Below are 57318 nucleotides of genomic sequence, written 5' to 3'. Positions count from 1 at the left end.
CGGGTCGTAACAGCCTCCCGCCCAGTAGGTTTCGATAGAAGGTGCCGATGTCCGCGGTGGTGGAGAGGTATCCGCCGGAGGCGTCGGCGTCCACCACCTCGGTGACGTCGGTGAGCGGGCCGTTCAGTTCGTACTGCTGGTAGCCCTTCGCGTGCGGATCGGGCAGCGTGGGTGAATCGCCGGGCCAGCGGGTGTCGTGCAGGCCGAGCGGTTCGAGGATCCGCGACCGAACCTCCTCGTACCAGGGACGTTTGCTCACCTGCTCGATGATCAGCCCGAGTAGCACGTAGCCGACGTTGGAGTAGGACCAGCTGGTGCCCGGCGCGAAGTCGGGTGGATGTTGCATAGCTGCTGCCACCGTCTGTTCCGGGGTTCGCGCCTGATAGCGGAGTCGGTAATAGGCTTCGGCAGTGTCGGTCACGGGCAAGCTGTCGTGAATCCCACTGGTGTGCTGGAGGAGCTGTCTCACTGAGATCAGATTGCCGTCGTTTCCGTTGCCGCGCACCATGTCCGGCAGCCAGTGCGCCACTGTGTCGTCTAACCTGAGTCGCCCCTCGCCGACCAACATGAGGACCGTCGTCGCAACCAGCGACTTGGTCACGCTGCCGATCCGGAAGAAGCCGTTCGGCGAAACCGGTTCCACCGCTGCGATATCCGACCGGCCTGCCACCGCCAACCGGTCGCCCGCGCCGTCCACCACTCGCGCCTGCACACCGGTCACCCCGACCGCCACGATGGCGTCGACATCTCGTTGCAAGGCATCCTCACGGGGCGCGGAGCGGCAACCGGTCAACGCGACGACCAACACGAGCACCGCCATTGCGTAGCGCATGATCTCTCCCTCGACTCGAGGGAAACCTAGCGACGGCACGCACTCCTCGACATCACTCCACGGAGCTACCCGACCTCCCCCTGCGGGGCCAACCACCGTGATTGCGCTTCGCCCAAGATCTGATCACGGAACGGTCATCCAGCGCTGTAGAAACCGGTCGGTCTGAAAGAATCGGACCGTCTCCACCGCTAGCGTGCACAAATGATCGTGACCTGCACCATCCCCAGGATGAAGGGTACGACGTGGTCGCTCTGAAACGGTTCGGGATTCGACTGGCTCTCGGTGTCGCGGCGATGACGTTCGCCGCCGTCGGCCCGCACGGCGTCGCCACCGCGGCGCCCGGCGTGCCACTCGGCGGCGGTTCCGGAATCCTGCTCGGCCGCGGTGTGTGCACGCTGACCACCATCGGCTACGACCGCGCGGACCGCCTGGTGGGACTCACCGCGGGACACTGCACGGAGGTCGGCATGTCGGTGCGGTCCGAGCGGATGCCGGACGCCGGCGTCCTCGGGACCGTCGCGGCCGTCGATCATCTCGACGACTACGCGGTGCTCGAATTCGATCGCGCCAAGGTTGTGCCCATCCGTCAGGTCGCCGCGACGCTGATCGGCGGAATCGGCGCGCCGCCGCAACAGGGTGACGTGGTGTGCAAGAACGGACGGACCTCCGGCTACAACTGCGGCGTCGTGTGGGATACCCATCGATGGTGGTTCCAGAACCAATCCTGTTCCCAGCCGGGCGATTCCGGCGGGCCGGTCACCATCGGCGATCGGCTGGTCGGCATGAACGTCGGGCACATCGGCGTGAAAATGGTCGGCGTCACCGTGTTCGACATGGTCTGCCATCCGCCGGTCGCGCCGCTGCACGATCCCGCCGTGGCCACTCAGATCGGCATGGTCCTGGCGGACATAGATCTAGGTGGTGGCGTCGGGTCGGGATTCCGGCCGCTCTGAACGCGTGCGACGATGACTCGAAAACCGGAGCGCCAGTAGGGCATCCGCCGACGCAGACCACAGGAGCTCGACGTGGAGCCGACCCGAGGACCCGCCTTCGCCCGCTTCGTCGCCCTCGGCGACAGCCAGACGGAGGGCATCGGTGACCCCGACGGCAACGGCGGATACCGCGGCTGGGCCGACCGGTTCGCCACCCTGCTCGCCACCGCGGACCCGGCCCTGCACTACGCCAACCTCGCCGTTCGCGGGCGACGCGCCGCCGAGATCCGCGCCGAGCAGCTCGCTCCCGCCCTCGCGTTGAAACCGGACCTCGTTACCGTTGTGGCGGGCATGAACGACATCATCCGGCCGCGCTTCGACCGCGACGGTTTGCTGGCGGACATCGAGGCGATGTTCACCGCGCTCACCGACAGCGGCGCCACAGTTGTCACGTTCACCTTTCCCGACATCGGCGCGGTGGCCCCCTTCGCCCGGCCACTCTCCGGCCGCGTGCACACGCTCAATGCCGACCTACGCGCCCTCGCCGCCCGCACCGGAGTGATCCTCGTCGACTTCGAACCGGTCTTGGCCGCCACTCATCCCGCCGCATGGGACGAGGACCGGCTGCATCTGAGCCCGGTCGGCCATGACATCGTCGCTCGCGCTCTCGCCGCCGCACTCGAGGTCCCCGGTGTCGATGACACGTGGCTCGAACCGCTGCCGGCGGTCAACCGGTCGCTCACCGAAGCGGTGACGACGGAACTGCGCTGGGCCACCCGCTACCTGGCGCCGTGGATCGGACGCCGCCTGCGCGGTGAGTCCTCGGGAACCGGACAGGAAGCCAAGCGGCCAGAACTGCTGCCGGTGCTGGTGTAGGTGCAGAATGCTGCCGTCGGCAATCGCGCACGGGAGCCAGATGGCTCGACCAGATCCAACCGTCGAACGGGGCATCACCGTTGCATCGTGCGAGTAGCGGCGCAGCCAAGTCCCGCTCGATGTGGCGAATGCGCGAGCCGGGTGCGGCGTGTGACTGGTGCCATCGATGCGAGCTGGACCTACGACCGGAAGTAGTATGGCTCGGTGCGAACATCGGCGGAGGCTACGGCGCGGTTGCGTGGTGCGTTCGTCGGTTCGGCGTCCGGGGCGGTGAGTATCGCGGCGCATGCCATCGGTGGTGGTGTCGTCTCCCCCGGTCAGTCTTCGATCGGTTTGCTGATTGCCGCGTGCACGGTTGTCGGCGTGGTTGTCGGCGCGCGGCGGCCTCGCTTCGGGGTTGCCGAGGTGATGGTGCTGCTGGCGATCGGGCAGGCGGTCGGCCATGTCGCGCTGACGATGCTGCCCGGGCATCATCACAGTGCCGGGATGACTTCGGTGATGCTTGCGGCACACCTGGTCGCCGTCCCAGTCGGGGCGATACTCATCCGTGGTGCCGAAATCGGCTTCGGGAAAGTCGTTTCCGCCGCGAACCGCGCCGTCCGAGTGCTCAGCACCCGTCCCGCCGCACCCTTCGTCTTCCATTACGCGGTTCCCGTCGGCCCACTCACTGCGCCGCGTCGATTGCTGTTCAGCTCCGGTTTCGGACTGCGCGGGCCACCACTGCACCGCTGAGCCCGCCGGCGTTCGCCGTAGTTGCAGCTCTGCTATCACCCGAAATGAGTTGTGCGACAGTGCAACTTGTCGGCCATTCGAGGTCGGCAGCGAATAGTTGCGCTGGGTCCAATGCTCGGCATCGTCGATACTGCCAACGGCTGACCGAGTCCGGGGAGAGCGCGGAGCAACCAGCGATTCAGTTGTCGTCACACGGATAGCGCTGTGCCGCTGCGGTTTCGGATGCCTATCTGTCTCTCATTGGAGCGGCCACCGACTACAGGTAGTTCGCACTGAGTGGCAGACCGGATCGGCAGACGACTCAAGTGCAGTCCGCGAACTCGTTGGTGTCGCAGCCTTCCAGGCAACCCGAACGACTGGCGCGCAGCAAGCCTCGCGCAGTGAGAGGCGGTCTTCGTGCGCCGCGCTTAGTGGACAACTCAGCAAACTGAGCAACTCGGACAGGCGCCAAGACGGCAAGACGGCCACTCAGCCAGGCGGCAAGACGGCCACTCGGCCAGACGGCAAGCGGCCAAGCGCGCACCGCGACAAAGCGGCCAAGCAGCAAGGCGGCCAGGCGGTGGCGAGCGCCCCGGGTGGCTCGACGCGGGCAACACGGCAAGCCGGTGGCGAGCGGTCCGATGCCTCGGGCAGCACGGCTGGTGGCTGTGGCTGGCGAACAATACGGCCGGTTCGACCACAACCGATTCGGTAGTGCTGGCCACGTTGCCTCGCGATCCGCGCTAGAGCCAGATTCGCGCTGACCGCACTTCCCCTGCCAAACAGCGGTGCGGAACTCGCACCGCGACAACACATTCCCCACGATCGGAGATCTTCATGCTTACTCTCACCAGGAATTCGGCACGTAGCCGTTCATCACGTGTACTGCGCGGCGCTGCTGCGGCTTTGGCCGTTCCACTGCTCCTTGTCGCCTGTTCGTCCAACGACAAAGCGGAGTCTCGGGCCGCAGATTCGGTGACGATCAGAGACCAGTGGGTCAAGGCGGCCGTCGGTGATATGTCGGCGGCGTTCGGGGAGCTGAGCAACTCGAGTGACAAGGCGCGCACGGTGGTGTCGGCTACGAGTCCCGCGTCGAGCCGGGTCGAACTGCATGAGGTGGTCGCGGATGCGGGTGGCACCAAGACGATGCGGCCCAAGGCGGGCGGGTTCGTGATTCCGGCGCACGGGAAGGCGGAGCTACGGCCGGGTGGCGATCACATCATGTTCATGGGGCTCACCGGTCCGTTGCGGACCGGCGCGGAAACGCCGGTCACGCTGACCTTCGAGGACGGGTCGACGACCACGTTCACCGCGCAGGTGCGCGACTTCTCGGGCAACCAGGAGAATTACGCGCCGGATCACGCGAGCGGTGCGCAGGCGCCGGCGCACGGTGGCTGAGACCAGCCCGGGACGGCTCAACCGGCGGCGCCTGCTCGGGGGCGGCGCCGTCGCGGCGGGGGCGGCCGGCATCGGTTGGGGCGCGGGCATACTCACGCACCGCGACGACGAACCGCGGCCGGCGATCGAACCGTTCTACGGCACACATCAATCCGGGATCGCCACGGACCCACAGTCCCAGGCCGCCTTCGTCGCGTTCGATCTGAAACCGGGCGTCGCCAAGGACGATCTCGTCGGCATCCTGAAGATCTGGACCGGCGACGCTGCCCGCCTGACCCAGGGCCGTCCCGCCTTGGCCGACACGGAACCGGAACTGGCACAACGCCCAGCCCGGCTCACCATCACGGTTGGCTTCGGCCCCAAGGTGTTCACCGCCTCGGGTCTCGACCACCGACGCCCGTCCTGGCTTCGACCGCTGCCGCCGTTCGCCATCGATCGACTCGAATCAGCTTGGAGCGACGGCGATCTACTGGTCCAGGTTTGCGCGAACGAGGCGACCACGGTGTCACACGCGGTCCGCGTGCTGTGCCGAAGTGTCTCCTCACTGGTCACCGTCCGCTGGGTGCAACGCGGATTCCGCAACGCCGAACCCGGCAAAACCCCGCGCAACCTCATGGGTCAAGTCGACGGCACCGTGAACATCGCCCCTGGCGCCGATTTCGATCGACTCGTCTGGGACGACGGCGCGGCACAACCCTGGCTCGCCGGCGGAACCTCCTGCGTCCTACGCCGAATCGCGATGACCCTCGACACCTGGGACGAAATCGACCAGGAGGGAAGGGAACTCACCGTCGGCCGCACCGTCGCCAACGGCGCCCCGCTCACCGGCGCCAAGGAATTCGACGAACCCGATTTCGCGGCCGTCGACGAGAACGGCATCCCGGTCATCCCGCCGTCCTCGCACATCGCCCGCGCGCACCACACGCACGACGGCGAACGGTTCCTGCGCCGCGGCTACAACTACGACGACGCCCCCGCACCGGGCCAGATCTCGAATTCGGGCCTGCTCTTCGCCGCCTACCAGCGCGACGTGGACGCCCAGTTCCTGCCGGTGCAACAGCGACTCGCGGAGTTCGACGCGCTCAACGTGTGGACCACCCCGGTCGGCTCGTCGGTGTTCGTCATCCCGCCGGGCGTGCCGTCGCCGGGCGGCTACCTCGGGCAATCGCTGTTCGAGACATAACGCGGCGGCCGCCACGCCGAATCGACGTGGCGGCCGCGGGCCGAGTGAATCCGTCAGATACCGGTGTGGATCGCCTTGGCGTCCTTGCGAATTCCGAACGCCAGGATGACCTCCATGATGCCGAGCACGATCAACCAGACGCCGACCACGATCGCCAGCGTCGCCACCGAGGACAGCGGCCAGGCGATCAACACGATGCCCGCGATCACGGTGATCACACCGAAGAACACCGCCAGCCAACGCCCCGGCACGGCCGGCTCGGACAGCGCGATCACCACGGCGGAGACGCCGCGGAACAACCAGCCGATGCCGATCCAAATCGCCAGCAGCAGAATCGAAGTCAGCTCGTCCCGGAAGCAGAACACACCGATGGCGATGGACAGCACGCCGCTGATGAAGGCCAGCACCCGCATCCCGGTGCTGGCCGGTGCGCCGAACGCGGCCATCAGTTGCAGGAAACCGCTGACCACCAGATAGATACCGAACAGGACGCCCGCCGCCAGCAGGGTGACGCCGGGCCAGGCGAGAATGATCACACCGAGGATCACCGAAAGTAAGCCGGTGACCAGAACGGTTTGCCACGCACTGCGGGCAAGAGATTGCAAAGGACCCTCGAGCACGCTGTTTGTCGTCATTCTCCGATGCTATGCCTCGTCAGCGGAGTTTCCTGGACATTTGCCCGCGCGACCCGCAGGTTCAGTGGGCTTACTCGCCGAAAAGCGGCTTTCAGGCGACCGATCCGTCTACCGTCGCCGCCGCGGGCGCGGTGACGTTCACCATCCAGGTGATCCCGTACCGGTCCCGGCACAGGCCGAACTCGTCGCCCCACATCTGCTTCTCCAGTGGCACCGACACCGTGCCCGCCTCCGCCAACCGGCCCCAGTAGCCGTGCAGTTCCGCGGCGTCCTCACCGCTGAGGCTGATCGAAATGCTGCTTCCTGGTTTGTATTCCATGCCGGGCGGGGTGTCCGCGGCCATCAGGGTGAAGCCGCTCGGGGTCTCCAGGATGCCGTGCATGACCAGGTCCGCGCCGGGGGCATCCGCATCGCTGAATTCGCTGAACGTGCTGATGGTCAGGGTGCCGCCGAACACGTCTCGATAGAACTCCAGAGCTGCGCGGGCCGTGTCGCCGAAACTGAGGTACGGGTTGAGCCGGGAGGTCATGCCACGAGGTTAGTGCGCCAAAGCACACGGGGCGATCGCTAGCGGGGTTTATCGACGGTTTCGCTCGGGTAGTCATCCCTCAGTGACTCTCGTCGTGTACGCCCATGGGGTGGAACGGGTGGGTCGGAAATCGTGAGTCTCGGGTGGCTAGGAGAAGAGGGTGGCGGTTGTACTCGTGCTGCAGGCACGGGGCCTTGGTGATCTACTTACCGGGGTCCCGGCGCTTCGTGCGCTGCGCCGCGCCAAGCCGCACGATCACATCGTGCTCGCCGCACCGCACCGGCTCAAGCCGATCGTCGACCTGATCGCGTCGGTGGACACGATGATCCCGACCGCCGAGGTCGGTGGACTCCGCTGGAACGCGCCCGGGCCGCAACTCGCCGTCAATCTGCACGGGCCGAGCACCGAAAGCATTGTGCAGCTGGAGAAGACAGACCCGGGCCGGATCCTCAGCTACCGCAATCCGGCGTTCCCCGAGCTGTCCGGGCCGGAGTGGCAGACGGACATGCACGATGTGGACCGCTGGTGTCACCTGCTCGAATCCGACGGGATCGTCGCGGATCGGCGCAACCTGGGCCTGGTCCCGCCGGTGTCGACCACCAGTCATCGCGACTGCGTCGTCGTGCACGTCGGCGCGGGCGCGCCGGCCCGGCGCTGGCCGCCCGATCGGTTCGCCGCCGTGGTCCGGCATCTGCTGGTGCTCGGTCGCGAGGTGGTGCTCACCGGTGATGAATACGAGCGGGAGATCGCGCTGAACATCGCGGCCCGCGCGGGCCTGCCGATCGGCCGGGTGCTGGCCGGTGAACAGAACTTGATCGAATTGGCCGCCACCATCGCCGAAGCCGGGCTCGTGATCAGCGGCGACACCGGCGTCGCCCATCTCGCCACCGCGTTCGGTACCCGCACCGTCCTCCTCTTCGGCCCGACGCCGCCGCGCTGGGGCGGGCCACCTCCGCACCTGCTCAACCGGCACGCCGTCCTCTGGGCCGGCCAGCTCGGCGACCCCTACGCCGACACCCCCGACCCCGGCCTGCTGCGCATCGGCGTCACCGAGGTGATCAACGCCGTCGACAAGCAACTCAACAAGCGCAACTGGCCCGGCACCGGCACCCAACCCCGCCGCACCCCCTACCGCCGCGTCGGCTGACGGCTCCACCCGCCGTCAGCTGGGCTGCGCAATAACCGAATCATCGAGACCGGACCTGGTCGAGTTCCGCTTCTTCCGGGCGACCGCCCACGGCCAGCACTTCGAGGGTGCCCGACCATCGGCGCGACCCTTGCGTGGCGGGCTGTCGCACTCACCCGAGCGTGCCGGACTGTTCCGACCCGGGCGCATCTGGCCATTCGGGTTGCTTCCAGCGTGCCCGACCCTTCGGTTCGTTCCGCACGTACATACCCCTGCTCGGGCGCACGGAATAGCCGCCGCCGAGGTTCTGCCCCGACCGGCTCGACAGCTCGGCCAACGGGACACCACTGAGCCGAATCGCGAGTGTCTCCACCGCAGGGTCCCGCTCGCCAGCAGCCGGCGTGCACGGAATGGACGGCGGGAGAAGTGGTTTCGGTCAGATGGCGGTGTCGGTGCGGGCGGTTTGGAGGGCGGCGGCGTAGGCGGCTAGGGCGCTGGGCCAGAACTGGTCGAGGTAGTCGCGGGCGTCGCCGAGGCCGCGGGGGTCGAGGGAGTAGAGGCGGCGGGTGCCTTCCGGGCGCATCATGACCAGGCGGGCCTCGCGCAGAACGCGCAGGTGCTGGGAGACGGCGGAGCTGGTCACGCCGGTGAGTTCGGCCAGTTCGCCGACCGCGCGCGGGGCCTGCGGGAGCGCCTCGAAGATGGCGCGGCGGGTCGGGTCGGACAGCGCCATGAGGGCGCGGACTCCATTAGTCGCCACTGAAATAGTGTGATCAGCGAGCGACCATTTGGTCAACTCGGCGCAATTCGGAATTTCCCCAGGTGAACACGCGAGGCGAGCACTTGCGTTACACAGTTGTAATACTTGAACTGGGCTTTCGCGCCACTGTGACGGTAGCCACACGATTGCGGAACCTGCATGAGCCTCCCGTACGTTCGTTCCATGCCCGTGACCGTTCCGTTATCTTCTCGTCGGGGCGCGACCCGGACTCGACGCCACCGTGCCGCCACCCGCGCGGTGGCCGTGTCCGCCGTCGTCAGCGCCTCGCTCGGCGTCCTCGCCGCCGCCGACCAGCACTCGACCTCCGGCAAAATGACCACCGGAAAGCTCGCCTCCGCCGAAGCCGAGGTGGCTCCGCAGGCGATGTTCACGGCGTTCACCCCGCGTGAAGCGCAGATGCCGCAGACCGTGCCGGACAACGTCGTGTGGGAGCAGCACCGCCTCGCCGTCGAAGCCGCCCGCCCCAAGACCGTTCGCCCCATCGCGGGCATCCTGACCTCCACCTTCGGCGTGCGCTGGGGCGCACTGCACGCGGGCCTGGACCTGGCCGACCCGATCGGCACGCCGATCGCCGCGGTCACCGACGGCGTCGTGATCGAGGCCGGACCGGCCAGCGGCTTCGGCATGTGGGTGCGCGTGCAGCAGGACGACGGCACCATCGGCATCTACGGCCACGTCAACGACATCCTGGCCACCGTCGGCCAGCAGGTCCGCGCGGGCGACATCATCGCCACCGTCGGCAACCGCGGCTTCTCCACCGGCCCGCACCTGCACTACGAAATCCACCTGCCCGGCGGCGAGCCGATCGACCCGCTCCCCTGGCTCGCCACCCGCGGCATCGACGTTCAGGGCAACACCCACTGATCCGGTGAACTTCGCGAGTCGATGAGGGGCTCGCGAATCAACGCCCTCCCGCGAACACCCCGGTCGCGACCGTGCCAATGGAGACACGGTCGCGGCCGGGGTGTTCGCGCATCGGGGTCCGAGGCCTCAGGGTTCGAGCGTCACGGGTTCACCACTGCTCAAATCGCCCGCGGTTTCTCGCGGTCCGACAAACATTGTGTGGCAATGCGACTCGCGCCTTCAGACCTCTTCGAGTCGCTCGATGCGGGCCGGAACATGTTTGTGCCACGGGGTGCCCGCGATGGCGTCGCGCCAGGTGACGTCGGTCAGCTCGTTGGCGGCGACGCCGACGCGTTCGGTGCCGTCGCCGTCCGGGAGGTCGAGGCCGAGCCCGTTGGGCAGCGACGCGTGGCCCGGTTGCATGCGGTCGTTGATCTCCACGGCCGAGACCGCGGTGCCGCGATTGGTGGTGATGCGCGCCCGGTCGCCGGTCGCGAGGCCGAGCCGAGCGGCATCGTCCGGGTTGAGGCGCAACGAGCCGTTCGGGTCGCGATGACGCCAGGTGTTGTCGCGGAAGATCGTGTTGGCGGTGAACGCGCGGCGCTCGCCGGCGGCGAGGACGAACGGGAATTCGGCGCTCGTGTGCGTGACCGGCGTGGTGGCGAGGTCGCGCAGCGCGTGCAGTAAGTCCGGTATTGCCAAGGGGATTCGCTGGTCGGGATACGGCAGGTAGTCCCACGCGTCGGCGTAGTCGTCGACCGTGAAGGTGACCCCGGAGCGGCCCGCGAGGATGGCGTCGAACAGCGCGTCGGCGTCGCGGTGCCCGGCCCGGTGCATCGCCGCCGGGTAGACCTTGGCGACGCGTTGGGCGAGTCCCCACAACACCGCGGCGGACCGCGCGTTGTCTGGCAGGGTCGGGCCGAGCGTCTCGTACAGCACATACGGCGCGAGCCCGGCCAGCGACTTGTCGGCCGCCAGCAGCGCGGCGAACGTCCATTTGTACGGGCCGCGACCGAGTTTCGCCGCCATCCGCAGCACGGCGAGTTTGCCGCGGCCGACCGCGCCGAGCCGGCGCAACAGCCGGGCGTAGATCTCCGGTTCGGCCAGCGTGCCGGGCAGTGGCTCGAGGACGGGTGCGCGCAGGTGAAAGGTGTTGTGCGGGAACTCGAGATTGAAGAAGGTGGCTTCCCACTTCTCGAATTGGCTTGCGGCGGGCAGCACATAGTCGGCGTGCCCGGCCGTCTCGGTGAACGCCACGTCGAGCACGACGACCAGGTCGAGGGCGTCGAGCGCCTGCCGGAACTTGGCCGACTCGGCGAGCGAGTGTGCGGGATTGGACGATTCGATGATCATCGCCCGGAAGCGGTCGGGATGGTCGGTGAGGATTTCCTCCGCGATCGAGTTGCACGGCACCATGCCGCCGAGGATGGGCGCGCCGGTCACCGGCGTGCGTTTGATGTCGCGGCTGTATCCGGCCAGCGGCGCCATCCATGAATGCGGGTGCATGGCACCGGGTTTGGCGAAGTTCCCGGTGAGCAGCCAGAGCAGCTTGTTCAGATAGGAGATGAGCGTGCTGTTGGGGCTCTGCTGCACGCCGAGGTCTTCATAGGTGGCGACGCTGGTCGCGGTGCCGATGCGCTGCGCGGCGGCGCGCACCAATCGCTCTGGGACACCGCAGATCTCGGCATACGCGGCGATATCGATGCCGGACAGTTCGCGCAGCACGGCAGCGGAGTCGGTGGTGTGCTCGGCGAGAAAAACATGGTCGACCAGGTCGTCCTGCACCAGGACGCCGAGGATCGCGGACAGGCACCAGGCGTCGGTGCCCGGGCGCACTTGCAGGTGGAAGTCGGCGAGGTCGGCGGTTTCGGTGCGCACCGGGTCGAGCACGATCATGCTGCGCGCGGGATCCTTGGCGATCTCCTGCAAGACTGTGCGGGCCCGCGGGACGCCGTGCGACTGCCAGGGGTTCTTGCCGAGGAACACCGACACTTCGGCGTGCTCGAAGTCGCCGGTGGTGTGGCTGCCGGTGAGATGCCCGTCGACCCAGCCTTCGCCGGTCTTCTCCTGGGCCAGGGCGCTGGACCGATACCGCGCACCGACGGCTCGGCGCAGCGCTCCGCTGTACGCGCCGCCGAGGTGATTGCCCTGTCCCCCGCCGCCGTAGTAGAAGATCTTGTCGCCGCCGTATCGCCGCTGCACCTCGGTCAGGCGCGTGGCGATCTCGGAAATGGCGGTGTCCCAATCGATCTCGGTGAAACTACCGTCGCGTTCGCGGCGCAGCGGCATGGTCAGCCGAACACCGCCGTTCTGATAGTGGTCCAGGCGCAGCGCCTTGTTGCAGGTGTATCCGGCGGAGGCGACGTGGTCCTTGTCGCCGCGGATCTTGGCGAAGCGGCGGTCGTCGAGCTGGATCAGCAGTCCGCAGTTGTTCTCGCACAGGATGCAGGCGGTCTTGTGCCATTCCTCCTGCGCGGCCCCCGCACCCGTGGCCGGCGCCGCGTTCATTTGCTGACCTGATCGACGCGGGTGCCGTCGAGCCAGGGCTTCGGATCGGCGAGGAATGGGGTGTCGCCGAAGCGTTCGAGGTCCTCGAAGAAGGCCTTCGTGGTGCGGGTGGCGGCCGGGGTGGTGCCGGCGGAGATGAAGCCGGCCTGTTCGCGATCGAGACCGCGGGACAGGGACTTGTCGGTGCCGAAGTAGATGGCGCGCTTGGCTTCTTGGACGACCACCGGGTTGCGGGTGGCCAATCTTGCTGCGGTTGCTTGGGTTTCGGCCAGGAGCTGGTCTTCCGGGAGCAGCCGGTGGACCAGACCCAGGCGATAGCCTTCCTGCGCCGACAGCGGTGCGCCTTCGAGGGTTACCTCGATTGCCTTGGCCGCGCCCACCAGTCGCGACAGACGCTGAGTTCCGCCACCGCCCGGGATCAGGTTGGCCAGCGTCTCGATCTGACCGAGTTTGACATGGTCGGCGTCGGCGGCATAACGCAGGTCGCAGGACAGTGCGATCTCGTGGCCACCGCCGAGCGCGGGTCCGTTGATCGCCGCCAGATACACGGCTCCCGACCGGTTCATCCGCAACGTGGTCTTCTTCCACCGATGCCCCCACACCAGCCCCGCGCCGAGCCCGCCGCCGAACCGTTGCGCCAGGCGCGTCGCACCGGGCAGGCGCATCGCCAGATCGCCGAACCGCAGGAACGGTCCCGCGACCCGGGCCGGAATGAACGGATGCGGCAATTCGATCATGCCGGTGAGCGCACTCGGGTCCGCGTGGGTGAGGAATCGGCCGGGCAGTCCACCGGTGAGCACCACCGCGCCCACCGTGTCGTCGGCGTCGACCGCGGAGGTCAACACGTCCAGGTCGCGGACGAACTCGGGAGTGGCGAAGTTGAGCGGGGGCGCGACGACCCGTGCCGTGAGCACCCGCCCGTCCTGGGCCAGTTCGATCGTTTCCAACTGGAGATCGGCGACGGACATCAGCGGCTCCTTCGATGCACAGGGCAACGGCCGGTCCACGAGAATGCTTCGGCGCAAACCCGATTCACCCGGACCCGATCCGGTTTTCCTATTATGGTGTTCACCATAATAGCTGTGTCAAGAGGTACCACCCATTTCGCGACGCTGATCGCCGCGGTAAGACCCGCTTGGGTCAATCCGCGCGGGCGACAGCGGGAATCAGGTCCCGGAGTTCACCGACAACCTTGTCGAGCGGCGCGATGTCATGCTGCGCTCGGCACAACGCGATCGCACCCTCGAACGACGCAACAGTCAAAGTCGCGAGGCTCTGCGCGCGCAACTCGGAAACACCGTCTCGGACAAGCATGTCCGCGAGCGAACGCTCCCAGCGAGCGAAAACGTCCGCGGCGGCACGCGCGAATTCCGGTGCGTCGTCGTTGGTTTCGACCGCGACCGCGAACACCGGACAGCCCGCGCGGAAGTCACTGTCCACCAGCGTGTGTCGCCACATCGCGGCGAACTTGTCCAGCGCCGTCACCGGGTCGTTCTCCCGAGCCAGTTTCTCGATGAGTTCGGACATGACGCTGCCCGCCATGACCACCGCGTCGTTGATCAACTCCGTGCGCCCACCAGGAAAGTGGTGATACACCGACCCGCGCGGCGCGCCGGTAGTGCTGAGCACCCGATCGACGCTCGTCGCGCTGGCCCCGTGCACCCGCAACGACTCGACCGCCCCCTCGATCATCCGCCGCCGCGCATCACCCGGACGTGGGCGTACAGAACCCTCACTACGCGCTCGGCGTGTCCCTGCCATACCACCATGTTATGGGATATGCCATAGAGGCGAAACGACACGCCCCTGACCGGCCGGTTCGCCGGTGGCGTTCATGATCAACGGCACAGCACCCGAAACGCCGCGGCAGTGTGCCGTTGATCATCGATCAGGTCGTCCGGTGCGGAACCCGGGTCGCATGAAAATCGAGGAACGCCGAGAGCGTCTCCTCTGCGGCTTCCACCTGCGGGTAGTGGCCGACCTTCGGCAACTCCACCACATCGGGATTCGGAATCAGCTCGCGATACCGGCGGACCATGTGCGCGCCGGAGACCGGATCGAGCAAACCGTCGATCAGACGCACCGGAACCTGAGCGTCACGCAACGCCCCGACCCACCGTTCGCGATGCTTCCGCCGCTCACTCATGTAACGAATCAGCTTGTGCCCGTTGCGTTTGCCGCGCTTGCCACACCACAGGGTCCAGAACTGATCCAATTCCTCCCTGGTCGGTTTGGTGTCGGGTCCGAACACACCGGACAGCCCCGCGTTGAACGCGCTCTCCGTCGCCAGCAGGCTGAACAACGGTCCGAGCGGACTGGCCAGCAACCGCTGCAACAACCGAGCCCGATGCGTCTCCGGGAACAATCCCCCGTTGAGCAGGCACACCGATTCGATCACCAGCGACTCGTCACCGGCCGCCCGGCGTTCGGCGTCGCGCGCCAGCAACTCCTGAGTGACGGTGTCGCCGTAGTCGTGCGCCAGGATGTGCACCCGGTCGATCCCCTGCTCCCGCAGCAGATCCTCGTGAATATCCGCCTGATCCGCGATGGAGTACACGTAATTACGCGGTTTCGCCGACCAGCCGAAGCCGATCATGTCCGGCGCGAGCACCCGGGCAAACTGTCCGCACAGTCCGGGCCAGACTCGATGCCAGTCCCAGGACGCGGTCGGGAAACCGTGGATGCAGACCAGTGCGCCGTCGGCGCCACCGCCGTCGTCGCGATAGAAGATCTGGTGGCCGCGGTGGGTGAACCGCCGGCCGTTCGCCCGCCAGGACGCAAACTCCTCCATGCCTACCTCCTTGTCGCCGACAAGCATGGACCCTGAACCCCGCTCACACAGGAAATCCGTCGACGCCGGACGTGTCATCTACCGCGCGGCGAGTTGCCGTCGGTGCGCTCTGCGAGAATGCGACGGTGCATGTCGCGATCGGCCTTGTGGTTCTTGTTGCGTCGGCGGCGGCGCTGGCGGCGCTCGCCCGCCGCTTCGGAGTGTCCGAACCGCTCGTCCTGACCGTGGCCGGTGTCGCCGCGTCGTATCTGCCGTTCGTGCCGGAGATCCATCCCGATCCGGAGATCATTCTGCTCGGGTTGCTGCCGCCGCTGTTGTATACAGCGGCGATCCGGACGTCGCTGGTGGATTTCCGGGCCAACCTCCGCACGATCGCGTCACTGTCGGTGGGGTTGGTGCTGTTCAGCGCGTTCGCCGTCGCGACGGTGGTGTGGTTGCTGTTGCCGGTGCCGTTCGCGGTCGCGGTCGCGCTGGGCGCGGTGGTGGCGCCGCCGGACGCGGTGGCGGCGACCGCGGTGGCCAGGCGGATCGGCATGCCACGGCAGATCGTGACGATCCTCGAAGACGAGTCGCTGTTCAACGACGCGACCGCGCTGGTGGCGTTGCGCACCGCGATCGCCGCGTCGGCCGGGACCGTGTCGGTGTGGCAGGCCGGTGGCGACTTCCTGCTCGCCGCGGGTGGCGGGGCCGCGGTCGGCGTCGTGGTGGCGTACCTGCTTGCGCTGCTTCGCCGGCGGATCACCGATCCGGTGCTGGATACGACGCTGTCGTTTCTCGCGCCGTTCGCGGCGTATCTGCCGGCCGAAGGAATCCACGCGTCCGGGGTGATCGCGGTGGTGACCTGCGGCATGATCCTCGGGCACGGTGCGCCGGTGTGGCAGAGCGCGGCGTCGCGGATCGCGGAGCGCACCAATTGGCGGACCATCCAGTTCATTCTGGAGAGTTCGGTGTTCGTGATCATCGGGTTGCAGGTGCGCGCGATTCTCGAGGGTGCGTGGAGCAGCGGGCTCGATCACGGGACCCTGGTGGTGGCCGCGATCGGGGTGCTGCTCGCGACGATGCTGGCCCGGCCGCTGTGGATCTTCCCGTGGTCGTTGCTGATTCGCCGGCTCGGGCGGCATACCGGCGGGGTGCCGATCAGGCATTCGGTGCTGGTTTCGTGGGCGGGGATGCGTGGTGTGGTCACCTTGGCCGCGGTGCTGCTGTTGCCGGAGGACACCCCGCAGCTGCCGGTACTGAAACTTCTCGCGCTGGTCGTCGTCGCGGGAACGCTACTGCTACAAGGCACTTCACTGCCGTGGCTGGTGCGACTGCTACACCTGCGCGGGCCGAGTCGCGCCGAGAACGCGCTACAGAAGGCAAACCTGCTCCAGCAGGCCACCACTGCGGGCCTGACCGAACTCGACAAGTGGGTCACCCCGGAAACGCCTGCCTCGGTGGTCGATTCGTTGCGCGACCGGGTCACCTGGAAGACCAACGCCGCCTGGGAGCGTCTCGGCCGCTCCGAATCCGAACTCGCCACTCCGACTGCCGAATACCGGCGGCTGCGGTTGAAGATGCTGCGCGCCGAACGGGAAACGGTTCTGCGCGTGCGCGATTCGGGTGGGGCCGACTACGAGATCCTGCAATACGTACTGTCCCGGCTGGATCTCGAGGAATCAATGATCGATCGGTACGACGAGACCGAGGAAGAACCCCTCGAGCCGCTCGCCGCTCCCCGGGCGGGCGACACGTGCGCCCATCTGGAAAACGCCCCCCTGGTCGTCGATCCCGCAGGCCCGGATGTCTGCGCCGAGTGCCTCGATGAAGGGCTCAGCTGGGTCCATCTGCGAATGTGCCTGTCCTGCAAACACATCGCCTGCTGCGACTCGTCCATCGGCAATCACGCGACCAAGCACTATGGCAGCACCGGGCATCCGGTCATGCGCAGCGTCGAGCCCGGCGAGGCGTGGCGCTGGTGCTACGTGGACGAACTGCTGGGCTGAGCGTCAGCGGCGGGCGTGGGAGTAGATCAGGCGCGCGTATTCGTTGAGCAGCTTGTCCAAGGAGAGATCTTCACCGCCGGCGGCGATTTGCTGGTAGCCGATCAACATGGCCATACCGAGCGAGGTGACCACCGCGGAGGTGTCGTCATCGCCGACAACGCCCTTGATCGCCTTGTGCACTGTGCGCCTGCGGGATTCGTCGACCCGCTTGAGCGCCAGGTTCACCGACTCGTCGTTGGCGGCCCAGGCGCGGATCGCGGCCTCGGCGGCGTGATGCAGGCCGGAGGCGAGGTCGGACATGGCGCGGATGTCGTCGTCGGGGTTGCCCTGGTTGAACTTCAGCGTGCGCAGGATCAGCACCTGCCGGTTCTCCCAGTGCTCCAGCAACACGTCGACAAAGCCCTGCCAGCTGCCGAAATGGTGATAGAACGAGCCGCTGGTAACCCCGAGCCTGCGGCACAGCACACCGATGTTGAGCCCCTTGAAACCCAGTTCGGCGAGCACCTCCAGAGCCGTGTCGAAGTACTGCTCCTTGGTGACCACACGTGACATGCCGGGCGCCGTTCTGTTCGTTCGGGCAGGGGTGGAAGGACCGAACAGTACCCCATTGTCTCGTCGGCTCGTACGAGGATAGCCAAGCCGCCGCACCCTTCTTCCGAGGACCCCAAGTACCTGTTACTCAGTGAAATATGTAGTGCGCGTGCGGAATCGGCTGGCGGTGTCGCGCGAGGTCATCGCCTCGGGAGTTAGCCGTGAGTGCGCCGGCCCGCCGAGGCCGACAGACCGCAGAGTTCGCCGACGGCCGACAGAGCGCACTCATCGGCATGCGGCGAGGTTCCGATCGAATAGCAGAGCAGATGCTCTGTTATTGTGAGGGCATGCCTCGCCCACGGACCCACGACCCCGACATCGTCCTCGATGCCGCGGAGTCGCTGGCCGTGCACTCGGGTCCGGCTTCGGTCACCACGCGTGCCGTCGCGGCGGCGACCGGGGTGTCCAACGGGGCGATCTATCACACCTTCGGGTCCCGGGCAGAGCTACTCGGTCGCACCTGGCTGCGGGCGGCGCATCGGTTTCTGGCGTTGCAGTCCGCGTTGGTCGACGACGCGCTGGACGGGCCCGATAAGCAGGACGGGGTCGATGCGGTGGTCGCCGCGGCCGAAGCGCCCGTCGCGTTCGCCGAGAAGTTCCCGGTCTCCTCCCGGTTGTTGCTCACCATCGAGCGGGACGAACTGCTCGGCGAGGTACCGAAGAACATCGCGACCGAGCTCGCCGACACCGACAAGGTGCTGGTGGACTTGATGATCCGACTGTCGCGCAACCTGTGGGGCCGCGGCGACCGGCGCGCGGTCGACGTGCTCAACCTGTGCCTGGTCGACCTGCCCACCGCGATCCTGTTGCGCCGCAATCGCTTCACCAATCCCCTGGCCCCCGAACAACTCCGCGCCGCGGTGCGGGCCGTCCTCGCACTCGGGCCGCCCCCATGACAACTCACCTGTTCCCGAAATCCCCTCTCACGACATAAGGAATCCCATGCCGAACCTGACCTACCACGACAAGATCGCCGTCCTCGACCTCGGCGCCGACGAAAACCGTTTCTCCCCGGCCTTTCTCGACGAGGTGAACGCCCACCTCGACACCATCGTCGCGGATGGCGCGCAGGGCCTGGTCACCACCGCGAGCGGCAAATTCTTCTCCAACGGCCTCGACCTCGACTGGCTCGGCGCGAACAGCGGCCGTGGCCCGTGGTATGTCGGCGAGGTGCAGCACATCTTCGCACGCGTGCTCGCGCTGCCCGTCCCCACGGTCGCCGCCCTCCCCGGTCACGCGTTCGGCGCGGGCGCCATGCTGGCCATCGCGCACGATTACCGGGTCATGCGCGCCGATCGCGGCTACTTCTGCTTCCCCGAGGTGGACATCCGCATCCCGTTCACCGAGGGCATGGCCGCGCTCATCCAGGCCAAGCTCACCCCGAAGACCGCGATCGCCTCGATGACCACCGGCCGCCGCTTCGGCGGAACCGACGCGCTGGCCGTCGATATCGTCGACGCGACCGCCGCCGAGGGCGCGATCACCGACACCGCGCTCGCCCTGCTCGCCCCGCTCGGCGGCAAGGATTCCGGCACCCTCGGCGCGATCAAGAACACCATGTTCGCCGGCGCGCTCGCCGCGCTGACGGCGGCCCGGCAGACCGACTGAGCTACTCCGGTGCGGGTTGGACCTCGTCGTCCGACTCCGGTGGCGCGGCGGTGACCACATCGATCTGCTCGCCGATGTAGCGGACCACCACCGCGACCACCGCCACCACCGGCACCGCGAGGAACGCACCGACGATGCCGTAGAGCGAGCCGCCCGCGGTGACCGCCAGCAACACCAGCACCGCATGCAGCTTCATGCTCCGGCTCTGCAGAACCGGTTGCAGCACATTGCCTTCCAGCTGCTGCACCGCGACGATGATGGCCAGCACGATCAGCGCCGTAGTGAATCCGTTGCCGACCAGCGCGACGAGCACCGCGAGCGCGCCGGCCACGAACGCGCCGACCATCGGGACGAACCCGCCGATGAACGTGATCACCGCGAGCACCAGCGCCAGCGGAACCCCGAGGATCACCAGCCCGGCCCCGATGAACACCGCGTCGATCAAACTGACCAGCGCCTGGGTCCGGATGAACCCGCCGAGGGTGCCCCAGACTCGGTTCAGCACCTCCTCGACGTGCCGGCCGCTGCGGCTGCCGAGCACGGCGTGCAGCCAGGGCAGCAGGCGCGGCCCGTCCTTGACGAAGAAGAAGCTCAGCACGAGCACCAGGAACAGGGTGATCAGCACCGACGTCGCCGTCGACACCCCGGAGAACACCCCACCCGCGATCTGCGCGGCGCTCGATTGCAGCCGGGAGACGATCGCGTCGACCGCGGAGTTGAGCTGCTCGTCGCGAATCCGCAACGGCGGGCCCTGCATCCAGTCGCGCACCTGATTCACACCCGCGGTGGACTTGTCCGCGAGATCCGGCGCCTGGTCCACCACCGACGGCACGATCAACGCGATGATGCCGGCCAGCGCTCCGATGAACACGACCATCGTGATGCTCGCCGCCAGCGCCGGGCGCAGGCCATGATTCGTCAGCCAGCGGGTCGGCGGCCACAGCACGGTCGCGACGACGATCGCGAGCGCGACCGGCAGGATCACCACCCACAGTTTGGCGAGCAGATACATCAGCACCCACGAGCCGGCCGCGATCGCGACGATGCACAGCGACCACTTCGCGAGCCAGATGATCCCGGACCCGATCACGTCTCCGCGATCCGGCACCGCGTGGCTACCGGTGCCCGTCTTGGCGTCAGACTTGCCGCTGTCCTGCTGAATGTCTTTGCTCGGCCCACTCACGCGCCAAGTCTTGCACGGGGTCGCGGTCGGAACCGGTCATTATGGGCCGCGCGGCGCGGTAGCTGTGCTCACATCCACAGCTCGCCGACTGCGCCCGCTGACCGGGATGCCGCCGTCCGGCGCGGCAGCGTCCCGGTAGGTTCGAATGGACTTCTGAAGGAGGGCCACTTTGACCGCCGCAGCCACGCTGGAACGCAAGGGGCACATCGCCGTCATCACCCTGAATCGCCCGGAGGCGATGAACGCGGTGAATGCCGCGTTGTCGAGTGCGGTGGGCGCCGCGCTGGCCGAGCTCGCCGCCGATCCGCTGCTGCGGGTCGGGGTGATCACCGGGACCGGGCGCGCCTTTTGCGCCGGGGCCGATCTCAAGGAGTTGGCGCGCGGCAACGTGATTCACGATCCGGAGCATCCGGAATACGGATTCGCCGGGCTGGTCCAGCATTTCGTCGACAAGCCGCTCATCGCGGCGGTCAACGGGTTCGCGCTCGGCGGCGGCACCGAGATCGTGCTGGCCAGCGATCTCGCGGTGATGAGCGAGGACGCGTCGCTCGGCTTGCCTGAGGTGACGCGCGGATTGGTCGCCGCGGCAGGCGGCTTGCTGCGGCTGCCGCGCGCGGTCCCGCCGAAGATCGCGCTGGAGATGGCGTTGACCGGCAAGCCGATCGATGCCGCGAGCGCCGCGCACTGGGGGTTGGTCAACCGGGTGGTGCCCGCCGACCAGGTGCTGACCGCCGCGCTCGAACTGGCCGAGACCATCGCCGCGAACGCACCGCTGTCCGTGCGCGCGTCGAAGCGGATCATGCACCGCGTCAACGACTTCGGCTCGGACTGGGATACCCCGATCTGGCAGATGAGTCTCGAAGAGGCGGGTCCGGTGTTCATCAGCAAGGACGCGCTGGAGGGTCCGCGCGCGTTCGCCGAGAAGCGGGCTCCGCAGTGGCGCGGTGAATAACCGCCCAGGTCAGGACTTTTCGGCTCCGGTCAGGTGCGTATCGAAGAAGCTGAAGATGCGCTGCCAGGCGTCGCGGGACGCGTCCTCGTTGTAACCGAGGCCGGTGACGCGCAGCAGCGGGTCGACCGGGGTGACGTTGGCGAAGGCGTGGGTGACCTTCGGATAGACCTTGATGTCGTGCTCGACGCCGAGTTCGGTCAGCGCCTCGTCGAGCTTGCGGGACGCGCCGATCAGGATCGGATCACGTTGGGCGTAGCTGGCCACGACCGGGCAGGCGCCGTCGAGCACGGCGCGGTAGTCGCCGTAGAGAGACGGATAGAACGGTGCGGACGCGTCGAAACCCTTCGGCGCGACCAGCAGCGCGAATCCGCCGCCCATGCAGAAGCCGATCACGGCGGTGCGGCCGGTGCAGTCGGGTTCGGCGACGAGCCGGTCGCGCGCGGCCATGACGTCGCGCACCGGCGGTCCGTCGCCGGTGAAGGCCAGCGCCCGGAAGATCGCCCGAATGCAGCGCACCCGTCCACGCGAGAACAGATTCGGCGCGATCGTCAGATACCCGTAGTCGGCCAGCATCCCGACGGTCCGCCGCAGATCCGCACTGAACCCCACGCCGTCGTGGATCACCACGACCCCGGGCCACGGGCCATCCCCGGACGGTCGCGCGAGGAGCGCCTCGAGCCGGCCATCGGGTGCGGTGAGCTCAATCGTCTTCATGCCCACCGAATCTAGGTCAGTGTCTCAGACATGTACAGCACGATCCGGTCAACGCGGGGCGATCACGGCCAGCATGCCGCGGGCGAACTGTTCGTAGCGGGCGATGTTGAACTGCTCGGGATCGAGCAGGAGCTGGTGCCCGGCCCGCTCGCCCGCGGCCAGCAGGGACATGGCCAGCAGTTCCAGATCCAGGTCCGCGAGGCCCGGACGGCGGTCACGACCCCATTCGAGCAGGGCGCGCAGCTGATCGAGGGCGAACTGCATCGCGGCCGCGGAGCGTTCGCGGACCTGGCTCGGCGCGTCGACGGCGGGCAGGAGCAGCAGGCGCCACGAGTCCGGGTTCGCGGTGACGGCGGTGAGCAGGTTCGTCATCGCCGCGACGAGGATGTCGTCGAAGTCGCCGTCCTCGGTGAAGACCGGCATCGCGTCGGCCAGGGTCGCCAGCGCGCGCTGCCCTTCGCGGTCGAAGAGGGCGAGCAGCAGCGGTTCCACGCCCGGATAGGCCGCGTAGACACGAGGTTTGGCCAATTCGGCCTCGCGGGAGACGGCCTCCATCGTGGTCGCCGCATAACCGTGACGGGTGACCAGCCGCAGGGCGGCGTCGAGCACCTGCTCGCGCCGCACCTCGAGCTGCATCCGCGGCTGGCGGGGGCGTTTGACGGGCTGACTCACCGAGCCAACACTAGTCGCCGCTCGAGGTGCGGCCGGGCAGGCGGAGGCGTTTGAGCGACACCGCGTTCAGGGCGACGATGATGCTCGAACCCGACATCGACATGGCGGCGATCTCCGGGCGCAGGGTGAAGCCGAACGCCGGAACGAAGACGCCCGCGGCGATGGGCAGCGCGATGGTGTTGTAGCCGACGGCCCAGGCCAGGTTCTGATGCATTTTGCGCAGGGTGCCGCGGCCGATGCGCAGGGCGGTGGGGACGTCGAGCGGGTCGGAGCGCATCAGGACGAGGTCGGCGGTTTCGATGGCGACGTCGGTGCCCGCGCCGATCGCGATGCCCAGGTCGGCGCCGGCCAGCGCGGGAGCGTCGTTGACGCCGTCGCCGACCATCGCGACCTTGCGGCCGTTCTGTTGCAGCTCAGCGATTTTCGCGGCCTTGTCGCCGGGGAGAACCTCCGCGATGACGGTGTCGATGCCGAGGTCGGCGGCGATGCGTTCGGCGGTGGCGCGGTTGTCGCCGGTCAGCATGACCACCTCGATGCCGAGGTTGTGCAGCTCGGCCACGGCGGCGGCGGAGGTGTCGCGTGGTGCGTCGGCGAGGGCGATCGCGGCGGCGGCGGTGCCGTCGATCGCGGCCAGGACCGCGGTGTGGCCGGAGTCGGCGAGCCGATCGCGTTGTGCGGCAAGCGGTCCGAGGTCGATGCGCTCGCGTTCGAACAGGCGGCGGTTGCCGACCACTACGCGATGGCCGTCGACCTCGGCGATAGCGCCGTGGCCGGGGACGTTCTCGAACTTGTTCGCGGACAAGGGTGTGCTGCCGAGGGTTTCGGCATGGCGGACGATCGCTGCGGCCAAGGGGTGTTCGGATTCGCGTTCGACGGCGGCGACCAGGCGCAGGACCTCGTCGGCCGAAAACCCTTCGGCGGTAATCACATCGGTGACTTCCGGTTCACCCTTGGTGAGGGTGCCGGTCTTGTCCATCACCACGGTTTGGATGCGGGCCGCGGCTTCCAGGGCGAGCGCATTCTTGAACAGCACACCGCGTTTCGCGCCGAGGCCGGTGCCGACCATGATCGCGGTCGGGGTGGCGAGGCCGAGGGCATCCGGGCAGGTGACCACAACGACGGTGATGGCGAACAGCATCGCCTTGGCGAACGAGGCGCCGACCAGCAGCCACACCGCGAAGGTCAGTGCGCCGCCGAACAATGCGACCAGGACCAGCCAGAAGGCCGCGCGGTCGGCCAACTTCTGGCCCGGCGCCTTCGAATTCTGGGCCTGCTGAACCAGTTCCACGATCTGCGCCAGCGCGGTGTCCGCGCCGACCTTGGTCGCGCGAATTCGCAAGGTGCCGTTGGTGTTCAGCGAGGCGCCGATGACCGTCGCGCCCGGCTCCTTGTGCACCGGCATGCTCTCGCCGGTCACCATCGACTCGTCGACCTCGCTGTCCCCCTCCTCCACCACGCCGTCGACGGCGATCTTCGCGCCAGGGCGCACCAACAGCAGATCACCGACCACCACCTCGGCGGTAGGCACCTCCACGGGCGCGCCGTCGCGGATCACCTCCGCCTTGGGCGGCGCCAGATCCAGCAGCGCGCGGATGGCGTCATTCGCCCCGCCGCGCGCCCGCATCTCGAACCAATGCCCGAGCAGCACAAAGGTTGCCAGCATCGTCGAGGCCTCATAGAACACCTCGCCCCCGCCGGTCAGCGTGATCGCCAGCGAATACAACCACCCCGCCCCGATCCCCACCGCGACCAACACCATCATGTCCAACGTGCGCGCCCGCAACGCCGCCACCGCACCGGTGAAGAAGATCGCCGACGAATAGAACACCACCGGCAAACTCAAGATCAACGCCCAAATATCCTGCCGCATCCCGAACGGCACCGGAAGATGCAACCCGAACATGTCGGTAGCCATCGGCGACCACAACATCACCAGCACCGCGAACACGGCGGCAACGACAAACCGATTCCGCATGTCAGCGGCCATGTCCTCCATGGACATTCCGGCATGGCCGGCGTGGGCAGCGTGCCCGGCTTGCATTTCGTGGCCTGCGTGCGCATCACGATCGGCATGCGCATCGTGGCCGGCTTGCATGTCGTGACCCGTGTACGCGTCGCGATCTGCATGCATGTCGTGGCCAGCGTGCGCGGCATCGGTGCGCCCGGCCTGAACGACAGGTGCGTGCGCGTCATGCGCAGACGGCATCTCGTGGGGCGAGGTGTCAGCCGAGCGCGCGGCATCGGTCGTCGCGATGGTCGCGGCGTCCGGCGCGTGGCCGTCGTTGCGCGGCTCGATCAGGGGGTCGCAGATGTGGTTCGGTACCGAACGTCCTGCGCAGTGGTAGCCGCAGTCGCGAATCCAGCCGGCTAGTTCGGCGACCGAGGTGTGGGCCGGGTCGTAGGCGATGGTGGCGGTCTGTGCGGTCAGGTTGGCGGCGACGTCGAGGACGCCGGGCCTGCGGCGGAGTACGGCGGTGACGACATTGGCCTGGCTGGCCCAGCGGACGCCGCGCACGTCGAGGACGACGGTGCGGCGGGTCGGGGCGCGGTGCTGGTCGTGGTTCACGTACCTCACTCCTCGTTCGGAAAGCTCGGCTCGATCGAATCGAAGCGTGCCGTCGGCTAGCTCGACCATATACCCCTACGGGGTAGGTGTCTAACTCAAATCGCCGACGCTGACCCGCGCGTGGTGGAGGAAATCGACAGAAACGTCCCCGGGTCGCGGCGCGGCCCTTACCGTCTCGGATAGATAGACAGCTGTTCTGAACGGGGTTGCGCGATGACCGAACCGAATACTTCCTGCGCCGCATTCCAGCGGGTGGCGTCCATCGATCCGGACGCGGTCGCGGTCCGGTCGATCGGCGGCGAACACAGTTTGACCTGGCGGGATTACGCCGCGCAGGTGCGGGAGATCGCGGCGGGGTTGAACGCGCTCGGGATCGGGCGGGGCGACACGATCGCCTTGATGATGGCCAATCGGGTGGAGTTCTATCCGCTCGAAGTCGGCGCGCAGCACGCCGGGGCGACGTCGTTCTCGGTGTACAACACGCTGGTTCCCGAGCAGCTGAACTACGTGTTCGGCAACGCGGGGAACCGGGTGGTGATCTGCGAGGCGCAATACGTCGACCGGATCCGGGCGTGCGGGGTGCCGATCGAAACCATCGTCAGCCTGGACGGCGCGCCGGCCGGAACGATCAGCGTCGACGAGCTGAAGTCGTTGGGGCGCAGCGATTTCGACTTCGAAGCCAGTTGGCGCGCGGTGCAACCGGACGACGTCGTGACGCTCTGCTACACCTCCGGCACCACCGGCAACCCCAAGGGCGTCGAACTCACCCACGCCAACCTGCTGTTCGACGCTCACGCCTTCGCCTCGGTGCTACCCGTCGAATTCGGCGACCGGCAGACCTCCTACCTGCCGACCGCGCACATGGCCGACCGGTTCACCGCGCTGTATCTCCAGGAGGTGTTCGGCAGTCAGATCACCGTCGTACCCGACCGCAGTCAGCTGGCCGCCGCGCTGCTGGATGCCCGGCCGACGATCTGGGGCGCGGTTCCGCGCGTGTGGGAAAAGTTCAAGGCCGCAATCGAATTCGCGGTGGCGAACGAGCCCGACGACGCCACCCGCGCGGGCCTGCAGTGGGCCCTCGGCGTCGCTGAGCGCAAGGCCGCCGCGGAGCTGTCCGGCGAGCCGATGGACGACGCGCTTGCCGCCGAGTGGGCGAAGGCCGATGCCGCCGTCCTGTCCAAGCTGCGCGCGAAACTCGGTATGGACCAGATGAAGTGGGCGATGTCGGGCGCCGCGCCGATCCCGGCGGAGACGCTGGGGTTCTTCTTCGGCCTCGGCATTCCGATCTCCGAAGTCTGGGGCATGTCCGAGGTGACCTGCATCGCGTCCGTCAGCCCGCCGCAGGAGGCCCGGCTCGGCACGGTCGGCAGGCTGCTCCCCGGTCTGGAATCCAGCATCGCCGAGGACGGCGAATTCCTGGTCCGTGGCCCGTCGATCATGCGCGCGTACCGCGAGGAACCGGTCAAGACCGCCGAAGCCCTCGACGCCGACGGCTGGCTGCACACCGGCGACATCCTCACCCAGGACGCCGAGGGATACCTGCGCGTCGTCGACCGCAAGAAAGAACTCATCATCAATTCCGCCGGAAAGAACATGTCCCCGGCCAACATCGAGAACGCCATCAAGGCCGCGACCCCGCTGATCGGCTCCATCGCCACCATCGGCGACCGCCGCCCGTTCAACACCGCGCTCATCGTCATCGACGCCGAAACGGCCGAACCCTATGCCGCACAACACGGTCTGCCCGACGCCTCCGCCGCCGCCCTGGCCGGCCACCCCGGCGTCATCGCCGAGATCGCCCGCGGCGTCGCCGCCGGCAACACCAAACTCTCCCGGGTAGAACAGATCAAACGCTTCACCGTCCTCCCCGCCTTCTGGGAACCCGGCGGCGACGAAATCACCCTCACCATGAAACTCCGCCGCACCCCCATCGCCACCAAATACGCCCAAGACGTCGACCGCCTCTACTCCCCCGACCTCTCCCCTGGAGTCCACGAACCGACCTCCTGACTGCACGGGACACCACCGACCGCCCAGTCACGCTCCGGCCCAGCAACGCCCGCTCGCCAGCAACCGGAAGGGCGCACCCTCATCGAACGGGATAACCCGGCGGGCGCACCCATGTCCCGATCGGCACGCAGGCGGGGGCGGGGAGACGATCGAGCGGGCGTACACGGACGACCCACACGCGTTCCGACACAACCATGGCCCACACGGCAGAACAAATGCGCTGCCATCGCGCATCGAAAGGCAGACCACGGCAGGCTCGCTCGCGATTCGGCGCAGCCTTGTCCCGCTCGGCACGCAAGTCGGCGTATGCCCTTGTCGGGCGGGACGTGGCCGAGGGGAACTCACGATTTCGCGCGACCATGTCCCGCTCGACACCTAGGCCGGGGGCGCGGGCGATCGAGAAGGTGTGCACGGCCGACCCACTCGCGTCCCGACGCAGCGACGGCCCACTCGGCAGACGATGCGATGCCGCAGCTCATCGAACGGGACACCACAGCGGGCTCACTCACGGTGCGGTGCAACCATGTCCCGCTCGGCACGCAACTGGGCGCGTGGCCTTGTCGAGTGGGACATGGTGGAGGGGACATTCGCGGTTTGGCACGACGACGTCTCGCTCGGCGACGTTCTCGCGGCAGGTGGTGCGGGTTTGCAGTGGGCGCAAGCGTGTTGGTGGGGTGGGGGTTAGAGGGGGAAGGTTAGGCGGGCGGGGCGGATGTAGTCGGCGGGGTCGTGGAGGGAGCGGAGTTCGGGGCGGTGGGGGGTGGGGATGCGGGTCAGTTCGGATTGGAGGGGTGGGTCGTAGGTGGCGGCGCCTGCGGTGATGCCGGGGAGCCAGTTGTCGTGGTGGGTGGGGACGAAGAGGGCGGGGGTGATGGCTTCGATGTAGCGGCGGGGGTCGCGGAGGCCGTTGGTGATTTGGTTGAAGCCTTGGATGGCGCCGATGTGGAGGTCGGTTTTCGGTAGGTTCGCGAAGATGTCGAAGACGTGCGGGGCCTTCTCGGTCAGAGGGCCGGTGGAGTCGTGCCAGACCAGGGAGAAGCCGGGGACACGGAATTGGTAGAGGAGGGAGCCGCCCTCGGGGTCGTTCAGGCGCGGGACGTTTTGCAGGATGCCGGCCAGGCTGGGCGGATGTTGGACGAGGGCGCAGAGTTCCGGCATCGGGAAGAACGGGGCGGAGCCGCCGGGGCGTTCGGGGGCGGTGGGGGCGGAGTGCACGTGGCGGATCGCGGTCACCTCGATGGGGCCGACGGTGAAGTCGTGCCGCTCCCCCGGTTGCGAATTCGCGTCACCGAGGGCGACGGTCCGGAATGCCGGATCGCTCACCTGGGCACGGATAGTCGTGCCGTGGTCGGCGGTCCCGTAGACGACGGCGCCGGACGCCTGGGCGATCCGTCCGGCATCACCGGCGTGATCGAAATGGCCGTGTCCGATGAAGATCGCCTCGGGCGCGAGGTCGGCGAGATCCTGTGGTGTGGCGGGCACATATCCGGTGCTGGTGAGGCGGGGCACCCAAGCGTCCAACAGGAACACCGACCCGCCCATGGCCATCGCGTACGTGGTGCAGCCCACCCAGGCCAGCACCACTAGATCCGCCCGAACCGCACCGGTTTTCGCGTCGACGGTGTCGGTTCCGAAGAATCGCTGCCGAGCGGCCACGGTCTGTGGCGCGGCGGGATCGGCCGACGCGGTCAGTCGCCCCGCAGCCAGCAATACTCCGGCGCCGAGCGCTCCGCCCAGCATCGTCCGCCGCCCGATCAACCCTCGCCCAGGAATGTTGCACACCGCAGTACCACATCACGGAATGCAGGCCCCCGGCAACCATTTCCGCCGATCCGGGGGACGCTGTCTCAGCCCTTCGGGGGGCACCGAATCGGCTGATCCTATGAGGTGCGTCCTAGCTGAATCGACAGGCATCCGCACTCAACCGATCCGACGAGACGCATCCCAACCGAATCAACCGACATCCACACCCAACCGAACCGACGACGCGCAACCCAACCGAACCGACCGACATCCACACCCAACCAAACCGATGGGGCGCGTCCCACGCACCACCGCCGCGCCATCCGCACTCGGCCGATCGAATGGGGCGCAGTTCCGGCACAGTGGAGAATCACATTCGCCGGCCTCTCGTCTGCGGTATTCCCAGTCGACGGACCGCCGGCGACGACCGCCCAACGTCGTGTCTGCTCACCCGAACGCTGGCCGGGCCGTCGAGCCGATCCGGTGCCACTGCGCGCGACCGCCTTGCTCGTCACACCGAATCCCGCGGCCGAGGTCGCACATCGAGACAGCCAGCAACGTCCTGCCCGGAACGTCGGCCACCACGCAGTCAACGCCTTCGACTGGGCTCCCACTCTTGATACGGATGCTAAGCGGACGTCAGGCTTGACGAGGCACGGAATGCCGGCCTGGTAGTGCGCCATTCCTCGTACGCCTACTTGCCCCTGCACACACCCCCTCAGAGTCATGCGGGATGTGCGGAGCGACAAGCAGACGTGCGAAGCAACTACAGGCTCAGGCCCAGAAGGGCGTCGACGGCGGAGGCGATAGCGGCTGGCGCTTCGGGATCGGAGCCGCCGTAGTCCAGGGCCTGGCGGGTCCAATTGTCCACGGCGTCCAACGCTTTCGGGGTGTCCAGGTCGTCGGACAGGTGCTGGCGGACGCGGGCGATGGTGTCGGTGGCGGTGGGTCCGGTTGCGAGGGCGGTGGCGCGACGCCACCGGTCGAGACGGGCCTTCGCCTGCTCGAGCACCTCGTCGGTCCACATGCGATCTTGGCGGTAGTGGCCGGCCAGCAGGCCGAGGCGGATGGCGGCCGGGTCGACTCCGCTGCGGCGCAGCGTCGAGACCAGGACGAGGTTGCCCTTGGACTTCGACATCTTCTCGCCGTCCAGGCCGATCAGGCCGGCGTGCACGTAGTGGCGGGCGAAGCGGCGGCCGGCGATCAGCGACTCGGCGTGCGCGGCGGAGTACTCGTGGTGCGGGTAGATGAGGTCGCTGCCACCACCCTGGATGTCGAACTCGGGCCCGATTCGGTTGAGCGCGATCGCCGAACACTCGATGTGCCAGCCGGGACGACCCGCGCCGAACGGGGCCTGCCAGGACGGCTCGCCCGGACGCTCGGCACGCCACAGCAGCGCGTCGATGGTGTCGCGCTTACCGGGACGGTCGGGATCGCCGCCGCGCTCGGCGAACAGGCGCTCCATGGTGGCGCGGTCGTAACCGGACTCGTAGCCGAACTGCTCGGTGGCGTCGGCGCGGAAGTAGATGTCGGGGAACTCGGCGTCGTCGACGACGTAGGCCGCGCCTGAAGCCAGCAGCTTCTGCACGAATTCGATGACCTCGTCGACGGATTCGATCGCGCCGATGTACTCGCGCGGCGGCACGATGCGCAGCGCGGTCATGTCCTCACGGAACAGGTTGATCTCGCGGGTGCCCAGGTCGCGCCAGTCCAGGCCGTCGCGCTCGGCCCGCTCGAACAGCGGATCGTCCACGTCGGTGACGTTTTGCACGTAGTGCACGTCGTGGCCGGCGTCGCGCAGCGCGCGGTTGACCAGATCGAAGGTCAGGTAGGTGGCGGCGTGACCGAGATGGGTCGCGTCGTACGGGGTGATCCCGCAGACGTACATGGTGGCGGTGGCACCGGGTGTCACCGGCCGTACCTGACGGTCGGCGGTGTCGTACAACCGCAACGGTGGCCCTGCTCCGGGGATGGTGGGTAGGGCGGTATCGGACCAGGACTGCATGATTCGAGGGTAAAGGTGTGGTCGAGATCATCGACCCCCGCCCCGGTCCAGAGCCCGCCGTAAGCCGCTGACCTGCCGCTCCCGACCTGCGTTTTTCAGCAAATCATGGGATGTCAAGATTTTCGCTCTCGCAGAATCAGCTGTCGGAGGATCTGCGCTGCTGCACCGGGCGCCATGGAATCAACCGCCGACGGTAGCGGCCCGGCGGCCCGAGGGCAATGAGAAATCCGAGTCGATCGACAGGGGCATCGCCTGCGATCGGCACACGGTGCAGTCCTGCATTCGATGCCGAACCACCCGCGATCGGAACCCGGTGCGCCCACTGAACCAGTGCCGCAACATCACTCGCCCGATTGCTATCGGTTTCCACCTCGAGAGCCCAGCCTTGCACGTTTTGGGCCGGCGGCGGGATCAGTCGCTGATGGACGTCGCTGGTCCGGTCGCGCCGTACCGGGCGGCGAAGGTGCGGACGGCCTCGTCGACGACCTGAGCGACGCGTTCGGCGCCCACCGCCCAGCCCGGCACCAGCAGTGACGGCCAGAAGACGTAGTTGGAGATCATGCCCAGGAACTGGGTGGCCGCGAGGTCCACGTCCTCGACCCGCACCGTTCCCGCCTCGTGCTCGGCCAGGAGGTAGCCGCGTACCGACTCGAAGTAGGGCATCTTCCCGTGCGAGAACTGCGCATGGGCCAGCTCAGGAAACCGCGGCAGCTCGGCGATGACGATCCGGAACAGGTCGGTCATCTGGGCACGGCCCAACAGCTCGGCGTAGCGGCGGCCGATGATGCCGAGCCCGTCGACGACGTTGCCGGCCGACGGCGGATCCGCCTCGTCGGCGTTCGACCATGACTCGGTCACGATGGCGTCGAACAGGGCAGCTTTGCTCGGAAACTGCTTGAACAAGGTGGCCCGTGAAACGCCCGAGCGCTCCGCGATCCGCGCCAGCGACGTCCGGTCGTAGCCCAACTCGAGAAACAGTGCGGTCGCGGCTGTCACGATCAGCGCGCGCTTCTCTTGGGCGACGCGCTGGTGATACGTCGTCACGACCTTGCTCATAGGCCAAGCATACGAGGTGAGTGGCTTGACTCACCTCTGCCGCAGACCTACTGTCGGAGCAATGGTGAGTCGATCGGCTCACCATTGGCCGCCGTTCATCACTGATGACCCCGGCCAGCTACCTCATACCGAAGGAACATCTGATGCCCCGCTTCGACAACCAGACCGTGCTCGTGACCGGTGGAACCGGCGGCCAGGGCTCGAGCCACGTGCGCGCCTTTCACGCGGAAGGAGCGAACGTGGTGATCGGCGGCATCGACGCCGAACGCGGCGCCGCGCTCGCCGACGAGCTCGGGACCCGCGCTCGCTTCACCCGCCTCGACGTCACCGACGAGAGCTCGTGGTCCGCCGCTGTGCTGGCCGCCGAGAGCGCCTTCGGTGACCTGAACGTGCTCGTCAACAACGCAGGGGTGCAGAACCCGCCGGCAACCATCGAAAATACGGGCCAGGCCACGTGGTCGCGCATCCTCGACATCAACCTCACCGGGACCTTCCTCGGCATCAAGGTCGCAGCCCCCGCGCTGCGCCGCGCAGCAGGGGGAACCATCGTCAACATCGCCTCGACCATGAGCATGGGCGGCACGGCTCACTACGCGCCGTACGTCGCCAGCAAGTGGGCCATCCGAGGGCTCACCCGAACGGCAGCACTCGAACTCGGCCGCGACCACATCCGGGTGAACACCATCCACCCCGGCGTGATCGCGACCCCCTTCATCCAAGAACCAGCGGCCGGCGCCACCGCGGCGATCGCCGATTTCTACTCACCCGAGCCGTTCGCCATCCCCCGGCTCGGAGAACCGACCGACGTCACCCGGCTTCTCCTGTTCCTCACGTCATCGGACGCCTCGTTCATCACGGGCTCGGAGTACGTCATCGACGGTGGGCTCCTCCTCGGCCCCGCCCTTCAGACCGAGGCCGCATGAGCAGTCCGGACACGCTCGGGGCGCACGGCTCACCGGACACGCCCGGGTCGAACCACTCACCGGACGCGTCTTTATCGCACCTGCCCGATCACATCCGACGAGCCATCGAGATCACCCCCGCCGCAGGCGCATCAGCTTCCGCCATCGACCGTGATCGCGGTCGACCGTGAAGAGCCCGACATTTCGTTGCCACGCGACGCCGCCGGCGGCCAGGGGATGGCCCTGAAAGAGTGACCGCGGTCGACCATCCACACGCGACCCGTACGGTGCGCGCCCCCGATTGCACAGACGCACGGCTTCTGATTTCCCGCACCTGGATTCGCATGCGATTTCCGGTGCGGGAAATCAGAAGGTGTGCGGCTATGGCGCACGTCACGCGAGTGAGGCGTCACGGGTGGCGGGGTGCGGGCGTCTTATGGGCGCCTGGTGAGTTCATCGGGTGTCGATGTGGTCGGCGTTCGTCAGCGCATCGGCGAGCCAGTTCGGATGAACGCGGCGGTGTCAGAGCTGCCTGCGATGTTGAAGGAGAATCTCATGAACCTCGCGCTGTGGATCGCTGCCGGAGTATTGGCGGTTGTCGCGCTGGCCGGTGGGATCACGAAGACGTTCGTGCCCAAGGCGAAACTGGCCGCGGCGTCTGGCGGGGAGTGGACCGATCGCGTCGATGCCGGGTTCATCAAAGCCCTCGGAGTGGTCGAGATTCTGGCAGCGGTCGGCCTGATCCTGCCTGCCGTGCTCGATATCGCACCCGTCATGGTGCCGGTCACCGCCGCCTGCTGGGTCGTGCTGATGATCGGCGCGATGATCACCCATTTGCGCGATGGTGGTTGGAAGTTCGCGATAGTGAATCTGGTCTATCTCGGCATCGCCGTATTCGTCGCGTGGGGCCGCTTCGGCCCACATTCCTTCAGCTGAGGCAGCGTTCGAGACAACTGCGTCGGCGGCGGTGCTGGTAGGACAACGGAACTCGCCGCCACCACGCTCGCCGCCGAGGGCATAAATCACCAACCCCTCCGGTCGCCGATCGCCCTCGCCACCAACCGTACTCGCCCGCCGACGGCACCCACCACCAATCGCATCCGCCGCCAATCCACTCGCGGCCTCGCATTGTTTCGACGCCCCGGGCAGCCGACTCACGCTGCCGACCGAACAGAAATCACCCGACATTCGGCACAGCATGCAGCAATGCATTCACTGCCGGGAAATCACCTCAGCGCAAGCTGAATTCAGAAAGCCGGCCACGGAATCGGCCGAGAGGTACGCGGAGTCGGCATCACCGGATCGTCGACCAACTCCTGCGTACGGTCCACCAACGCCTCGATCTCGGCATCGGTGATGTGCTCAGCCAGCACATCCGCCACCGCCCCCGGCAGTTCCTTCGCGAACGCGGTGATATCGGCAACCAACGCATCACTCAGCGGCTGCCCGGCCCACCCCCACAGCACAGTGCGCAATTTGTGCTCGGTGTGCAAACAGATGCCGTGATCCACTCCGTACACCTGCCCGTCCACCCCTTCCAACGCGTGCCCACCCTTGCGATCAGCGTTGTTCAGCAATACATCCAGCACAGCCATCCGCTGCAACCGCGGATCATCGGCGTGAATAAGCGAAACCTCGTTCCCCGCCGGATCCTGCGCCCGCAACACCTCACGAAACCCATCCGGCACCGAACCGGGCGAGACCAGATCAACCAGATCGAGCCGATCCCCCTGCTCGGTGTGGTTGTCGACCCCTTCGATCCAACGCTGCACCATCCCGACCCCATAAGGCCCGTCGCGCAGAATCGTCTCCGGAATCACCCCCCAACCGACGGCAGCGGAAATCGCATACGACGCTACTTCACGCCCAGCCAGCGTCCCGTCCGGGAAATCCCATAACGGCCGCTCCCCCCGCACCGGCTTATAAACCACCCGCAACGGCGCTGCACCCTCATCGAGAATGTCGCAAACCAGGGTCACGTTACTGGCAGTGCTGATCCGCCCGATCACCGTCAGCTCGCCGCTGTGGAACCGGTCCCCGGCCCGCGTCACCGATCACTCCTCTAGCTCGGCCGCGCCGAAGATATCGCCGCGCTTGTACCCGTTGGTGCGCACGCACATGTGCCCCCTGGACGACAGCGGCTCCCCGCACAGCGGGCACGGCGGCCGGCCCGCCGCGATCACCCTGGTCGAACGCAGCGCGAACTCGCGCGCCTGGATCGGGGTGAGGAACACGCGGACCGCGTCCGGGCCCTCCTCGGTGTCGTCGAGCACGACCGACTCGTCGACCTCGGTCTCGGTGATCGCCAGCAACTCGACCACCACCGCATTAGCGTCGGCGTCCCAGCCGAGCCCCATGGTGCCGACCCGGAACTCCGCGTCCACCGGCGTCACCAGCGGCGCGGTATCGCCGATGTCCTCGGCCTGCGGCGGCACTTCGGCGCCGAACCGGCGAGCAACCTCGTCCAACAGCAGACCCATCCGGTCGGCGAGCACCTTCACCTGCTGCTTCTCCAGCAGCACACTGACAACCCGCGGTTCCTCTATGGCCTGCAGATAGAACGAACGATCGCCCGGCTCACCGACGGTCCCGGCGACGAAACGATCGGGGGTGCGAAATACATGGATTGCGCGTGACACATGCACCTCCTGATACGTGACCCTGATCGACTACCCACGGCGCTGGGATACAACGCCCACTATCCGTGTACAAGGAATCTCAGCGCTCCGCATTCCCATTATCCCCACTCCCCGCGTTACCTAGCTCGCCGCCGGGAACGGGCCCGGAGGTGTCGGCCGCGGCGTCGGGTTTGGCCGCGCCGGAATCGGAAACGGGCCGTGGCGGATTCGACAGCGCGGACAGATCGGTGCCGGTGTCGTTGAGCCGCCACACGTAGGGCGCGGTCGGCGTGTAGCGGACGACGCTGATCGAGGCCGGCTCGACCACGATCCGCTGGAACCCGTCCAGATGGATGCCCAATGCGTCGGCCAGGACGGATTTGATGACGTCACCGTGGGTGCAGGCCACCCACAGCGTGTCCTGCCCGTGCTGTTCGGCGAGCGCCCGATCGTGCTCGCGCAGCGCCGCGACCGCCCGGGTCTGCACCTGCGCCAGCCCCTCACCGCCCGGGAAAACCGCGCCGGAGGCGTGCCGCTGCACCACTTTCCAGAGGGGTTCGTTGAGCAATTCGGCGATCGGTCGCCCGGTCCATTCGCCGTAATCGACCTCGATCAGCCGGTCGTCGAAGACCGGTTCCAGCCCTAATTTCTCCGCCAGCGGCGCCACCGTTCGCTGACAGCGCAACAGCGGAGAGTGCACGATCCGCTGGATCGGCAGCCCGGCGAGTCGGTCGGCGACCGCCTCGGCCTGGGTGTTGCCGTGGTCGGTCAGCTCGACGCCGGTGCTGCGACCGGCCAAGGTGCGGGCGGTGTTCGAGGTCGAGACTCCGTGCCGGAGCAGAATCACCGTCATGTAGTCAGCCTAATCATGTCGCGGACACGACACCCGTCGCCAGGAGTCCCATAACAGTCAGACCGAGGATGATCCGGTAGCCGACGAACCAATCCAGCGAGTGCTTGGCGACGAACTTCAGCAACCACGCAACCGACGCATACCCGACCACGAACGCAAGCAACGTCGCCACGATCAACTGCGCCCCGCTGGCATTGAGTCCCTCACCAGCCGGTTTGAACGCATCCGGAATGCTGAACAACCCCGAAGCAGTCACCGCCGGAATCGCCAGCAGGAACGAAAACCGCACGGACGCTTCACGAGTCAGCCCGAGAAACAGACCCGCCGACGACGTCGCACCCGAACGCGAGACACCGGGAATCAACGCGAGGCACTGGGCGAAACCCATCACCAGCCCGTCCCGCGTGGTCAGCTGCTCGAGCGGCCGCAGCTTGCGCCCGTAATACTCGGCCGCCGCGATCACCAGCGCGAACGCGATGAGCATGAACGAGATCAGCCACAGGTTGCGCGCCGCGGTCCGGATCACGTCCTTGAGCAGGAATCCGAGCACGCCGATCGGGATGGTGGCAATGATCACATACCAGCCGACCCGGTAGTCCAGCTCGCGCTGCCGCTCTTCGTCGAAGTAGCGATCGGCCTGGCCCATGGTGACCACGGGCAGCCGGGTCGTCACCTGATCGGTGATCGGAACCCGGTTCCGGGACGACAGCTTGCTCAGCACGGTGCTGAACCACGCCTGCAGGATCCGCCAGATGTCCTTGGCGAAATACACCAGCACCGCGGCCTCGGTGCCGAGCTGCGTGACGGCGGTGAACGAAGCACCCGCGTCGTCGCCGAAGAACACCCCCGACACGATCCGCAGATGCGCCGACGACGAGATCGGCAGGAACTCCGTGAGCCCCTGCACCAGGCCGAGGACGAGCGCCTGTATCCAGGTCATCGATTCGCCCGTCACACGGTCTCCTGGTGTCTCATGCCGCCTCCACGTGTTCTTGCCCGAATTAGCCGTTCCGACTGGGCAATTGGTCAACAGATGGGTCGCAGGTGAGTGAGCACCGGCGCAATCCCGCAGCGACAGTACAGTGTCGCGGCCGTACCGGCATGCTCGCACCGCTGTCGGGAACGACGCGCGAGCCACTGTGCGGGTAGGCGTCCGGACGCCGGTGCACGCTCTAGGCTTGGCGCCGTGACGATTGCGCGGACACGGTGATGGAACAGCGGACGGTCGGCCGCAGCGGCCTACGGGTGTCCCGGATAGGTCTTGCGACCCATACCTGGGGTTCGCATACGGATGCCGACGAGGCGGCCGTGCAGTTGGTGGCGTTCATCGAGGCGGGCGGGACGCTCGTCGACACCTCACCCGCGTATGCCGGTGGTGGCGCGCAGCGGATTCTGGCCGAGTTGCTCGGCGATCTGGTTTCTCGTGACGATCTGGTGCTCAGTGGTTGCGCCGGCCTCGCGCCGCGGGTCACGCCCGCGCCCGCCGGACCCGCGGTGCCGGACGCGACGACGCGCACGGCGGTCGATACCTCGCGGCGCGCGCTGCTGCGTCAGCTCGATCGCACGTTGCTCGAATTCGGCACCGATCATCTCGACATCTGGAATGTCGCGGTGTGGGATCCGCGGACGCCGCTCGACGAGGTCACGGCGACGCTCGAGCAGGCGATTCGGTCCGGGAAGGTCCGTTATGCGGGCGTGCGCGGGTTCGGGGCGTGGCAGCTGGCCAGTCTCGCCGCGGTCGCGCCGATCAGTGCCGCGCAGACCCAGTACTCGCTGCTGGCCCGGGACGCGGAGACCGATTTCGTGCCCGCCGCGCTGCATCACGGAGTCGGCGTGATCGCTTCGGCGCCGCTCGCCGGCGGCATTCTCACCGGCAAGTATCGCGATGGGGTGCCCGCGGATTCGCGCGGCGCGGACGAGGCGACGGCCGCGGATATCCGCGACAGCCTCGACGAACGCGCGACCCGGGTGGTCGATGCGCTGGTGACCGCCGCGGACGGATTGGGCACCTCGCCGCTGGCCGTCGCGCTGGCGTGGATTCGGGACCGGCCCGGCGTCGCGAGCATGATCGTCGGCGCTCGCGATATCGGGCAGCTCACCGGGGTGCTCGCGGCCGAAGCGCTCGAACTGCCGCGGGCGATCGCGGCCGCACTGGACGATGTCAGTGCGCGTAACGACTGAGCTGATCGGCACCGCCCCGCTGCCTGGCTCCGCACGGCACGTCTTAGGCTTGCCTACATGAGGCATGCGACGTCCGGCGACCCGTCCGTCCAGGCGCAGTGGATCGGCGGTGCGCGAGCCACGGCGGCCCGGGGCCTGCTCGCGCTACTCGCGCTGACTCTCGTCGTGGCCACCGCCGCGTGCGGCACCGACACCGCGACCGCCTCCGGGCAGCGCGGACCGGCCACGGCGACGCTGGCCGATCTCGATCCGGTGCCGATCGGGCCGGAACCGACGCCGACGCTGCCGGTCACCGTGCGCTCGTTCGACGGCGCGGACGTCACCATCACCGATGCGAGCCGCATCATCGCGGTCGACCGCTACGGAACCCTGTCGCAGATCGTGTACGCGCTCGGCCTGGGTTCCAAGCTGATCGGCCGCAGCACCGTCGCCATCCCGGCCATCCGCGATGTGCCGAACGTGGCGGGCGGCAACGGCGCGTTGAACCTGGAAGCTCTACTGGCACTGCGCCCTTCGGTGTTCCTGACCGACGACGTGACGGTGACGCCGCAGTTGCGTGAGCAGTTGCGCGCGGCCGGGGTGAACGTCGTCTTCGCCGATCCGAAGCGGACCATGGACGGTGTCGTTCCCCAAATCGAGGCCGTGGCAAACACTTTGGGGGTGCCCGCGCAAGGCAAGGCGCTCGGGCAGCGCACCCGTGCCGAGATCGACGCCGCCATCGCCGCTGTGCCCAAACAGGATCCGCAGTTGAAGATGGCGTTCCTGTATCTGCGCAGCACCGCCATCACCATGCTGGCCGGTCCCGGATCCGGTGCGGATTCGCTGATCGCCGCGCTCGGCGGGCAGGACGCGGGCGCCGCGTTGTCCGAACCGTTCATCACGATCACCAGCGAGGCCATGATCAGTGCCGCGCCCGATCTGCTGCTGGTGATGTCGGACGGGTTGAAATCCGTTGGCGGCGTGGACGGTTTGGAAAAGGTGCCCGGTATCGCGCAGACGCCGGCCGGGCGGAACAAGCGGGTCGTCGACATGTCGGACCAGGTGATCCTGAGTTACGGGCCGAATACCGGCCGGGTGATCACCGCCTTGAGCGAGGCCGTGTACGGCACCAAGCCCGCATGATCGGGCGGCTCGCATGACCGAATCCGCCGTCGCCAAAACCGAACCAGCCGTCGAACCGCCACCGCCCGCGCCGAAATCGCGGGGACGATCGCGGACGACCGTGGTCTTCGTGGTCGCGATCATCGGGTTGATCGCGCTCGCTTTGGCGTCCGCCGCGATCGGGCAGGTGCCGACCACGCCCGCCGAGGTGGCCGGGAGTGTGCTGCACCGGATCGGGCTGGACTGGGGGCCGATGCCCGCGCATCCCGCGGGCGAGGTGACGCTGTGGCAGGTGCGGTTCCCGCGGGTGCTGATGGCGATGCTGGTCGGGGCGGCGCTCGCGACCGCGGGTGGGTTGTTGCAGGGCGTGTTCGCGAATCCGCTTGCCGAGCCGGGTGTTATCGGGGTTTCCGCTGGTGCCGCCGTTGGTGCGGGAACGGTCATCGTGGTCGGCGGGACGTTCGTCGCCGCCTGGTCGGTGGCTGCCGCCGCGTTCGTCGCGGGGTTGGCCACCACCCTGCTCGTGTATCTGCTCGCCCGGTCCAACGGGCGCACCGAAGTGGTCACCCTGGTGCTCACCGGTGTCGCGATCAACGCGTTCGCGGGCGGGTTGCTCGCCTTCCTGCTCTTCGTCGCCAGCCCCGCTGCGCGCGATCAGATCGTGTTCTGGCAGTTGGGTTCGCTCAACGGCGCGACCTGGGATTCGGTCACCATCGTCGCGATCCTGACCGCCGTCGGCGTCGCCGCCGCCATCCTCATCGCCCCGCGCCTGGACCTGCTCGCCCTCGGTGAGGCCTCCGCCCGCCACCTCGGCGTCGACGTGGAACGCTTGCGCCGCAACGTCATCCTGGTCGTCGCCATCCTCGCCACCGCGGGCGTCGCGTTCACCGGCATCGTCCTGTTCGTCGGCCTCATCGTCCCGCACCTGGTCCGCATGCTCGTCGGCCCCGCCCATCGCGTCCTGATCCCGCTCAGCGCCATCCTCGGCGCGGTCGTCCTGCTCGCCGCCGACGTAGCCGCCCGCTCCCTCGTCCACAACGCCGACCTCCCGCTCGGCATGCTCACCTCTCTCATCGGCGGCCCATTCTTCTTCTGGTTGCTCCGCCGTACTCGTGCGCGCGCCGGAGGTTGGGCATGATGCGGTCCGCCTGGGGCGCAACAAGTCTCACCCGAAACCGAGGGTGCGCGCGGTACGGACGCCATGTGGGCACGGCTCGATCGATGCACCCGGTTCCGGCGAGGGTTGCCCACTCCGCTCCGGATTCGGCACGGCTCGATGGTCGCCGGTACGGCGCGGACAAGTGGGGTGGGGTGTGAGCGGGGTTCGGCAGGTGTTTGTGCGGACGCATGAGTTGCCGGAGGCGCCGGAGAAGGGGGCGGTGACGTTGCGGGCGCGGGGGGTGAGTGTGGATCGGCGGGGGGCGAAGTCTGCGCAGCGACGGGTGCTGGACGGGGTGGACTTCGATGTTGTTGCGGGCGAAGTGGTTGCGTTGGTGGGGCCGAACGGGGCGGGGAAGTCGACGTTGCTGGCGGCGTTGGCCGGTGAGTTGACGCCGAGTGCGGGAGCGGTCGAACTCGAGGGGCATGCGCTGACGCATTGGTCGCCACTGGATATGGCGCGGCGGCGGGCCGTACTCCCCCAAACCCACACCGTCGGTTTTCCTTTCACCGCTCGCGAGGTGATCGCGATGGGCCGGGCGCCGTGGCTGCGCACCGAGCGCCGCGAACTCGACGACGAGCGCATCGCCGCCGCCATGACCGCCGCCGATGTGGAACATCTTGCCGCCCGGTCGTTTCCGACCCTCTCCGGCGGCGAACGCGCCCGCGTCGCGCTGGCCCGCGTGCTCGCCCAGGACACCGGCACCCTGCTGCTCGACGAACCCACCGCCGCCCTCGACCTCGGCCACCAGGAAGCCGTCCTCCGCCTGGCCACCGCCCGCGCCGAGGCCGGCGCCGCCGTCGTCGTGGTCCTGCACGACCTCGGCATCGCCGCCGCCTACGCCGACCGCGTGGCCGTCCTCGAGGCCGGCCGCATAGCCGCCGACGGCCCACCCCGCGAAGTCCTCACCACCGACCTCCTCACCCGCGTCTACCAACACCCCGTCGAGGTTCTCAACCACCCCGTAACCGGCGCCCAACTGGTCCTCCCCGTCCGCCGCTGACCGCAAACCGCGGATCGAATACCCTTGCGGCACAGTGCCCGTGCGTCACGGGCCGCGTGGGGAGTGAACGGTGAGGAACGAAACCATCTCGATGAGCAGCGCCGCCGAGCCGCGAGCGCGCAAGCGGCGACTTCTCGGGATCTGCACCCCCATCGTCGCGCTGGTCGCCATCGCGACCGGCGTCGGTGTCGATTCCGGCATCAGCGCCGCCGCGCCCGGCCTCGATCTGCGCGACACCGTCCAGCAGTTCATCACCACGTTGTCCACCAACGACGAGCAGGCATTCCTCGGCTTCTACACACCCGAGTGCCGCACGAACATGGGTCCCACCACCTCCGGCCAGCAGACTCCGCCGCCCCCGCCGGAAGAGATCCCGGTCATCGTCGCGCTGAAGGACGACGGCCATTACGGCACCGTCATCCTGAAAGCGCCCGCCGACAAGCACAACCTGCCCCTGCGCTGGGTCAACACCAACGGCCAATGGCTGATCTCGTGCGCCGAGGAAGCCACCCCCACCCTGCAATCGGTCCCGCCGGACCAGCAGATCAGCCTGCGCGACACGGCTGCGCAGGCGCTGAACCGCTGGTCCAGGGTCAGCAGCACCGACATCGACAGCGTCGAGGCCATCGCCGAATACTTCCTCCCGGCCTGCCGGCAATTGGTGACGAACCGGATCTACTCGGTGGTGGACTTCAAGGTCGAACAGCCTGCGGTCATCGTGTCGGTCGACGAACACGGTGACACCGGAACTGTCCGCAGCCTCATCGGTGCCAGAACCGAATCCCAGGACTGGGAAAAGGCCCAGGGTCATTGGCTGATGAACTGCGTGGCGTGGCTGCCCCACCAGTCCTAGCCGCGGTCCGGCGGTCGCTCAGCGCGTCGGGACTACACGGGTCCAGGGGCTTGCGAGTCGTCGTCGAGGAGCAGGCTGCCTTGGAGGCGAAGCCGCAGGAGGGCGTTGATTGCCCAGAGGGCGAAGAAGATCAGGCCCACGAGTGGGGTTGTGGCGGTCGACCAAGCCAGGGCGCCGCCGCCGAACCAGATCAGTTCGAGGGCCAGGCGCCAGGTGCCGCGGAGGGGGAAGCGGGGGCTCGAGCCTGCGCCGAACAAGGCCCACATGATGACGAACAACGCAGGGGTTGCGAGGCCGGCCACCACGCGGACCAGCAGGCTCGCCTCCAGGGTGAAGCCCCAGACTGCTACTGCCGCAATGACTCCCAGCTCCAGCAGGAAGGTCACGAACAGGTTGGCACCTTTGAGTGACTGCATATCGAAACCCTCAACGCCAGATCAGCTTCAACACCGCCGGGGTCAGCAGCATCCGGATGACGGTGGCGTCGAGGATCAGCGCGGCGATCATCCCGTAGGCGATGTACTTCATCAGCACCAGATCGGAGAACCCGAACGCACCGGTGACGACGATCAGAATCGCTGCGGCAGAGGTGATCACGCCGCCGGTGTGGGCAATCCCATAGCGGATCGCCTCGGCCGGTTCGGCACCGTTGGCCCGCGCCTCGGCCACCCGCGACAGCAGGAACACCTCGTAGTCGGTGGACAGCCCGAACACCACCGTCACGATCAACGCGAGCACCGCGAACATCAACGGCCCCGGCGTGAAGTGGAAGAACCCCGCCCCGTGCCCCTCGACGAACACCCAGGTCAACACCCCCAACGTCGACACCAAACTCAACGCACTCATCGCAACGGCCTTGACCGCCAGCACAATCGACCGGAACGCCGCATACATCAGCGTCAACGCCGCCGCCGCCAGAATCGCCACCAGCAACGGCAACCCCTGCAACAGCCCGTTGATACTGTCCCGTTCCAGCGCAGGCACCCCGGCCACCATGACGTCCACCCCGGCCGGCTCCGGAATCGCCCGCAACGCCTTGATCACCCGATCCGAATCCTGCTTGTCCATCAACCCGGCCTGCAACACATTGATGCCGTCCTTGGTCGGCACCGAAGGCTCGAATCGACCGGTCAGCCCGGGTATCTGACTCGCCTCGTAGCGAATATCACTGAGCTGCTGCGGATTCGCATTCCGCACCACCAGCTTCAACGGTTCGGTTCGGAAGCTCGGGAACAGCTCGTCGAACCGCTCCTGCGCCACCCGCGCCGGGTTCTCCGCCCCGAGATACTTCTCACTGATCCCGCCGAACTCGATGTGCCGGAACGGAATACTCAGCGCGAGCAGCGCGAGCACGATCGGCACCGCCACCGCCCACGGCCGCCGCATCGCCCACTGCGCCAGCCGGGAGAAGAACCCGGCATCGATCTGCGCCTCGGTCTTGCCGCGGGAGAACCGTTTCCAGCCCAGCAGATCGATCCGCCGCCCCGCGATGCTCAGCGCCGCGGGCAACGCGGTCACCGACAGCAAGGCGGCGAGCAGCACCGAACTGATCCCGCCGTACGGCACCGACCGCAGCACCCCGTTCGGAAAGATGAACAGCGCACCGAGACTCACCGCGATGATGCCCGCCGAGAACATCACCGTCCGTCCCGCGGTAGCGACCGTACGCGCGGTCGCCTCCTCCACGCTGCGCCCCGCGGCCAGCTCCTCGCGGAACCGCGTCACGGTGAACAACCCGTAGTCGATGGCCAGCCCGAGACTCACCAAAGTCATGACGGTACTGGCGAATACGTTCACATCGATCAGCCCGGTGAGCACCCGCATGATCCCCGCGGTCCCCATGATCGTCATGCCGCCGATCAACACCGGCAGCAACGCACCCACCACCCCGCCGAACACGAAGTACAACAGGATCGCCACCAACGGCAACGCGATGATCTCCGCACGGTGAATGTCGTTCTGCATACCGGTATTCAGGCCGGCGAGCACCGGCTGCAATCCGGCCAACTGCACCGTCGTCCCACCCGGCCCACCGCCGGCACTCCCGGCGCCGAGATGGTCCTTGATCGCGGCGTAGTTCTCCACCGTCGCCGTGCCCTCGCCGCGCAGCCCGACGCTGGCGAATGCGTGCGTGCGCGAGGCGTCCGTGGCATTCGCCGCAAACGGACTGTCCCAGTAGCTGTCGATCTTCAGAATGTTGTCCGGATACTGCGTGAGCAGCCCGTTCAGCGCACCGGTCACGGCCGACCGCACCGCCGGATCATCGACGGTCGTCCCCGACGGCGCGGTGTAGAGCAGGATCAGGTCGCTGTCGGTATCGCGCCCGAACGTCGCGTCCGCGATCTTCGACGCCGCGACCGACTCGCTCGACTCGTCGAACCACCCCTCCTGGGTCAGCCGCCCCGCGAGATCGCGCCCGTACCACCCGGACGCCAGCACCGCCAGCGCGAACACCCCGAGCACCAGAAACCGATGCCGGTAAACGAGCCGTCCCCACCGCAACAACCCGGAGTGCAGCATCGAATCGTCCTGCGGTGCACGCGAACCCCGCACGCGCGACCCGCGCACATCCGTCACGGTCAGCCGCAGGCGGGCGTGCGGTAGTCGGCGGAACGCAGAATCCCGCACAGATCGGTGCGCGAGATCTTCCACTTACCGTCGAGCAGCACGAAATGCACCACGGTCGTGCGCACGGCGGTCCCGCTGCCGTCCTTGTCCAGGCGCATCGTCGCGGTCAGCGTGCCGTCGTGGTTGTCGAACACCGGATCGGTGACCCCGTAGACCGCGCGCGGGTTGTCCTGCAACGCCTTGTACATATCGGGAATCGCCGTGCGGAACGCGTCGCCGTCCTCGATGAGGTCGGTCCGTTCGGTATCCGGCAGCCCCGGATCCAGCGCCCGCTTGATCTGCGCGTCCAGCTGGGTGGCCGTCGGCAGCGGCGGATGCGCGGCGATGGAAGACGTGGTGATTGAGGCGGACAGCGACGCGTTGGCCGACGAACGAGCGGCGTCGACGGCCGCCTCGTCCGATCCGGTGCTGCATGCCGCGGACGCGGCCACCAGGAGGAGGCCGGTCGCGGTCAGCGCGGTGCGGGCGAGAAATGTATATGGCATCACCATCTACATACCATCAATTACCGAGCTGATGCGTCCCAGCAGGGCCCGGACGGTCGTCACTTCACGATCGGGCGCCGCCTCGACGGGCACCGCGTCCGGAATCATGTCGCGCACCAGCGCGACGACGCTGCGTTCGTCGTCGAGATCGATATCGGTGACCCGCGCCTCGGCGACCGCGACGACATCCTCCGGACCCGGCACCTCGCTCGCCAGATCGGCCCGGTAGATCTCCAGCGTCAAGCTGGCCCGGACCGTGCGAAACGCATACGGCCGGCCATCGCCGGTGGTGCCGAACCCATGAGCGAACGGACCAACGGTTATGTCATCGATGGTAAATCCCGACGTGTGGTCGGCTATCAACCGGATCTCCCTGATTTGGACACTGATTCAGCTCAACCGTAACGCGCATCACCGACATTCTCCCCCCGCCGCCACCCCGGTACGCCGGGATGGTGCGCCATCATGGTCAGATGGTGGAGTTGCGGTTAATCGTCGGTAGAAGTCGGTAGAAGGAGTTCGGTGGATGCGCCCTCGCGGCTGGGTTCGATTGGCGGCGTTCGCGACGCTGGCCCTGCTGGCCGGCTGCGGCAACAGCCCCGACAGTGACAACCTGCCCACCCGGGATCCGGCCACCGCGGCCGTCTCGCCCACCGACACCGCGCCGCCCGCGGGCAACGTCACCGGACTCGCCCCCGTCCGCGCGATGCTCGCCGAGCAGGGCACCGGTCAGATCGGCGCGCTCGACTCGGGCGAGGCGAACAGCACCCTGTTCCTGATCGACCCCGCGACGCCCACCGGCGTCCGCACCCTGCCGCTCCCCGCGCACGGGGCAAGCCTTTCGCAGGGCAAGCCCGGCGAACTCCTGATCCCCGCCGCCGACCGCATCTTCCGCGTCGATGTCGCCGCCGCCGCCCTCAGCGAGGTCCCGTTCGACGGCGACGCCCGATCGGTGCAGCGCCGCGACGACGACACGCTGCTGGTCGGCACCGCCGACGGCAAGGTCCGCACGCTCTCCCCCGAGGGCAAGGTAGTCCGAACTGTGACCGGCCTCGCCTCCGCCGACGCGCTCGCCCTCACCCCCGATCACGTGACCGTGCTGGACCGCAGGCAGACCTCGGTCACCGAGATCGAGCTGGGCAAAGACGACCTCGGCCTGGCCCTGCGCGCGGGCGACGGCGCCACCAACATGATCTCCGACCACTTCGGCCGGATCATCGTCACCGACAGCACGGGCAACGAACTCTTGGTGTTCAGCGCCGGACCTCTCGTCCTGCGTCAGCGGTTCCCGGTAAACTCTTCGCCTTACGCGCTTGCCTACGATCAGCGGTCCGACACCGTGTGGGTGACGTGCACGCAGAGCAACGAAGTCGTCGGATTCGATCTGTCGACAGGTATACCGACAGAAGTGGGCCGCTATCCAACCGTGCGGCAGCCGAACTCGGTAGCCATCGATCAGCGCTCCGGTGACATGTTCGTGGGATCCGCGGCCGACGGCGGTCTGCAGCGGATCCGCGCGGACGATCGGAAGAGAGGCCACTGATGACTCCGGCAACGCGCGCAGACGACGACCCCCCATCACCACGCGAGCAGCGAGCGCGCCGCAACGCGCTGCCCGCAGGCTGGGAAACCACCAGCGACGACTACGAATACGTGCCGCTGCGGCTGCCACCCGAGGTGACCAGGGTGACCGCGTCCATGCGGCTGGCCATCCAGGCCGAGTTCGGCGGCTGGGAACTGTCCCGCGTGCGGGCCTATACCGACGGTAGCCGCCGGGTGCTGCTGCGCCGCCGAAAAACCGCACTACCCCAGCCGGAACCGGGAATGTGAGCTGATGTACGCCCTGTTATTACGCCTGATGTTCCTGGTTCCGCCGGAACGCATCCACCACCTGGCCTTCGCCACCATGCGCTTGGCCACTCGGTTCGCGCCCACTCGCTGGGTGATGACCAAGGTGCTCGTCACCGACGACCCCATCCTGCGCAACACCGCGTTCGGCATCGACTTCCCGACGCCGGTCGGTCTGGCCGCCGGGTTCGACAAGAACGCCGACGGCGTCGACGCCTGGGCGCCGCTCGGTTTCGGTTTCGCCGAGATCGGCACCGTCACCGCCCAGGCCCAGCCCGGCAACCCCGCGCCGCGGCTGTTCCGGCTGCCCGCCGACCGCGCCCTGATCAACCGCATGGGCTTCAACAACTTCGGCGCCGCGGCCGCCGCCGAATACCTGCGCGGCCGCCGCGGTGACGTGCCGATCGGCGCCAACATCGGCAAGACCAAAATCGTCGAACCCGCCGACGCCGCAGGCGATTACGCGGTCAGCGCGGCCCTGCTCGGCCCGCTCGCCGACTTCGTCGTGGTGAACGTCAGCTCCCCCAACACCCCCGGCCTGCGCGATCTGCAAGCCGTCGAATCGCTGCGCCCGCTGCTGCAGGCCGTGCTCGACAGCGTCCAGGTACCCGTGCTGGTCAAGATCGCCCCCGACCTGTCCGACGAGGACATCGACGCCGTCGCCGACCTCGCCGTCGAGCTCGGCCTGGCCGGCATCGTCGCCACCAACACCACCATCCGCCGCGACGGCCTGCGCACCCCCGCCGACGAGGTCACGGCCATGGGTGCCGGCGGCCTGTCCGGCGCCCCCGTCGCCGACCGGTCCCTCGACGTGCTGCGCCGCCTCTACCGCCGCGTCGGCGACCGCCTCGTGCTCATCTCCGTCGGCGGCATCGAAACCGCCGACCAGGCGTGGGAACGCGTCCGCGCCGGCGCCACCCTGCTGCAGGGCTACACCGGCTTCATCTACGGCGGCCCCTTCTGGACCCGCAAGATCCACCGCGGTCTGGCTCAGCGCCTGCGCGCCAACGGGTATCAGAACATCGCCGACGCCATCGGCGCCGAGCACACCGCCAACGCCTGAGCGCGACGGATCGTTTTACCTTGTGGCAGTACAGCTCTCGAACTTAACCGGGAACGTACGGCGGCTCGATCACGTGCGGCCGCAGCCGATAGGAGTGCGAGTTGCGGCGCATAGGCGCCGGATCGCCGTCGCGCCGCAACTCCTCGTGTAGTCGTTCTGCCATCCGCTTGGCCAGCAGGATGATCACGTGCTCGCGCAGCATGCCGAGCCGATCGGCATAGCCGTCGACCCGGGCCTGGGCGATCCGGTCGTGCACGACGTGCGGGTCGCTCAGCAGCTCGTCGAGTTCCATGCCCGCCCTGGCTTGGGCCTCGGTCAGTCTGCGGTCGGGCAGCCAGCTCAGCCGCCAGACCTGGGGGCCGTCGCCGTCGCGGTACGCCGACTCCGGGGTGATGTCACTGGTCATCGTCCATTCGGTGGTGTGAATGGTCATCGCTACCTCCGGTACAACGGATCGAGCATGTTCGGCTCGACGTCTAATCCCGCGGATGTCTGTCGTGCATCCGCTGGTGCAGCACGGACAGGGCCGCCTGCACGGTGAGTCCGAGGGCGCCGGCCAGCGCGTCGGCGCGGGCCTGCTCCTGGTTGTCCGAGACGGGGTTCGACCGGCCGAGCAGCTCGGCCAATTCCATTCCGGCCCTGGCCTGTTCGCGGGTGAGCCGATTCGGCAGCCAGCTCAGTCGCCAGGCCGGCTCAGTACGGCCCGCGCGCCAGGCCCATTCGACGGTGGCGCTGCTGGTCATCGACCGGCTGTTCGCGTAGATCGTCACGGCTGTCTCCACGGGCGTGGGAGTCGTCGCCGAGGTCGCATCGGCCGAAAGAGGAGTGGGGGCAACGGATCCGGCGCAGGGGTGCGGCCGGACCGGGCGGTGCTTCCTCGATGAAGCGGAGCGGGCGACGACTTGGGGTTGACTGTTCGGCAAGTGCGGCGAATGCACTCGATTCGCCTAGGCCGCGTGCAGGTTCGGCTCCAGCTCGGTGTCGGTGCCTGCGCGGCGCTGCTTGCGCCGGCGGATCTGCCGGATCAGGAAAATCACCTTCATCACCAGGCCCTCCCGAGTCGTCTGGCGGTGACGATCGAATCGTCATAACCAGTGTGGCATTTGCCGTTCTCAATGGTCAATTGCCGTTGTAGTTTGGTAATTGCCAGTTCATGCTTCGGCTAAACCGCCTATCGTGAGCGCCGCATAACGATCAGCCACGACCGCAGGAGGATGGAGATGGTGACGCAGGACCCGGGCACGGTTGCCGCCCGAAACATCCTCACCAGGCTGGGCAAGCGCTCCGGGTTGAGCTCGGATCGCTTGCGCACCACCGAGATCGACGTCGCTCCCCTACTCGATCTGCCCGCCGTGCGCAGACACGCGCAGCGGGCCGGGATGGAACCCGAAGAAGCGGTGCTGCCGGTGGTTCGCGAGCTGGCCCGCCAGTTGAACCCCTCGTCGCTGCTGATCGTGGACGCGGTCCTCGCGCTGGGGCTGCTGCGCGAAATACCGGACGCCGGAATCGATCTCGATCGTCTCTACGCCCCCGACCTGGGCGAGCGGCGGGAGTACCTGGCCGATCAATGGCAGCTGCTGCACGCCGCACTGCAAGCCGACCACGTGCCGTCCGCACCGTCCGTACGGTCGTTGCGCGGTAACCAGGAATGGCGCGCGTTCACCGAGCTGGCCGCGCTCATCGCCAACGAATCGATCTACGACGCCGGGCCTGCCCATCCCGGATACTCCCTGCCGACGCCGGAAGTGACTGCGCCGCCACCGGTTCCGGGCGTCGTCACGGTGTTCGGCGACGCGGTGATCGATCACATCTATCGCGTCGACCGCATCCCGGAGGTCGGCACCTCCACGGCCGGCAATTTCGCCGAACACCCGGGCGGCAAGGGACTCAACCGGGCCGTGGCCGCCGCGCGGCTCGGGCTGCGGGTCCAATTGATCACGGCGATCGGTGACGACAAGGCCGGCGGGCAGATCCTGGACTATCTGCGCAGCGAGGACGTCGGCACCGAGCTGGTGAAGGTGGTCGCCGGTGCGCCCACTCCGGTCACCGCGGTGTTGATGACCAGCACCGGCGCCGCGAGTCATATCGGCTGCCGCGACTACCGCATTCGGTTGAGTGCTCAAGATTTGCGCAGTCCGGTTATTCGTGCCGCGATCGAGCAGTCCGATGCGGTGTTGCTGACCTTCGAGCACCCTCGTCCGGTGATCGAACAGGTGCTGGCCACGGTGCGGCGAATGGCGCGGCGGCCGGTGCTCGTCGTCCACCCCTCACCCGCGGTCGATCTGCCGCAGTATCTGTATCGGCATCTCGATGTGGTCGACTATCTCGCGGGCACGAGTGCGGACCTCGCCGCCATGGTGCCGGAGGCCAATTCGACCTCGGTCGCCGACACCGCGCAGCGGTTGCGTACCCTCGGCGTCCGATCGGTATGCGCGGTCGAGGACTTCCGGTGCACGGTGTGGTCGGATAGGGTCAACGCCGAGATTCCGCCGTTCCCAGCGGCTCTCGAAGACTCTCCCGGCGCTCAGGCAGCCTTCGCCGCGGCACTGGTATATCGTCTCGTCTCGACGCGCCGACCGGCCGAGGGCGAGGACTATGTCTGGGCAACGGCCGCGACGGCCGCGACGCAATCGTTCGGAGATGTCCCAGACGCAATGCCGCTCGTCAGTGAGATCGACCGGATCTTCCACCTTGCTTCGAAGGAGAAGCGTTGACCACAGCTGGGTCCGACCTTGCCGAAACCGATCATCGGTTCACCCGCAAGGAGCATGATCTGCGACTGCGCGTGCTGGAACTCGGCGACCGGGGCGAGCAGGGGCATCTGCTGGCCTTCGGTGAGGTTGCCGATGATTGTCTGGTGCGCCTGCATTCGCGTTGTCTCTACGGCGACGCGCTGCGCTCCGACGATTGCGACTGCGGACCGGAACTCGACGCCACCCTCGACATGTTCCAGGCCGAAGGCGCGGGCGTACTGATCTACCTCGAGCAAGAGGGGCGCGGGGCCGGGCTGGTCGCCAAGGCCCGCGGCTACCGGCACAGCGAGCGATACGGGACCGATACCTTCGCCAGCTACGAGGCGCTCGGCTACCCTGCCGACTGCCGGACCTACGATCTGGCCGCCCAGCGGTTGTCCGCGCTCGGTCTGCGTTCGGTGCGGCTACTCACCAACAACCCGGCCAAGATCGACGCAGTGCACGCCGCGGGCATCGCGGTCACGCCGGTGCCGCTGCTCACGCCCGTGCACGGCCGGCGAGCGCGCAAGTACCTGGAAGCCAAACGGACCCGCCGAGGTCACCGCATTCCGATCGTCTACATTCCGGTCGTCGGATTCTCGGCCCGGTCGATGCGTGGCCGCTGGACCTCGCACCTCGGCGTCGAACTGATCGTGCCGATCGCGATCCTGTGCGGGCTCATGGTTCATTTCGGTCAGCTGGGCAGTGCCGCGGGAACCGCGCTCGGCGCGCTGGTGGCATTTGCGGTCGCGGCCCGGCAGCGCGCCCGATTCGCCCGGTCGAAGTAACACCGGGCGGCAAATGTCGCGTGCGGGTTACTTCCTAAGTAAGCCGCACCACTACCCCTATTCCCTGGCTACCATGAGTGAGCCGCGCCACTCCTGGCGCACTGAGACCCTTCGGGTTCTCGAACCGCCCGCGTGCGGACGCCGTGAGGCGCGGTTCACGGCATGGAAATCAGGAACAGGGATATGACGACAGCAGACATCGGCTATGCGCACGAATCGGACAAAACGGTCTACACCGTTCCGGAGGCGTTCCAGGAGACCCTGACGTTGCGGCCCGATCAGGTGGCGTTGCGCACGGTCGGCGGGACGCAGGAGATCACCTGGCGGCAGTTCGGTGAGCGGGTGCGCGCGATCGCGGCGGGCCTGTCCGCGCTCGGCGTCGGCCCCGGCGACACCGTCGGCATCATGCTGACCAACCGGCCCGAATTCAACCTGGTCGACACCGCGGCGCTGCACCTGGGCGCCACCCCGTTCTCGATCTACAACACCAGCTCGCCCGAGCAGATCACCCACCTGTTCACCAACGCGGCGAACAAAGTCGTTGTGACAGAGCAGGTTTTCCTGGACAAGGTGACCGGCGCGGGCGTCGAGCTCGCGCACATCATCCTGGTCGACGGACCGGCCACCGGCGCCATCACCCTCGCCGACGTCGAGGCGAACCCGGCCCCGCACTTCGATTTCGAGGCGGCCTGGCGCGCGGTCAAGCCGGACGACCTGGCCACGCTGATCTACACCTCGGGCACCACCGGCCCGTCCAAGGGCGTCGAGGTCACCCACCGCAACGTGCTCGCCCAGGTGATCGCGCTGGTCAACGGCCCGCTGCCGGTCGGCCTGGACGATCGCGCGGTGTCCTATCTGCCCGCCGCGCACGTCGCCGACCGCATCTCCTGCCATGCCATGAACCTGGTCACCGGCGTCCAGGTGACCACCGTGCCGGACCCGCGCGAGGTCGCCGCCGCGCTGCCCGACGCCCGCCCGACCACGTTCTTCGGCGTGCCGCGGGTGTGGCAGAAGATCAAGGTCGGCATCGAGGGCAAGCTGGCCGCCGAGCCGAGCGGGGTGAAGAAGTCGCTCGCCAACTGGGCCATCGAGACCGGAATGGCCGCGGCCCGAGCCGATCTCGCGGGCAAGGGCCGCGGCCCGATCCTGTCCGTGCAGCACAAGCTGGCCGACGCGCTGGTGCTGTCGAAGCTGCGGCACGCGATGGGCCTGGACGAGCTGTCCGTGCCGGCCTCCGGCGCCGCGCCGATCCCGGCGGAGACCCTCGAATACTTCCTCGGCCTCGGTTTCCCGATGAGCGAGGTGTGGGGCATGTCGGAGACCACCGGCGTCGGTACCTTCACCGAGAAGACCAAGCCGCGCCCCGGCTCGGTCGGCCGCCCGGTCGACGGCATGGAGCTGCGGCTCGACACCGACGGTGAGGTCCTGGTCCGCGGGCCGATCGTGACCCGCGGCTACCGCAACATGCCGGAGCAGACCGCGGCGGCGATCGACGCCGACGGCTGGCTGCACACCGGCGACATCGGCACCCTCGACGCCGACGGCGACCTGCGCATCGTCGACCGCAAGAAGGAACTGATCATCAACGAGGCCGGCAAGAACATCGCGCCGAGCAACGTGGAGAACGCGGTGAAGGCGGTGTCCTCGCTGGTCGGTCAGGTGGTCGCGTTCGGCGACGCGAAGCCCTACATCTCGGCGCTGATCGTGCTCGATCCCGACGTTGCGGCGTTGCGCGCCAAGGAGTTCGACGCGACCGGCGCCGATGTGGCGACGCTGGCCACCCGGCAGGAGATCGTCGACGAGGTGCTGGCCGCGGTGCAGGCGGGGAACGTCAAGCTGTCGCGGGTGGAGCAGATCAAGCGCTTCACCATCGTCGGCGCGGTCTGGGAGCCAGGCGGCGACGAGCTGACCCCGAAAATGTCGCTCAAGCGCACGCCGATCGCGCGGAAGTACGCGGCCGAGGTCGAGGCTCTCTATGCCAAGGACGCCTCGGACCGGGTCATCAATGTGAAGTGACAATGACTGTGGCCCTGAGCATTTCGCTCAGGGCCACAGTTCTGTCCGAACCTACTTCTGTTCGAAGGTGCCCACGATCGTCGCGCGCGCGATGGCGTGCGAGAACAGATTGAACCCGAGGTAGGCGGGCGTGGCCGAGTCATCGATGCCGAGGCTCTCCACGTCCACCGCGTGCACCACGATGAAGTAGCGGTGGTAGCCGTGTCCGGGCGGCGGTCCGGCGCCGACGAATCCGGCGAACCCGCCGTCGTTGCGCAGGCTGATCGCCCCGGTCGGCAGCGCGCCGCCTTCCTCGCCGCTGCCCGCGCCGCTGGGCAGCGAGGTGGTGCCGACCGGAATGTCGGCCACCGCCCAGTGCCAGAACCCGGCCGCGGTCGGCGCGTCCGGGTCGTACACGGTCACCGCGAAACTCTTTGTCTCCGCGGGGAATCCGGACCAAGACAGCTGCGGCGAAATGTCCTTTCCGCCGGCGCCGAAGATGCCGCTGACCTGATCGTTGCCGAGCGGCTGACCGTCGGTGACGTCGTCGGAAGTCAGCGTGAACGACGGCAACTGCGGCAGCGCGTCGTAGGGATTGTAGGAGTAATCGGGCACTGATTGTCCTTTCGTCAGCTGTTCAGCAGGAAGTGTTCCAGCACCCGGGTGCCGAATTCGAGCGCTTCCACCGGAACTCGTTCGTCCACACCGTGGAACAGCGCGGTGAAGTCGAGATCCGGTGGCAGTTGCAGCGGTGCGAAGCCGAAGCAGCGAATGCCCAAGCGGGCGAACGCCTTCGCGTCGGTGCCGCCGGACAGCATGTAGGGCACGGTGCGGCCCTGTGGGTCGTGGGCGAGGATCGCGTCGTTCATCGCGTCGACCAGGTGACCGTCGAAAGTTGTTTCGTACGAGTCGAGTTTGGTGATCCACTCGCGCTCGACGTCCGGGCCGATCAGCTCGTCCACCTCGCGCTCGAACGCCGCCTGCCGACCGGGAACCACGCGGCAGTCGACCACGGCCTCCGCCGTCTGCGGAATCACGTTCGCCTTGTACCCGGCCTGCAACATGGTCGGATTCGCGGTATCCCGCAGGGTGGCACCGATAATGCGCGAGATGGTGCCCAGCTTCGCCAGCTGGCCTTCGATGTCCGGACTGGACGGATCGAACTCCAGCCCGGTCTCCTCCGCGACGGCGGCCAGGAACTCGGTCACCGAATCCGACATCACCACGGGGAACGTGTGTTTGCCGAGCCGGGCCACCGCTGCGGCCAGAATGGTGACCGCGTTGTCCTCGTGCAGGAACGAGCCGTGACCGGCACGGGCCTTGGCGCGCAACCGCATCCAGCCGAGGCCCTTCTCGGCCGTCTCCACCAGATACAGCCTGCGCTCGGTGCCGTCCGGCCGCGGCACGGTCAGCGAGAAGCCGCCGACCTCACCGACCGCCTCGGTGATCCCCTCGAACAGGTCGGGCCGGTTGTCCACCAGCCACTGTGACCCCCACTTGCCGCCGTTCTCCTCGTCGGCCAGGAACGCGAACACGATGTCGCGCGGCGGCACCGTCCCCTCCAGCTTGAACTGGCGGGCGATGGCCAGCATCATCCCGACCATGTCCTTCATGTCGATCGCGCCGCGCCCCCACACGTAACCGTCCTGCACCGCGCCCGAGAACGGATGCACGCTCCAGTCCGCCGCCTCCGCCGGCACCACATCCAGGTGCCCGTGCATCATCAGCGCGCCTTTGCTCGAATCGGCGCCCTTCAGCCGGGCGAACACATTGCCGCGCCCCGGCGCCCCCGACTCCACGTACTCGGTCGTATACCCGGCCTGCTGGAGTTGCTCAGCCACCCATTCCGCGCACTCGCGCTCCCCCTTGGTGGTCGCCAGCTCACCGGTGTTGGAGGTATCGAACCGGATCAGCGCACTGACCAGGTCCACCACCTCGTCGACCGCGCGCGAGCTGCTATTGGGGACTGATCCTTCGACAGTTGTGGACACGTACCCTTTCCTACCACCTACCCGCACCCCCGCCGCCCAGTCCCTCCCGCCGAGACCTCGAGTCGCCACCGGGCGGCACAGCGTACGGTGCCGATCACCCGGCCCGCAGGGGTCTGCATCACGGTGATCGCAACGCCGGGTCGAGGTGACCATTCGATCCGCTGCGATGTGTGCGGCTTCTTGCGGGTGGCCTCAGCGGGGCGAAAACTGGTGGCGCGGGGGGCATGTGGTTGGCAGGGTTGGGGGGTGCCTGATACCGATGTGATGATTGTTGGCGGCGGACCAACTGGTCTGTTACTGGCGAACGAGTTAGGGTTGGCGGGGGTGCGGGTCGTTGTCGTGGAGCGTGATCCGACTCGTAGCCGGCAGTCCAAGGCGCTCAATCTGCAGCCGCGGTCTGCGGAGATCTTGGATTGGCGCGGCTGGCTCAGCCTGATGGACGAGTACGCCTTCGCCAACGTCGAGTGGGGGCACTTCTCCGGCCTGCCGTTGAACTACGGGGCGTTGGACAGCAGGTTCGCCTATCAGGTCGGCATCGTGCAGGCCGACGTGGAGCTTGCGCTGGAGGCCAATCTGGCCGGGTTCGGCATCACACCGCGGCGCGGGCACGAGCTGGTTCGCATCGACTCCGGGCTCGCGCCCGGCGATGAGCAGGTCGTCGCGACGGTCGCCACTCCGGACGGTGAGCAGCAGCTGACGGCCCGGTACCTGGTCGGCGCCGACGGTGGACGCAGCACGGTGCGCAAGCTGAGCGGCGTCGCGTTCCCCGGACGGGACGGCAACGCACCCGCGACGGTCTGCGACATCACGCTGCGCAGCAAGCCGGCCGGGGTCGCCGAGTCCTGGACGATGCCTGAATTCGACACCGAGCGTACCGATTTCGCCTTC

The 57318-nt window shown here is 67.7% G+C and carries 54 protein-coding genes (2 of these 54 only partly in view); 26 read left to right on the top strand and 28 right to left on the bottom strand.

Annotated elements, in window-relative coordinates; genetic code table 11:
• On the bottom strand, nt 1–832 hold the 5' portion of the coding sequence (locus AB0M22_RS28495) for a serine hydrolase domain-containing protein (RefSeq protein ID WP_364733150.1). It extends 305 nt beyond the left edge of the window; 832 of the gene's 1137 nt are visible here — the first part of the coding sequence; it begins with the start codon at nt 830–832; its stop codon lies beyond the left edge, outside the window.
• A gap of 242 nt (nt 833–1074) precedes the next feature.
• Here AB0M22_RS28495 and AB0M22_RS28490 point away from each other — a divergent pair, with 242 nt between their 5' ends.
• From AB0M22_RS28490 to AB0M22_RS28470, 5 genes are all read left to right on the top strand, one after another.
• Complete coding sequence (locus AB0M22_RS28490; protein ID WP_364733147.1) at nt 1075–1785, top strand: hypothetical protein; 711 nt, start codon at nt 1075–1077, stop codon at nt 1783–1785.
• 72 nt (nt 1786–1857) lie between these two features.
• Nucleotides 1858–2640: an SGNH/GDSL hydrolase family protein gene (locus AB0M22_RS28485; RefSeq protein ID WP_364733144.1), complete on the top strand. Its 783-nt coding sequence runs from the start codon at nt 1858–1860 to the stop codon at nt 2638–2640.
• A 204-nt stretch (nt 2641–2844) separates the two neighbouring features.
• The gene (locus tag AB0M22_RS28480; RefSeq protein ID WP_364733140.1) at nt 2845–3372 is read left to right on the top strand and encodes a hypothetical protein; all 528 of its coding nucleotides are present in this window, start codon (nt 2845–2847) and stop codon (nt 3370–3372) included.
• A gap of 816 nt (nt 3373–4188) precedes the next feature.
• Nucleotides 4189–4749 (top strand): copper chaperone PCu(A)C, encoded by a 561-nt coding sequence (locus tag AB0M22_RS28475; protein ID WP_364733137.1) that lies wholly within the window; start codon nt 4189–4191, stop codon nt 4747–4749.
• The gene (locus AB0M22_RS28470; protein ID WP_364733134.1) at nt 4742–5932 is read left to right on the top strand and encodes a Dyp-type peroxidase; all 1191 of its coding nucleotides are present in this window, start codon (nt 4742–4744) and stop codon (nt 5930–5932) included. The genes AB0M22_RS28475 and AB0M22_RS28470 overlap by 8 nt, the downstream gene beginning before the upstream one ends.
• A gap of 53 nt (nt 5933–5985) precedes the next feature.
• Here the strand turns inward: AB0M22_RS28470 and AB0M22_RS28465 are convergent, their stop codons facing one another.
• Together AB0M22_RS28465 and AB0M22_RS28460 are read right to left on the bottom strand one after the other, a co-directional pair.
• Nucleotides 5986–6567 carry an HdeD family acid-resistance protein gene (locus AB0M22_RS28465; RefSeq protein WP_364733131.1) on the bottom strand — a complete coding sequence of 194 codons (582 nt, stop codon included), beginning with the start codon at nt 6565–6567 and terminating at the stop codon, nt 5986–5988.
• A gap of 91 nt (nt 6568–6658) precedes the next feature.
• Nucleotides 6659–7096, bottom strand: a complete 438-nt coding sequence (locus AB0M22_RS28460; protein ID WP_364733128.1) for a VOC family protein — start codon at nt 7094–7096, stop codon at nt 6659–6661.
• A 160-nt stretch (nt 7097–7256) separates the two neighbouring features.
• Between AB0M22_RS28460 and AB0M22_RS28455 the strand changes: the two genes are divergently transcribed.
• Nucleotides 7257–8243 carry a glycosyltransferase family 9 protein gene (locus AB0M22_RS28455; protein WP_364733125.1) on the top strand — a complete coding sequence of 329 codons (987 nt, stop codon included), beginning with the start codon at nt 7257–7259 and terminating at the stop codon, nt 8241–8243.
• 415 nt (nt 8244–8658) lie between these two features.
• Here the strand turns inward: AB0M22_RS28455 and AB0M22_RS28450 are convergent, their stop codons facing one another.
• The gene (locus AB0M22_RS28450) at nt 8659–8955 is read right to left on the bottom strand and encodes a metalloregulator ArsR/SmtB family transcription factor (RefSeq protein ID WP_364734027.1); all 297 of its coding nucleotides are present in this window, start codon (nt 8953–8955) and stop codon (nt 8659–8661) included.
• 210 nt (nt 8956–9165) lie between these two features.
• Between AB0M22_RS28450 and AB0M22_RS28445 the strand changes: the two genes are divergently transcribed.
• On the top strand, nt 9166–9867 hold the full coding sequence (locus AB0M22_RS28445) for a M23 family metallopeptidase (RefSeq protein WP_364733122.1): 702 nt from the start codon (nt 9166–9168) through the stop codon (nt 9865–9867).
• A 219-nt stretch (nt 9868–10086) separates the two neighbouring features.
• On the opposite strand, the gene AB0M22_RS28440 is transcribed toward AB0M22_RS28445, so the two are convergent.
• From AB0M22_RS28440 to AB0M22_RS28425, 4 genes are all read right to left on the bottom strand, one after another.
• Nucleotides 10087–12354, bottom strand: a complete 2268-nt coding sequence (locus tag AB0M22_RS28440) for a molybdopterin-dependent oxidoreductase (protein WP_364733119.1) — start codon at nt 12352–12354, stop codon at nt 10087–10089.
• Complete coding sequence (locus tag AB0M22_RS28435; protein WP_364733116.1) at nt 12351–13322, bottom strand: enoyl-CoA hydratase/isomerase family protein; 972 nt, start codon at nt 13320–13322, stop codon at nt 12351–12353. The genes AB0M22_RS28440 and AB0M22_RS28435 overlap by 4 nt, the downstream gene beginning before the upstream one ends.
• 172 nt (nt 13323–13494) lie before the next feature.
• A complete protein-coding gene (locus tag AB0M22_RS28430; protein WP_364733113.1) occupies nt 13495–14115 on the bottom strand; it encodes a TetR/AcrR family transcriptional regulator in 621 nt (206 codons plus the stop codon).
• A 127-nt stretch (nt 14116–14242) separates the two neighbouring features.
• Entirely contained in the window at nt 14243–15145 is a 903-nt protein-coding gene (locus tag AB0M22_RS28425; protein WP_364733110.1) for an alpha/beta hydrolase, read from the bottom strand.
• Between the two features lie 125 nt (nt 15146–15270).
• Here AB0M22_RS28425 and AB0M22_RS28420 point away from each other — a divergent pair, with 125 nt between their 5' ends.
• Nucleotides 15271–17130, top strand: a complete 1860-nt coding sequence (locus AB0M22_RS28420) for a Na+/H+ antiporter (RefSeq protein ID WP_364733107.1) — start codon at nt 15271–15273, stop codon at nt 17128–17130.
• A 3-nt stretch (nt 17131–17133) separates the two neighbouring features.
• Here the strand turns inward: AB0M22_RS28420 and AB0M22_RS28415 are convergent, their stop codons facing one another.
• Nucleotides 17134–17682, bottom strand: a complete 549-nt coding sequence (locus AB0M22_RS28415) for a TetR/AcrR family transcriptional regulator (protein ID WP_150401419.1) — start codon at nt 17680–17682, stop codon at nt 17134–17136.
• Between the two features lie 326 nt (nt 17683–18008).
• Between AB0M22_RS28415 and AB0M22_RS28410 the strand changes: the two genes are divergently transcribed.
• Both AB0M22_RS28410 and AB0M22_RS28405 read left to right on the top strand, forming a co-directional pair.
• Nucleotides 18009–18617 (top strand): helix-turn-helix domain-containing protein, encoded by a 609-nt coding sequence (locus AB0M22_RS28410; RefSeq protein WP_364733103.1) that lies wholly within the window; start codon nt 18009–18011, stop codon nt 18615–18617.
• A 46-nt stretch (nt 18618–18663) separates the two neighbouring features.
• Nucleotides 18664–19329, top strand: coding sequence for an enoyl-CoA hydratase-related protein (locus tag AB0M22_RS28405; protein WP_364733100.1), 666 nt, complete (start codon nt 18664–18666; stop codon nt 19327–19329).
• Between the two features lies 1 nt (nt 19330).
• On the opposite strand, the gene AB0M22_RS28400 is transcribed toward AB0M22_RS28405, so the two are convergent.
• Entirely contained in the window at nt 19331–20437 is a 1107-nt protein-coding gene (locus AB0M22_RS28400) for an AI-2E family transporter (protein WP_364734024.1), read from the bottom strand.
• A gap of 244 nt (nt 20438–20681) precedes the next feature.
• On the opposite strand from AB0M22_RS28400, the gene AB0M22_RS28395 reads away from it, so the two are divergent.
• A complete protein-coding gene (locus AB0M22_RS28395) occupies nt 20682–21464 on the top strand; it encodes a crotonase/enoyl-CoA hydratase family protein (protein ID WP_364733097.1) in 783 nt (260 codons plus the stop codon).
• A gap of 9 nt (nt 21465–21473) precedes the next feature.
• On the opposite strand, the gene AB0M22_RS28390 is transcribed toward AB0M22_RS28395, so the two are convergent.
• From AB0M22_RS28390 to AB0M22_RS28380, 3 genes are read right to left on the bottom strand one after another with little or no spacing between them, the layout of a single operon-like run.
• Nucleotides 21474–22178 (bottom strand): dienelactone hydrolase family protein, encoded by a 705-nt coding sequence (locus AB0M22_RS28390; protein WP_364733094.1) that lies wholly within the window; start codon nt 22176–22178, stop codon nt 21474–21476.
• A 48-nt stretch (nt 22179–22226) separates the two neighbouring features.
• Nucleotides 22227–22850 carry a helix-turn-helix domain-containing protein gene (locus AB0M22_RS28385; protein WP_364733091.1) on the bottom strand — a complete coding sequence of 208 codons (624 nt, stop codon included), beginning with the start codon at nt 22848–22850 and terminating at the stop codon, nt 22227–22229.
• 10 nt (nt 22851–22860) lie between these two features.
• Complete coding sequence (locus AB0M22_RS28380; protein WP_364733088.1) at nt 22861–25416, bottom strand: heavy metal translocating P-type ATPase; 2556 nt, start codon at nt 25414–25416, stop codon at nt 22861–22863.
• 213 nt (nt 25417–25629) lie between these two features.
• Between AB0M22_RS28380 and fadD11 the strand changes: the two genes are divergently transcribed.
• On the top strand, nt 25630–27426 hold the full coding sequence (fadD11, locus tag AB0M22_RS28375; protein ID WP_364733086.1) for a fatty acid--CoA ligase FadD11: 1797 nt from the start codon (nt 25630–25632) through the stop codon (nt 27424–27426).
• Between the two features lie 681 nt (nt 27427–28107).
• Here the strand turns inward: fadD11 and AB0M22_RS28370 are convergent.
• From AB0M22_RS28370 to AB0M22_RS28360, 3 genes are all read right to left on the bottom strand, one after another.
• A complete protein-coding gene (locus tag AB0M22_RS28370) occupies nt 28108–29166 on the bottom strand; it encodes an MBL fold metallo-hydrolase (protein ID WP_364733083.1) in 1059 nt (352 codons plus the stop codon).
• A gap of 769 nt (nt 29167–29935) precedes the next feature.
• On the bottom strand, nt 29936–31174 hold the full coding sequence (gene mshC, locus AB0M22_RS28365) for a cysteine--1-D-myo-inosityl 2-amino-2-deoxy-alpha-D-glucopyranoside ligase (protein ID WP_364733081.1): 1239 nt from the start codon (nt 31172–31174) through the stop codon (nt 29936–29938).
• Between the two features lie 411 nt (nt 31175–31585).
• A complete protein-coding gene (locus AB0M22_RS28360) occupies nt 31586–32230 on the bottom strand; it encodes a TetR/AcrR family transcriptional regulator (RefSeq protein WP_364733079.1) in 645 nt (214 codons plus the stop codon).
• A 143-nt stretch (nt 32231–32373) separates the two neighbouring features.
• Here AB0M22_RS28360 and AB0M22_RS28355 point away from each other — a divergent pair, with 143 nt between their 5' ends.
• Nucleotides 32374–33153 (top strand): SDR family oxidoreductase, encoded by a 780-nt coding sequence (locus AB0M22_RS28355; RefSeq protein ID WP_364733076.1) that lies wholly within the window; start codon nt 32374–32376, stop codon nt 33151–33153.
• A gap of 534 nt (nt 33154–33687) precedes the next feature.
• Nucleotides 33688–34068 (top strand): DoxX family protein, encoded by a 381-nt coding sequence (locus tag AB0M22_RS28350; protein WP_364733073.1) that lies wholly within the window; start codon nt 33688–33690, stop codon nt 34066–34068.
• 311 nt (nt 34069–34379) lie between these two features.
• Here the strand turns inward: AB0M22_RS28350 and AB0M22_RS28345 are convergent, their stop codons facing one another.
• The 4 genes from AB0M22_RS28345 to AB0M22_RS28330 all read right to left on the bottom strand — a co-directional run bounded on the left by AB0M22_RS28345 (nt 34380) and on the right by AB0M22_RS28330 (nt 37543).
• Nucleotides 34380–35183: an SCO1664 family protein gene (locus AB0M22_RS28345; RefSeq protein WP_364733070.1), complete on the bottom strand. Its 804-nt coding sequence runs from the start codon at nt 35181–35183 to the stop codon at nt 34380–34382.
• 3 nt (nt 35184–35186) lie between these two features.
• Nucleotides 35187–35771: a DUF3090 domain-containing protein gene (locus tag AB0M22_RS28340; RefSeq protein ID WP_040735411.1), complete on the bottom strand. Its 585-nt coding sequence runs from the start codon at nt 35769–35771 to the stop codon at nt 35187–35189.
• Nucleotides 35772–35850: 79 nt separating this feature from the next.
• Entirely contained in the window at nt 35851–36603 is a 753-nt protein-coding gene (locus tag AB0M22_RS28335; protein WP_364733066.1) for a histidine phosphatase family protein, read from the bottom strand.
• Nucleotides 36604–36616: 13 nt separating this feature from the next.
• Complete coding sequence (locus AB0M22_RS28330; RefSeq protein ID WP_364734021.1) at nt 36617–37543, bottom strand: undecaprenyl-diphosphate phosphatase; 927 nt, start codon at nt 37541–37543, stop codon at nt 36617–36619.
• A gap of 269 nt (nt 37544–37812) precedes the next feature.
• On the opposite strand from AB0M22_RS28330, the gene AB0M22_RS28325 reads away from it, so the two are divergent.
• The 5 genes from AB0M22_RS28325 (at nt 37813) to AB0M22_RS28305 (ending at nt 42900) form a co-directional block, all read left to right on the top strand.
• Complete coding sequence (locus AB0M22_RS28325) at nt 37813–38784, top strand: aldo/keto reductase (RefSeq protein WP_364733063.1); 972 nt, start codon at nt 37813–37815, stop codon at nt 38782–38784.
• Between the two features lie 57 nt (nt 38785–38841).
• The gene (locus AB0M22_RS28320) at nt 38842–39906 is read left to right on the top strand and encodes an ABC transporter substrate-binding protein (protein WP_364733060.1); all 1065 of its coding nucleotides are present in this window, start codon (nt 38842–38844) and stop codon (nt 39904–39906) included.
• A 13-nt stretch (nt 39907–39919) separates the two neighbouring features.
• Entirely contained in the window at nt 39920–41023 is a 1104-nt protein-coding gene (locus AB0M22_RS28315) for an iron ABC transporter permease (RefSeq protein WP_364733057.1), read from the top strand.
• Between the two features lie 175 nt (nt 41024–41198).
• Nucleotides 41199–42047, top strand: a complete 849-nt coding sequence (locus AB0M22_RS28310; protein WP_364733054.1) for a heme ABC transporter ATP-binding protein — start codon at nt 41199–41201, stop codon at nt 42045–42047.
• Nucleotides 42048–42117: 70 nt separating this feature from the next.
• Nucleotides 42118–42900, top strand: a complete 783-nt coding sequence (locus AB0M22_RS28305; RefSeq protein WP_364733052.1) for a hypothetical protein — start codon at nt 42118–42120, stop codon at nt 42898–42900.
• Between the two features lie 32 nt (nt 42901–42932).
• Here the strand turns inward: AB0M22_RS28305 and AB0M22_RS28300 are convergent, their stop codons facing one another.
• From AB0M22_RS28300 to AB0M22_RS28285, 4 genes are read right to left on the bottom strand one after another with little or no spacing between them, the layout of a single operon-like run.
• Nucleotides 42933–43316: a YrdB family protein gene (locus AB0M22_RS28300; protein ID WP_364733050.1), complete on the bottom strand. Its 384-nt coding sequence runs from the start codon at nt 43314–43316 to the stop codon at nt 42933–42935.
• A gap of 10 nt (nt 43317–43326) precedes the next feature.
• Nucleotides 43327–45420, bottom strand: a complete 2094-nt coding sequence (locus AB0M22_RS28295; RefSeq protein ID WP_364733047.1) for an MMPL family transporter — start codon at nt 45418–45420, stop codon at nt 43327–43329.
• Nucleotides 45421–45479: 59 nt separating this feature from the next.
• Nucleotides 45480–46019, bottom strand: coding sequence for a hypothetical protein (locus tag AB0M22_RS28290; RefSeq protein ID WP_364733044.1), 540 nt, complete (start codon nt 46017–46019; stop codon nt 45480–45482).
• A complete protein-coding gene (locus tag AB0M22_RS28285; RefSeq protein WP_150401402.1) occupies nt 46020–46376 on the bottom strand; it encodes a hypothetical protein in 357 nt (118 codons plus the stop codon).
• Nucleotides 46377–46539: 163 nt separating this feature from the next.
• On the opposite strand from AB0M22_RS28285, the gene AB0M22_RS28280 reads away from it, so the two are divergent.
• Genes AB0M22_RS28280 through AB0M22_RS28270 form a run of 3 tightly spaced genes read left to right on the top strand, consistent with a single transcriptional unit; the run spans nt 46540 to nt 48924 of the window.
• Nucleotides 46540–47556, top strand: coding sequence for a hypothetical protein (locus AB0M22_RS28280; protein ID WP_364733042.1), 1017 nt, complete (start codon nt 46540–46542; stop codon nt 47554–47556).
• Complete coding sequence (locus AB0M22_RS28275) at nt 47556–47843, top strand: DUF5703 family protein (RefSeq protein ID WP_364733039.1); 288 nt, start codon at nt 47556–47558, stop codon at nt 47841–47843. The genes AB0M22_RS28280 and AB0M22_RS28275 overlap by 1 nt, the downstream gene beginning before the upstream one ends.
• 4 nt (nt 47844–47847) lie before the next feature.
• The gene (locus AB0M22_RS28270; RefSeq protein ID WP_364733036.1) at nt 47848–48924 is read left to right on the top strand and encodes a quinone-dependent dihydroorotate dehydrogenase; all 1077 of its coding nucleotides are present in this window, start codon (nt 47848–47850) and stop codon (nt 48922–48924) included.
• Between the two features lie 43 nt (nt 48925–48967).
• On the opposite strand, the gene AB0M22_RS28265 is transcribed toward AB0M22_RS28270, so the two are convergent.
• A complete protein-coding gene (locus AB0M22_RS28265; protein WP_364733033.1) occupies nt 48968–49357 on the bottom strand; it encodes a hypothetical protein in 390 nt (129 codons plus the stop codon).
• A 43-nt stretch (nt 49358–49400) separates the two neighbouring features.
• Nucleotides 49401–49694 carry a hypothetical protein gene (locus AB0M22_RS28260; RefSeq protein WP_364733030.1) on the bottom strand — a complete coding sequence of 98 codons (294 nt, stop codon included), beginning with the start codon at nt 49692–49694 and terminating at the stop codon, nt 49401–49403.
• Nucleotides 49695–50144: 450 nt separating this feature from the next.
• On the opposite strand from AB0M22_RS28260, the gene AB0M22_RS28255 reads away from it, so the two are divergent.
• From AB0M22_RS28255 to AB0M22_RS28245, 3 genes are all read left to right on the top strand, one after another.
• Complete coding sequence (locus AB0M22_RS28255) at nt 50145–51638, top strand: PfkB family carbohydrate kinase (protein WP_364733027.1); 1494 nt, start codon at nt 50145–50147, stop codon at nt 51636–51638.
• Nucleotides 51635–52444, top strand: coding sequence for a GTP cyclohydrolase II (locus AB0M22_RS28250; protein ID WP_364733024.1), 810 nt, complete (start codon nt 51635–51637; stop codon nt 52442–52444). The genes AB0M22_RS28255 and AB0M22_RS28250 overlap by 4 nt, the downstream gene beginning before the upstream one ends.
• 183 nt (nt 52445–52627) lie before the next feature.
• Entirely contained in the window at nt 52628–54460 is a 1833-nt protein-coding gene (locus AB0M22_RS28245; RefSeq protein ID WP_364733021.1) for a long-chain fatty acid--CoA ligase, read from the top strand.
• A gap of 51 nt (nt 54461–54511) precedes the next feature.
• Here AB0M22_RS28245 and AB0M22_RS28240 read toward each other — a convergent pair whose 3' ends face one another.
• The gene (locus AB0M22_RS28240; protein ID WP_364733019.1) at nt 54512–55054 is read right to left on the bottom strand and encodes a YbhB/YbcL family Raf kinase inhibitor-like protein; all 543 of its coding nucleotides are present in this window, start codon (nt 55052–55054) and stop codon (nt 54512–54514) included.
• A 14-nt stretch (nt 55055–55068) separates the two neighbouring features.
• Nucleotides 55069–56430 carry a M20/M25/M40 family metallo-hydrolase gene (locus tag AB0M22_RS28235; protein ID WP_364733016.1) on the bottom strand — a complete coding sequence of 454 codons (1362 nt, stop codon included), beginning with the start codon at nt 56428–56430 and terminating at the stop codon, nt 55069–55071.
• Between the two features lie 264 nt (nt 56431–56694).
• Between AB0M22_RS28235 and AB0M22_RS28230 the strand changes: the two genes are divergently transcribed.
• Nucleotides 56695–57318: the 5' portion of an FAD-dependent monooxygenase gene (locus tag AB0M22_RS28230; RefSeq protein ID WP_364734018.1), read on the top strand. It continues 825 nt past the right edge of the window; only the first 624 of its 1449 coding nucleotides appear in the window; the start codon lies at nt 56695–56697; its stop codon lies beyond the right edge, outside the window.

This window comes from Nocardia sp. NPDC051756 (assembly GCF_040681495.1).
GTDB lineage: Bacteria > Actinomycetota > Actinomycetes > Mycobacteriales > Mycobacteriaceae > Nocardia.
Note: the sequence above shows the minus strand (reverse complement) of the source record. Positions and strands in the feature narration are given on the sequence as shown.

Bases quoted from the DNA above. Each gene is read 5' to 3' on its own strand.
- AB0M22_RS28370 (WP_364733083.1), bottom strand. From the start codon at position 29,166: ATGCTGGGCGGAGCGCTCGGCGCCGGAGTATTGCTGGCTGCGGGGCGA.
- AB0M22_RS28255 (WP_364733027.1), top strand. From the start codon at position 50,145: ATGGTGACGCAGGACCCGGGCACGGTTGCCGCCCGAAACATCCTCACC.
- AB0M22_RS28320 (WP_364733060.1), top strand. From the start codon at position 38,842: ATGAGGCATGCGACGTCCGGCGACCCGTCCGTCCAGGCGCAGTGGATC.
- AB0M22_RS28245 (WP_364733021.1), top strand. From the start codon at position 52,628: ATGACGACAGCAGACATCGGCTATGCGCACGAATCGGACAAAACGGTC.
- AB0M22_RS28325 (WP_364733063.1), top strand. From the start codon at position 37,813: ATGGAACAGCGGACGGTCGGCCGCAGCGGCCTACGGGTGTCCCGGATA.
- AB0M22_RS28435 (WP_364733116.1), bottom strand. From the start codon at position 13,322: ATGTCCGTCGCCGATCTCCAGTTGGAAACGATCGAACTGGCCCAGGAC.
- AB0M22_RS28265 (WP_364733033.1), bottom strand. From the start codon at position 49,357: ATGACCATTCACACCACCGAATGGACGATGACCAGTGACATCACCCCG.
- AB0M22_RS28440 (WP_364733119.1), bottom strand. From the start codon at position 12,354: ATGAACGCGGCGCCGGCCACGGGTGCGGGGGCCGCGCAGGAGGAATGG.
- mshC (WP_364733081.1), bottom strand. From the start codon at position 31,174: ATGCAGTCCTGGTCCGATACCGCCCTACCCACCATCCCCGGAGCAGGG.
- AB0M22_RS28460 (WP_364733128.1), bottom strand. From the start codon at position 7,096: ATGACCTCCCGGCTCAACCCGTACCTCAGTTTCGGCGACACGGCCCGC.
- AB0M22_RS28270 (WP_364733036.1), top strand. From the start codon at position 47,848: ATGTACGCCCTGTTATTACGCCTGATGTTCCTGGTTCCGCCGGAACGC.
- AB0M22_RS28350 (WP_364733073.1), top strand. From the start codon at position 33,688: ATGAACCTCGCGCTGTGGATCGCTGCCGGAGTATTGGCGGTTGTCGCG.
- AB0M22_RS28355 (WP_364733076.1), top strand. From the start codon at position 32,374: ATGCCCCGCTTCGACAACCAGACCGTGCTCGTGACCGGTGGAACCGGC.
- AB0M22_RS28425 (WP_364733110.1), bottom strand. From the start codon at position 15,145: ATGGAGGAGTTTGCGTCCTGGCGGGCGAACGGCCGGCGGTTCACCCAC.
- AB0M22_RS28335 (WP_364733066.1), bottom strand. From the start codon at position 36,603: ATGACGGTGATTCTGCTCCGGCACGGAGTCTCGACCTCGAACACCGCC.
- AB0M22_RS28415 (WP_150401419.1), bottom strand. From the start codon at position 17,682: ATGTCACGTGTGGTCACCAAGGAGCAGTACTTCGACACGGCTCTGGAG.
- AB0M22_RS28475 (WP_364733137.1), top strand. From the start codon at position 4,189: ATGCTTACTCTCACCAGGAATTCGGCACGTAGCCGTTCATCACGTGTA.
- AB0M22_RS28360 (WP_364733079.1), bottom strand. From the start codon at position 32,230: ATGAGCAAGGTCGTGACGACGTATCACCAGCGCGTCGCCCAAGAGAAG.
- AB0M22_RS28450 (WP_364734027.1), bottom strand. From the start codon at position 8,955: ATGGCGCTGTCCGACCCGACCCGCCGCGCCATCTTCGAGGCGCTCCCG.
- AB0M22_RS28275 (WP_364733039.1), top strand. From the start codon at position 47,556: ATGACTCCGGCAACGCGCGCAGACGACGACCCCCCATCACCACGCGAG.
- AB0M22_RS28315 (WP_364733057.1), top strand. From the start codon at position 39,920: ATGACCGAATCCGCCGTCGCCAAAACCGAACCAGCCGTCGAACCGCCA.
- AB0M22_RS28330 (WP_364734021.1), bottom strand. From the start codon at position 37,543: ATGACCTGGATACAGGCGCTCGTCCTCGGCCTGGTGCAGGGGCTCACG.
- AB0M22_RS28465 (WP_364733131.1), bottom strand. From the start codon at position 6,567: ATGACGACAAACAGCGTGCTCGAGGGTCCTTTGCAATCTCTTGCCCGC.
- AB0M22_RS28410 (WP_364733103.1), top strand. From the start codon at position 18,009: ATGCCTCGCCCACGGACCCACGACCCCGACATCGTCCTCGATGCCGCG.
- fadD11 (WP_364733086.1), top strand. From the start codon at position 25,630: ATGACCGAACCGAATACTTCCTGCGCCGCATTCCAGCGGGTGGCGTCC.
- AB0M22_RS28295 (WP_364733047.1), bottom strand. From the start codon at position 45,420: ATGCTGCACTCCGGGTTGTTGCGGTGGGGACGGCTCGTTTACCGGCAT.
- AB0M22_RS28390 (WP_364733094.1), bottom strand. From the start codon at position 22,178: ATGAAGACGATTGAGCTCACCGCACCCGATGGCCGGCTCGAGGCGCTC.
- AB0M22_RS28430 (WP_364733113.1), bottom strand. From the start codon at position 14,115: ATGGCAGGGACACGCCGAGCGCGTAGTGAGGGTTCTGTACGCCCACGT.
- AB0M22_RS28290 (WP_364733044.1), bottom strand. From the start codon at position 46,019: ATGGTGATGCCATATACATTTCTCGCCCGCACCGCGCTGACCGCGACC.
- AB0M22_RS28300 (WP_364733050.1), bottom strand. From the start codon at position 43,316: ATGCAGTCACTCAAAGGTGCCAACCTGTTCGTGACCTTCCTGCTGGAG.
- AB0M22_RS28405 (WP_364733100.1), top strand. From the start codon at position 18,664: ATGCCGAACCTGACCTACCACGACAAGATCGCCGTCCTCGACCTCGGC.
- AB0M22_RS28280 (WP_364733042.1), top strand. From the start codon at position 46,540: ATGCGCCCTCGCGGCTGGGTTCGATTGGCGGCGTTCGCGACGCTGGCC.
- AB0M22_RS28445 (WP_364733122.1), top strand. From the start codon at position 9,166: ATGCCCGTGACCGTTCCGTTATCTTCTCGTCGGGGCGCGACCCGGACT.